The 57671-nt window shown below is 41.0% G+C and carries 42 protein-coding genes and 1 pseudogene (1 of these 43 running past the window's edge); 18 read left to right on the top strand and 25 right to left on the bottom strand.

Features of this window, described 5'->3' with window-relative positions; all coding sequences use genetic code 11:
- Window positions 1-126 carry the start of a thioredoxin-disulfide reductase gene (trxB, locus tag V7K40_RS20595; protein ID WP_334963470.1) on the bottom strand. It extends 1245 nt beyond the left edge of the window, so only the first 126 of its 1371 coding nucleotides appear in the window; its start codon is at window positions 124-126; its stop codon lies off the left edge, out of view.
- A gap of 199 nt (window positions 127-325) precedes the next feature.
- Between trxB and V7K40_RS20590 the strand changes: the two genes are divergently transcribed.
- The 5 genes from V7K40_RS20590 to V7K40_RS20570 all read left to right on the top strand — a co-directional run bounded on the left by V7K40_RS20590 (window position 326) and on the right by V7K40_RS20570 (window position 5210).
- Window positions 326-892, top strand: coding sequence for a Uma2 family endonuclease (locus V7K40_RS20590; protein WP_334962934.1), 567 nt, complete (start codon window positions 326-328; stop codon window positions 890-892).
- A 204-nt stretch (window positions 893-1096) separates the two neighbouring features.
- The gene (locus V7K40_RS20585; RefSeq protein ID WP_334962932.1) at window positions 1097-1627 is read left to right on the top strand and encodes a type IV pilin-like G/H family protein; all 531 of its coding nucleotides are present in this window, start codon (window positions 1097-1099) and stop codon (window positions 1625-1627) included.
- Window positions 1628-1825: 198 nt separating this feature from the next.
- Window positions 1826-3997 (top strand): O-linked N-acetylglucosamine transferase, SPINDLY family protein, encoded by a 2172-nt coding sequence (locus V7K40_RS20580; RefSeq protein ID WP_334962930.1) that lies wholly within the window; start codon window positions 1826-1828, stop codon window positions 3995-3997.
- Window positions 3998-4467: 470 nt separating this feature from the next.
- Entirely contained in the window at window positions 4468-4887 is a 420-nt protein-coding gene (locus tag V7K40_RS20575; RefSeq protein ID WP_334962928.1) for a XisH family protein, read from the top strand.
- Entirely contained in the window at window positions 4875-5210 is a 336-nt protein-coding gene (locus tag V7K40_RS20570) for a XisI protein (protein WP_334962925.1), read from the top strand. The genes V7K40_RS20575 and V7K40_RS20570 overlap by 13 nt, the downstream gene beginning before the upstream one ends.
- Before the next feature lie 242 nt (window positions 5211-5452).
- Here the strand turns inward: V7K40_RS20570 and V7K40_RS20565 are convergent, their stop codons facing one another.
- The 3 genes from V7K40_RS20565 to V7K40_RS20555 all read right to left on the bottom strand — a co-directional run bounded on the left by V7K40_RS20565 (window position 5453) and on the right by V7K40_RS20555 (window position 13735).
- Window positions 5453-9139: a glycosyltransferase gene (locus V7K40_RS20565; RefSeq protein WP_334962923.1), complete on the bottom strand. Its 3687-nt coding sequence runs from the start codon at window positions 9137-9139 to the stop codon at window positions 5453-5455.
- Between the two features lie 18 nt (window positions 9140-9157).
- Complete coding sequence (locus tag V7K40_RS20560; RefSeq protein WP_334962920.1) at window positions 9158-13018, bottom strand: CmcI family methyltransferase; 3861 nt, start codon at window positions 13016-13018, stop codon at window positions 9158-9160.
- A 291-nt stretch (window positions 13019-13309) separates the two neighbouring features.
- Window positions 13310-13735: a tetratricopeptide repeat protein gene (locus tag V7K40_RS20555; protein WP_334962918.1), complete on the bottom strand. Its 426-nt coding sequence runs from the start codon at window positions 13733-13735 to the stop codon at window positions 13310-13312.
- A gap of 906 nt (window positions 13736-14641) precedes the next feature.
- Between V7K40_RS20555 and V7K40_RS20550 the strand changes: the two genes are divergently transcribed.
- A complete protein-coding gene (locus V7K40_RS20550; protein ID WP_012407469.1) occupies window positions 14642-14860 on the top strand; it encodes a DUF4327 family protein in 219 nt (72 codons plus the stop codon).
- A 66-nt stretch (window positions 14861-14926) separates the two neighbouring features.
- Here V7K40_RS20550 and V7K40_RS20545 read toward each other — a convergent pair whose 3' ends face one another.
- From V7K40_RS20545 to V7K40_RS20530, 4 genes are all read right to left on the bottom strand, one after another.
- Complete coding sequence (locus tag V7K40_RS20545) at window positions 14927-16207, bottom strand: protein kinase (protein WP_334962916.1); 1281 nt, start codon at window positions 16205-16207, stop codon at window positions 14927-14929.
- A 188-nt stretch (window positions 16208-16395) separates the two neighbouring features.
- Window positions 16396-18396, bottom strand: a complete 2001-nt coding sequence (locus V7K40_RS20540; RefSeq protein WP_334962914.1) for a serine/threonine phosphatase — start codon at window positions 18394-18396, stop codon at window positions 16396-16398.
- A 428-nt stretch (window positions 18397-18824) separates the two neighbouring features.
- Window positions 18825-19643, bottom strand: a complete 819-nt coding sequence (locus V7K40_RS20535) for a basic amino acid ABC transporter substrate-binding protein (protein ID WP_334962912.1) — start codon at window positions 19641-19643, stop codon at window positions 18825-18827.
- 18 nt (window positions 19644-19661) lie between these two features.
- Window positions 19662-20897 carry a multidrug effflux MFS transporter gene (locus V7K40_RS20530; RefSeq protein WP_334962910.1) on the bottom strand — a complete coding sequence of 412 codons (1236 nt, stop codon included), beginning with the start codon at window positions 20895-20897 and terminating at the stop codon, window positions 19662-19664.
- Window positions 20898-21858: 961 nt separating this feature from the next.
- Here V7K40_RS20530 and V7K40_RS20525 point away from each other — a divergent pair.
- On the top strand, window positions 21859-23061 hold the full coding sequence (locus V7K40_RS20525; protein ID WP_334962908.1) for a PLP-dependent aminotransferase family protein: 1203 nt from the start codon (window positions 21859-21861) through the stop codon (window positions 23059-23061).
- A gap of 221 nt (window positions 23062-23282) precedes the next feature.
- Here the strand turns inward: V7K40_RS20525 and V7K40_RS20520 are convergent, their stop codons facing one another.
- The 4 genes from V7K40_RS20520 to V7K40_RS20505 all read right to left on the bottom strand — a co-directional run bounded on the left by V7K40_RS20520 (window position 23283) and on the right by V7K40_RS20505 (window position 26818).
- Complete coding sequence (locus tag V7K40_RS20520; RefSeq protein ID WP_334962906.1) at window positions 23283-23903, bottom strand: J domain-containing protein; 621 nt, start codon at window positions 23901-23903, stop codon at window positions 23283-23285.
- 203 nt (window positions 23904-24106) lie between these two features.
- Window positions 24107-24715 carry an ATP-dependent Clp protease proteolytic subunit gene (locus V7K40_RS20515; protein ID WP_334962904.1) on the bottom strand — a complete coding sequence of 203 codons (609 nt, stop codon included), beginning with the start codon at window positions 24713-24715 and terminating at the stop codon, window positions 24107-24109.
- A 109-nt stretch (window positions 24716-24824) separates the two neighbouring features.
- The gene (locus V7K40_RS20510; RefSeq protein ID WP_334962902.1) at window positions 24825-25487 is read right to left on the bottom strand and encodes an ATP-dependent Clp protease proteolytic subunit; all 663 of its coding nucleotides are present in this window, start codon (window positions 25485-25487) and stop codon (window positions 24825-24827) included.
- Window positions 25488-25945: 458 nt separating this feature from the next.
- Window positions 25946-26818, bottom strand: a complete 873-nt coding sequence (locus V7K40_RS20505) for a D-alanyl-D-alanine carboxypeptidase family protein (protein WP_334962900.1) — start codon at window positions 26816-26818, stop codon at window positions 25946-25948.
- A gap of 685 nt (window positions 26819-27503) precedes the next feature.
- Between V7K40_RS20505 and mnmG the strand changes: the two genes are divergently transcribed.
- The 3 genes from mnmG (at window position 27504) to V7K40_RS20490 (ending at window position 32909) form a co-directional block, all read left to right on the top strand.
- Complete coding sequence (gene mnmG / locus V7K40_RS20500) at window positions 27504-29426, top strand: tRNA uridine-5-carboxymethylaminomethyl(34) synthesis enzyme MnmG (protein WP_334963468.1); 1923 nt, start codon at window positions 27504-27506, stop codon at window positions 29424-29426.
- 231 nt (window positions 29427-29657) lie between these two features.
- Window positions 29658-31013, top strand: a complete 1356-nt coding sequence (locus V7K40_RS20495; protein WP_334962898.1) for a hypothetical protein — start codon at window positions 29658-29660, stop codon at window positions 31011-31013.
- A 918-nt stretch (window positions 31014-31931) separates the two neighbouring features.
- On the top strand, window positions 31932-32909 hold the full coding sequence (locus tag V7K40_RS20490) for a bestrophin family ion channel (RefSeq protein WP_334962896.1): 978 nt from the start codon (window positions 31932-31934) through the stop codon (window positions 32907-32909).
- Between the two features lie 121 nt (window positions 32910-33030).
- Here V7K40_RS20490 and V7K40_RS20485 read toward each other — a convergent pair whose 3' ends face one another.
- Window positions 33031-33651 (bottom strand): hypothetical protein, encoded by a 621-nt coding sequence (locus V7K40_RS20485; RefSeq protein WP_334962893.1) that lies wholly within the window; start codon window positions 33649-33651, stop codon window positions 33031-33033.
- Window positions 33652-33916: 265 nt separating this feature from the next.
- The gene (locus V7K40_RS20480) at window positions 33917-34858 is read right to left on the bottom strand and encodes a DNA polymerase III subunit delta' (RefSeq protein WP_334963466.1); all 942 of its coding nucleotides are present in this window, start codon (window positions 34856-34858) and stop codon (window positions 33917-33919) included.
- 513 nt (window positions 34859-35371) lie between these two features.
- Between V7K40_RS20480 and V7K40_RS20475 the strand changes: the two genes are divergently transcribed.
- Window positions 35372-35926, top strand: coding sequence for a DUF411 domain-containing protein (locus tag V7K40_RS20475; protein ID WP_334962891.1), 555 nt, complete (start codon window positions 35372-35374; stop codon window positions 35924-35926).
- Window positions 35927-36050: 124 nt separating this feature from the next.
- Here V7K40_RS20475 and V7K40_RS20470 read toward each other — a convergent pair whose 3' ends face one another.
- Window positions 36051-36995: a tetratricopeptide repeat protein gene (locus V7K40_RS20470; protein ID WP_334962889.1), complete on the bottom strand. Its 945-nt coding sequence runs from the start codon at window positions 36993-36995 to the stop codon at window positions 36051-36053.
- 356 nt (window positions 36996-37351) lie between these two features.
- Window positions 37352-37741, bottom strand: a complete 390-nt coding sequence (locus tag V7K40_RS20465) for a hypothetical protein (RefSeq protein WP_334962887.1) — start codon at window positions 37739-37741, stop codon at window positions 37352-37354.
- Between the two features lie 247 nt (window positions 37742-37988).
- Between V7K40_RS20465 and V7K40_RS20460 the strand changes: the two genes are divergently transcribed.
- A complete protein-coding gene (locus V7K40_RS20460; RefSeq protein WP_334962884.1) occupies window positions 37989-38111 on the top strand; it encodes a hypothetical protein in 123 nt (40 codons plus the stop codon).
- Window positions 38112-38116: 5 nt separating this feature from the next.
- Here the strand turns inward: V7K40_RS20460 and V7K40_RS20455 are convergent, their stop codons facing one another.
- A complete protein-coding gene (locus V7K40_RS20455; protein ID WP_334962882.1) occupies window positions 38117-39877 on the bottom strand; it encodes a Rieske (2Fe-2S) protein in 1761 nt (586 codons plus the stop codon).
- Between the two features lie 1038 nt (window positions 39878-40915).
- On the opposite strand from V7K40_RS20455, the gene V7K40_RS20450 reads away from it, so the two are divergent.
- From V7K40_RS20450 to metX, 3 genes are all read left to right on the top strand, one after another.
- Window positions 40916-41806 (top strand): SGNH/GDSL hydrolase family protein, encoded by an 891-nt coding sequence (locus tag V7K40_RS20450; protein WP_334962880.1) that lies wholly within the window; start codon window positions 40916-40918, stop codon window positions 41804-41806.
- A gap of 252 nt (window positions 41807-42058) precedes the next feature.
- Window positions 42059-43372: an O-acetylhomoserine aminocarboxypropyltransferase/cysteine synthase gene (locus V7K40_RS20445; RefSeq protein ID WP_334962878.1), complete on the top strand. Its 1314-nt coding sequence runs from the start codon at window positions 42059-42061 to the stop codon at window positions 43370-43372.
- A gap of 218 nt (window positions 43373-43590) precedes the next feature.
- A complete protein-coding gene (gene metX / locus V7K40_RS20440) occupies window positions 43591-44670 on the top strand; it encodes a homoserine O-acetyltransferase (RefSeq protein WP_334962876.1) in 1080 nt (359 codons plus the stop codon).
- A gap of 331 nt (window positions 44671-45001) precedes the next feature.
- Here metX and V7K40_RS20435 read toward each other — a convergent pair whose 3' ends face one another.
- Window positions 45002-45178 (bottom strand): hypothetical protein, encoded by a 177-nt coding sequence (locus V7K40_RS20435; protein ID WP_292833594.1) that lies wholly within the window; start codon window positions 45176-45178, stop codon window positions 45002-45004.
- A gap of 273 nt (window positions 45179-45451) precedes the next feature.
- On the opposite strand from V7K40_RS20435, the gene V7K40_RS20430 reads away from it, so the two are divergent.
- Complete coding sequence (locus V7K40_RS20430; protein ID WP_334962874.1) at window positions 45452-47941, top strand: tetratricopeptide repeat protein; 2490 nt, start codon at window positions 45452-45454, stop codon at window positions 47939-47941.
- Between the two features lie 303 nt (window positions 47942-48244).
- Here the strand turns inward: V7K40_RS20430 and V7K40_RS20425 are convergent, their stop codons facing one another.
- The 6 genes and pseudogenes from V7K40_RS20425 to V7K40_RS20400 all read right to left on the bottom strand — a co-directional run bounded on the left by V7K40_RS20425 (window position 48245) and on the right by V7K40_RS20400 (window position 55853).
- A complete protein-coding gene (locus V7K40_RS20425) occupies window positions 48245-48478 on the bottom strand; it encodes a hypothetical protein (protein WP_334962872.1) in 234 nt (77 codons plus the stop codon).
- 133 nt (window positions 48479-48611) lie between these two features.
- Window positions 48612-49568 carry an NAD-dependent epimerase/dehydratase family protein gene (locus V7K40_RS20420; RefSeq protein ID WP_334962870.1) on the bottom strand — a complete coding sequence of 319 codons (957 nt, stop codon included), beginning with the start codon at window positions 49566-49568 and terminating at the stop codon, window positions 48612-48614.
- A 488-nt stretch (window positions 49569-50056) separates the two neighbouring features.
- A complete protein-coding gene (locus tag V7K40_RS20415) occupies window positions 50057-51622 on the bottom strand; it encodes a hydantoinase B/oxoprolinase family protein (protein ID WP_334962868.1) in 1566 nt (521 codons plus the stop codon).
- A 287-nt stretch (window positions 51623-51909) separates the two neighbouring features.
- The gene (locus tag V7K40_RS20410; protein WP_334962866.1) at window positions 51910-52797 is read right to left on the bottom strand and encodes a class I SAM-dependent methyltransferase; all 888 of its coding nucleotides are present in this window, start codon (window positions 52795-52797) and stop codon (window positions 51910-51912) included.
- A gap of 350 nt (window positions 52798-53147) precedes the next feature.
- Window positions 53148-55238 (bottom strand): annotated as a pseudogene (locus V7K40_RS20405) (hydantoinase/oxoprolinase family protein).
- Between the two features lie 441 nt (window positions 55239-55679).
- Window positions 55680-55853, bottom strand: a complete 174-nt coding sequence (locus V7K40_RS20400; RefSeq protein WP_334962865.1) for a hypothetical protein — start codon at window positions 55851-55853, stop codon at window positions 55680-55682.
- Window positions 55854-55961: 108 nt separating this feature from the next.
- Between V7K40_RS20400 and V7K40_RS20395 the strand changes: the two genes are divergently transcribed.
- On the top strand, window positions 55962-56600 hold the full coding sequence (locus V7K40_RS20395; RefSeq protein WP_334962863.1) for a hypothetical protein: 639 nt from the start codon (window positions 55962-55964) through the stop codon (window positions 56598-56600).
- Between the two features lie 282 nt (window positions 56601-56882).
- The gene (tmk, locus tag V7K40_RS20390) at window positions 56883-57518 is read left to right on the top strand and encodes a dTMP kinase (protein WP_334962861.1); all 636 of its coding nucleotides are present in this window, start codon (window positions 56883-56885) and stop codon (window positions 57516-57518) included.
- Here the strand turns inward: tmk and V7K40_RS20385 are convergent.
- Window positions 57479-57671 (bottom strand): hypothetical protein (locus V7K40_RS20385; RefSeq protein WP_334962859.1); only part of this gene is annotated, 193 nt, incomplete at its 5' end. The genes tmk and V7K40_RS20385 overlap by 40 nt on opposite strands.

Here is a 57671-nt window from a genome sequence, read left to right as displayed (position 1 = left end):
ACCCCCGGCTTGGAAACCTTCAAAGACAACGGGTTTCAGGTTAGCGCGTCCGGCATAGATGGCGGCTGTGTACCCTGCTGGGCCAGAACCGATAATTACTAAGTTTTCTACAGTTGTATTAGCCATGAAAATATACGAACTCATAACGACTACGTTTAATATAGCATAACAAATTGCGATTGGCTACGCCACGCTGGAAGGGATGAGCTATGCCCTGTCGTAGGCGATCGCAATGAAAAATCAAGAATACAGAGACAGCGATCATAGGTTGCCGCTTGATGTGCGAGGAGTATTTATGATAGCTATAAGAGTATTTTGTCGTGTTATGTCTTTTACTATTACAGACTTAGAGCAGCTACAAACCGAGCATCCAGAATGGCAGATGGAGCTGGTAGAAGGGAAAATCATAGTTATGGGCCCATCAGATTACGAGTCAGAAGAAATTGGCACTCGATTGAGTACCTTCTTGAATATTTGGGTCATGTCGCGTAAGCTAGGGCGAGTAACTGGCTCTAGTGCAGGCTTCATATTACCTAGAATAGAAGAAGACGACTCGGAAAAAAGAAACCTGCGTGCGCCTGACGTGTCTTATGTTCGAGCTGACCGATTGAAAAAGACCAAGCGCGACTTTGTAGAGTTGGTTCCAGACCTGATGGTTGAGATTAAATCTAAAAGCGACAAAATTAAACCCCTGGAGGAGAAGATTCAGTTATTTTTGCAGCTTGGGTCTGTAGTCGGCATACTGATTGACCCTGATAAATTGACAGTAACGGTTTACCGACTAAACCAAACTCCGGTGGTATTGCAGAATGGCGACACGCTCACACTACTAGACTTGCTACCAGGTTGGGAACTGGTAATATCAGATTTGTGGCCACCTGAGTTTGAATAAGGCATTTCCACAATTGAAATTAAGAATCAGCCCTTGGTCAATATCAGGGGCTTAGTGATGTTTGTACCATTTGGGATGCAAGGATTGTGGATTGTGTAACTGTATCTCTTCAAACTTTTTTTCTCAAGGTGATAGGAAAGCGATCGCAGGTGGGTAAGTTACATCTAGAACACCCAAACACTTCCTACCCCCTGGAAAACACTTATGAAAACCGAATTAAAAGCCAAATTTCTCCAACACATCCTCGACAAAAAGAAGGGAGATGAGGGTTTTACACTCATTGAATTACTAGTAGTAATTATTATCATCGGTATTTTGTCAGCTATTGCGCTACCCTCTTTTTTGAACCAAGCCAACAAAGCCAAACAATCTGAAGCTAAAACCTATGTAGGTTCTTTGAATAAAGGTCAACAAGCTTACTTTACAGAAAAAGGTTCCTTTGGCGCTCTTACTGATTTAGGAGTTGGTATTAAATCACAAACTGTTAACTATATATATGCGAGTGCTGCTCAAGGTACCGGCACAGGCGTGAATGCATACTCCAACTCTTCTTTAACAGGAACTAGTAACGTAGTTAGAAACTATAGCGGTAAAGTTTCCCTAATTTCAGAAGGATCAAGCAGTGATGCAACTAGTATTGCCATTCTTTGTGAAACTACTGCTGTTGGAGCAGGACCGATAGAACCCACTACTGGTCAAACCTGTGCTGGTAACTCTACCGCGGTAGGTAAGTAATTAAGCAATCAAATAATCAGGAATGAGGATTGCATAAAAACCTAAAAGTTGAATTGAGAAAGTTAAAGCTGCTAGTTCAAATCAACTTTAAAAGAGGTAAACATATAATATCTTCATTCTCAACCAAAAAAAGTAGAGAAGTTCTATAGAACTTCTCTACAATCATTTTTATTCATTATTAACTTTTATTACTATCAAATGCTACAAGATTCACAACCAAAAGATTATGCTCAGGCTATTCAATATTATGAAAATGCTATTGAAACAAAACCTGATATTAAATCTCATTATTGGCATTTAGGATTATATTTGTTACTACAAGGTAAAGAGCAAGAAGCACAATTAACTTGGTTAATGGGTGTTGGAGAAGTAAATGAGGAAGAAAATCAAGATTCCATAGCAGAATTAAGTCAAGTTTTATTCCAAGAAATTCAGAAACAACTAAAATCAGAAAAATATCAACAAGCATGGATTATTAGTCAGCATTTGCGAGAAGTTAATCCTTACCATATTAATAATCTACTATTAAATTTATATTTATCACTCCAAATAGAGTTATTAGATCAAGAATATTTTGATCAGCTAAATCTGACTCATGTGCTACAAGAAATAGATATATCACCGGATATAGAAATCTTTTCACAAGTGCTTTATAAACTTATAGAGTATCCTTCATTTCATAGTTTAACTCTAGAGTTTTCTAGAAGTATTCTGGCATCGTTAAAAAATCTCAATGAGTTTAACTATGTGATGGCATCTGTATCAGTAAAGTTAGAATCTGCTTTCAGAAATTCCCATTTTGCTGCTCAGTTATTGGAAACTTATATAGATTTAGATCCTGATGAGCGAGAGCTTTTAATTCGTTTAGCTTTCTGTTATCAAGTTACAGGTCAGCATTTAAAGGGTATTAATACAGCGAATAAACTACTATCTATATCTGAGAATTTAGTTGATAAAGTTTTTTATAATCATTTGTTAATTAGAGGGTTATTAATATCAGCAGGAGCTTGGGAAGAAGCTTGTTTAGCAATAGAAGAGCAAAAACTTTTAATACTATCTCTGATAAAAGAATCTTTAAGAATACCGGAAAATGGTAGAATTCTGAGGATTTACACTTCTATGTATTTCTTTCCATATATAGTAGATACTCCTCAAATCATCAGACCAATACAAAATAAACTAATGGATTTATGTTTGAAAAATTTTGAACTTAACCTTGGAGAAAAAATTAATCAGTATCGTTACCAAGAAATTTCTCCTAAAAGAAGTAAAAAGATTCTAAAGATAGGTTATCTTTCCCATTGCTTAGGACAACATTCTGTAGGTTGGATTTCTCGTTGGTTATTTAAATATCATAATAGAGATAAGTTTCAAGTTTATTTATACATTATTAATCCTCGTGTAAGAGATAGCTTACAGCAATTTTTTATTGAATCTTCTCATGAAGCTCATAGTATTGAATCAACAGATAGTATATTGCAATTAGCTGAACAAATCCGTAAAGATGAAATTGATATATTAGTTGATTTAGATAGTATTACTATCGATTTTGTTTGTGAAGTTCTTGCTGTAAAACCTGCTCCTATTCAAGTTACTTGGTTGGGCTGGGATGCTTCTGGACTACCCTCTATTGATTACTTTATTGCAGATCCCTACGTATTACCAGAAGAAAGTCAAACCTATTACAGCGAAAAAATTTGGCGATTACCAGAAACCTATGTTGCTGTAGATGGTTTTGAAGTCCAAACTCCGACATTAAGACGAGAACAAATTGATATTCCTGCGGATGGAATTATATATTTTGTTGGACAAAAGGACTATAAGCGTCATTTAGAAAATACTAGATTACAATTGAGAATAATAAAGCAAGTTCCTAATAGTTATTTATTAATAAAAGGTTTTAGTGATTTAGCAGCTTGCCAAAAATTTTATGAAACCTTAGCGATAGAAGAAAGAGTAGATACTAAACAGTTGCGCTTTATCGGTCAAGATCCTAATGAGCTAATTCATAGAGCCAATTTAGCGATCGCTGATATAGTTTTAGATACCTATCCTTATAATGGTGCAACTACTACTTTAGAGACGTTATGGCTTGGTATTCCCTTAGTGACAAGGGTAGGGCAACAATTTGCTGCTCGCAATAGTTATACCATGATGATTAATGCGGGAATTACAGAGGGCATTGCTTGGACAGATGAAGAGTATGTAGACTGGGGAGTGCGCTTGGGTAAAGATGAGAAACTCAGACAGGAAGTTTCTTGGAAATTAAGACAAGGAAGAAAAAATGCACCTTTATGGAATGCGGAAAAATTTACCCGCGATATGGAGGAAGCTTATCAACAGATGTGGCAAAGGTATATTGATAGTTAATTGGCTCGTAGTGAGGGCTTAAGCGCTCAAAATAACTTCTTATAGCAATTTCCAGGTAAATGAACTACAGATTATCGTAACTTTAACGAAGCCTATATCTCAATACGCTTAGTGTTAGTAATATTCAGTTTTCGGAGATCCCCCCAACCCACGCCACTTGCTCCACTTGGGGAGACCCCAGACGTTCGCGGACTCGCTAACGCTTCTCTACGAGACGCTGCGCGAACGCTATCGCCCTTGGCGTCTCCCCTTCTCCCAAAGGGAGAGGCTAACGCCAAGGGAGAAGACCGCAGTGGCTCCCCTTAAAAAAGCTTGCTCATATCCCTCTTTTACCCCCTTTTTAAGGGGGTTGCCGGAGGCGGGGCGATCTTAACCCAAGCGTATTGGCGTATATCTATGAGGTGCTTGCCTATGTTGCATGGTGGGCTTAAGAGGTAATATAAAAATAAGAAATACAATTGTGGATAAGTATGTCTGCTAAAGATGTCTTTCATGAAGTTGTCAAAAAAGCTTTACAGAAGGATGGTTGGCAGATTACTCATGACCCCCTCTCAATTAGTGTAGGTGGTGTGAATGTCTCTATTGATTTAGCTGCTGAAAAACTCATTGCGGCAGAACGAGAAGGAGAAAAAATTGCTGTTGAAGTTAAAAGTTTTTTGGAGAAATCATCTGCAATCTCAGAATTTCATACAGCATTGGGACAGTTTATCAACTATAGAGGTGCATTAAAGCGACGACAGCCAGAACGTGTTTTGTTTTTAGCAGTACCTTTGACAACTTATAAAACATTCTTTCAACTTGATTTCCCTCAAGCCATGATTGAAGAAAATCAAGTCAAAATGATTATTTATGATGTAGAGCAAGAGGTGATTGTCAAATGGAGAAACTAGCCCAGTATCGCCAGATTGTACAGCAGATATTACAGGAGTATAGTGAGCAAAAACCTGCTGACGGTAATATAGATGTTGAGAATATTTTTGATATAGAACGTGACCATTATCAAGTAGTCCATGTAGGCTGGGAGGGGCAAGATTGGGTACATAGTTGCATCATCCATATTGATATTAAGAGTGAAAAAATTTGGCTTCAGTGGAATGGTACAGAAGATGATATTGCAGTAAATTTGGTTACTATGGGAGTTCCGAAAGAGGACATTGTGTTAGGGTTTCAGTCTCCTTTCATGAGGAAGTTTACAGAATATGCAGTGGGTTAGGGCATTTATTTCTTGAAAAGTACCTTTAGAATTTATTTCTAAGAGGTTGTTTGAAAAGTATTGTTGGTAACAGCAACACCTCGCAAACCTAAGCCCCCTAGTCTCCCTTCCCTCGTAGCAAAGGGGGGTTTCAAAGCCTCTCTCCCTTTGGGGGAGAGGTTTGGAGAGGGGTTTATAGTATACTTTGCAACTTTTAAAACATCTTCCGAGGACTTTAGTCCTCGTCCTGTATAATTACAAATTTAAGCACTCAAATGCTTACTACAAACTTGTTTATAGAAGGCTTCTAAACCTGCGACACAGGTTTTATCATCAAAGAGATGATCGTGATTTTGGTTCATTCTTTCTGCAATAGTGCCTCGCCAAGCCGGGTCTAGTCCTAATTTGACGGCAATTTCGATATATTCTGCTTCGTTTTCAGCTATGGTATCTGTCACTCCTAGCATTTTCAGGAAGCTGTCAGAATGACGACCCCGCATAAATTCTCCGGGACAAGTAACAATGGGGAGATTACAAGCGATCGCTTCTAAGGTAGTATTACCACCAGACCAGGTGAATGTATCTAAATAAACATCTGAAAGTAAGTTAATCATTAGATAGTCCAATCGCTCTGGAATACTAATAAATACACAGTAATCCTCGCTGTTCAAATCGATAGCAGCAAAAGCACGTTTGAGACGCGGCTGAAGTAAACCACCACGCAGAAACACAAATTTAACTTGCGGAAGGCGGCGAGCAATTTCTGCAAAAATAAAATCATATTGTGGTAGATACTTGAAAGGAGCTTGACAGCATAAATAGATGACTGCATCATCTGGTAGCCCAAAATATGAGCGGGTTTTGATGACTGGCGGAATATATGGTTTAGGGTAAGAAACGCCAATGTTGGGTAAGCGAATTAATTTTTCTGAATAATGGTCTTGGGCATTTTCTGGTTCCATTAACTCGCTAGATAAAAAGTAATCAATTGTGGGTAAGCCAGTTGTTACCGGATGTCCCCAAGCGACACATTGCACAGGCGCAAGCCGCAGACCTCCCATTTGCATAGTTTGGGGATTCATCCCAATTTCAGGAAAAACTAAAATGTGCAGCTTATCAGCAATTATCTGTTCACAAGCTGCTGATAAATTATCAGGAATATGGTAGAAAACATCACTGTACTCTTGAAACTGTTGGGTAATTGGATCTGGCTCATTTCCTATGTAGTAACAATAGATTTCAAAGCTTGAGCGATCGCAGTAACGTAACCACCCAGTTAACCAAAGTGTTCCACTATAAGAATGCAGGTAATGGGAAACGTAACCAATCCGAATTTTGTTATTAGGCTGAAGCTTAGGCATAGATAAAGGAACAACCCATTGTGGATAGTTAGCTGCCATAATTTCATGTACTAGCTTTCCATACTGGCGTTGCAAATCTATATCATTTTGTGCTTGATATGATAGGTAAAAATTTGTGAGGCGACCTATACCTGCTAAAGCACTATGTTGCTCTTCTGTAGTTTTAATAGATGTTTGCTCAATTAAATCTCGCAATCCTTGAGTGTAGCGTTGGCGATAAAAGTTAATTTCCTCCTGATTCTCATATATTAATGGAACTGTTAAATATTTGAGAATTTGAAAAGTATAATCATTAGGTAATAATTTAGCAGCATTATCTGAACTTAAAATTGCTTCTTGAATACGTCCATTATGGCGCAAATCGATGATTAATGAAAAATGTAGTCTTCCATCTGTAGGGTAAAGTTTAATTCCTTGCTGGAGAATACTAAAATATTCATCTAGCCGATTTAACTGTCTATAACAATAGCTTAAATTCCAATAAATTTCTGCATCACCTGATTGGTATTCTAGGAGTTTTTGATATTGCGCGATCGCTTCTTTCCATCTTCCCTCAATAAATAATTTATTGCTCAAATTAAAAAAAAACTGTTCAGATGGTACTTGACTCAAGCTTTCTATTTCGTAAAATGTCAGAGTTTCTGCTTTTGCTTGACTCAGCGCGTTTTTATCTTCGTATTCCAAAACAATTCTTGCATATATATGAGGTAGCAAAGCTGACCACTGAATATCAGCCAAGTTTTCCACTAGAGAAATTTCTAATCTTTCAGTAACATCTAAATCTTCCTGTACTAAAAGATTCATAACCACACTAGATAAAAACAGTTCTGCATCTTCACTAGTAATGTTTCCAGTATCGATAAGTAGAGTAGTTTTTTCACTATTAGGATGAGTGGCTAATGATTGAATCACCTGTTGTAACTCTAAACCTAGTTCATCTTCTGGTTGCGTCCAATCAGGGAAAATAATATAGTTAATTTCTCTCAGATTTAAGCTAGATAAATCAAATTCGGAATTTAATAGTGTTTGTAATCTTTCTCTCATCTCTTGAGCCGGCACAAAGTTAGGCACAGAATGACTTAGCTTATCTAACGCTTGTTGCAGTATAGAAGTTTCCTGAAGATGCTCTGCTGCTTGGGCTAAATACCAAAATGCACGCCAATGATTACAACCAAATTGAATGGAATTGATAAACTGTCCCATTGCTTCTAAAGTTTTTCCGTGACGTTCCAAGATTAACCCTACCCATAACCTTAAATAACCATCTTGTGGGTAGTGATTAAGATATTGAAGTACTCCACCCTCTCCTAATCCCAAAAGAGTAGAAGAATTAGCTATTTTTTCGTCAGCAGCAAATAATTGATTAATATCTTCAGAAGTTAAACTTGTAATAAATTGGGGTGCAGTATCTCCTATAGACTCAATAAATGTTTTTGAACCTTCAAATTGTGCAGGGATTTCAACTACATCAAGAAGAGATACAGGTTCATCTAACAAACTACCATCAACAGGAATACTCCATTGTCTCATTCTCTTGGGTGTTTCCATCAAGCGGTGATAGATGGGATTTAGCTGTTTAGCAGCATTTTCTGCGCCAAAGATTTGCTCGGCGTATTGCTTGGCATTTTTACCTAGTCTTAATCTTTCTTGGGGATTGTGATAAAGGTACTCTAAGGCTTGACTATATTCTAATTCACTATTGACAACTAAACCTGTGTAGTTATCAATCACTAATTTTTTAATGCCACCGTGGGGAAAAACTATCGGAGGTATTCCGGCATACATTACTTCTTGTAAATTTAATTCAGCCGCAGCATAAGTATCTTCACATAACGGATAACCATAAACATCAAATTCAGAAATTACTGAGCTAATATCTTCGACAAAACCACGAAAATCAAATTTATTTAATGAGTCTAATGCTAAGGCTTGTTGCTGTAATAAATTAATATCTCCACCACCACAGAGAATAAATTTCACATGGGGGATATTAGCTTTAGCACTCATAGAGATATACTCAGGGTGCATTTTAGTAAAATTTAAAGCTCCCATATAGCCAACATTAAAAGTATCGTGGGGTTTGGGTTGAATATTTTGAACTCTTTCAAAATCAGCCGCATCGTAAACCATGCCAACTTTTTTTTGTCTTATTCCTGGTGCTAATTGTCGCACTACGGGTAAGTCATAAGAATGGGGATTACAAGGAATAGCAAAGTCAGCATAATTAATTAAATCACGAGTAATCACCTGTGGGGCGCTATCTCCTGAAACATGAAACCAGATAATTAACCTTGTGGGCGGTAATTCTGAATGCAGAAAGGAGAACATCTGGGGATTATTCCAGTAGTGAATATGCACTAAATCAGCTTCAGAGATTAATTTATTACGAGCAATTACGTCAACTGGATTAATAAATTTCATCCCTCCTAATTCTGCTAATTCCACTGCACTAGGAGCAGCTTCTTTAAGGGAGATAACTTGATGTTGCAGCTGCTCATGTAAACGGGATGAATATTTAGAAATGGCAATCATGGAGCGAGCAGCACCACCGAGACAAAGGAAGTCAATAATATGTAAAATTTTAATCATTGAATTGAAATTTTTAATTTAATTACTGGGTTTACGATAGATTTTGAGAGAAGAAAATACTCCTGGAATAATCGGTAAATAGGCTTGAGTTTGAGTTGGATCATCAGGATATAACAAAGGTACTTCGATAATTTCGCAATGATAAGTATTTTCCATTAATTCTTGGCAAGCCTGTCTGATACCAGGTTCATTTCCTCCATGATGAAAAAGGATTGATGGACTATTTTCCTCATCCAGGGGAGGTAAATAATCATGGAAAATCATTAAGCCACCAGGAGCAAGTAAGGGATAATAGTTAGCAATATCTTTTTTCACACCTTCATAAGAATGATCGCCATCGACAAAAATATAAGGTGGATAGTTACGATCTCGCTCAAAGATAGTCTGTAATTGAGTTAAAGCATGATGGGAAAACATTCTCAGATGAGTAATTTCTGAGGGTAAGTTATCCAATACTAATTTTAATTGGGGGTGTAATCCTGGATCAATCGCCCATCCTTGTAAGTCATTATGCTCTCTGACTAGGGCTTTTTGATTCAAAAATAATGAACTTCCTGCAAAAGAGCCTATCTCCACAAAACGGCAAGGAGAGGAATTAGTTAGTAAAAGTTTACGCAGAGCATAATATAGCTGAAAACGCTCATTCTTCGACATTTGACTTTGAATACCGTATTTCACAGGATCATCTTGGTCAAATTCTTCAATTAATGAGTTTTCAAACACTGGATTAATGGCAAATTTGTGCGGGCAATTAAACCAAACTCCTGTACTGTCTATTTGATGAAGCTCAAATGTTAGTTGACGCTCGGCTTCAAATTCATGTAGGGCTTGACGACATCCTTCCCAAAAACCATAATCATCTACTTGTACAAATCCATCATTGGAAATGCGATCATAGAAATTATTAATTATGGTTTTAGTAGATTCGTACCAATCACCATCCATGTGCAGAAAGGCAATCATCCCTACTGCATCTCTCATTTTTGGTAAAGTATCTTCAAAATAACCTTTAACTATCTGGACAATATCACCAACGCCCAGTTTATTGCAGACTTCCTTCACACTAGCTTCTGGTGCGGCACAAGTACCTGTACCCCATCCCGTTACCTCAGCAAGAATACCATTAGACTTATCTTTTTCTGTTGGTGCTGGCATTCCATCAAAAGAGTCAAAGGCATAAACCCAACGGGGTTGTCTGGTATGGCGTTTAATCACTGCGGCTACAAGGGCTGTTGAACCTCCGGCTGCAACTCCACACTCGACAAAGTTACCGGGGATATTTTCTACACAAATTCTTTTGATAAGCGTAAATAGTGAATATAGTCTTGCCTCACTCAGCATTGTATAAGGTTGAATTAACCTATATATTTCTTGAAATTCAGAGTTTTGGATATTACTATATACAAATTCAGGATATTGATTTAATAATTGCTTGAGAAAATTATCAGCTTGATTATTTTCGGGGAAATAGCGTAACTCTTCATACAACGCTTGAATGGAAGCGGCGGGTTGTCTGATTTGCAAAAAACATTTTGCCCTTAAATAATCTAAACCCATAATGGGCTGTTTTAAAGCTTTGGCATCATTTAAGATTTTAAAAGCTTCTTCAAGTTGATTATTATTTAAAGCATGATTTGCTTTTTGAATAAAATTATTATTCTTATCAAAAATTTTTGAAGCAGATAATTTTAAAGATTCAATATTTGCTGGTGTCAGCTTTTTTAGATAACCATTGCTTGCCCAAGTCAAGTTATAAGCAAAAAAGTCACAATATTCACCGTCAATCTCATACTCATTGTTATATTCAGCCAGAAAACCTTTTAAGGCTTGATGTGGTCCACTGTTATAAGACTTATCCTGAACAATATCGGAAATAATACCATCTTCGATCACAATATATTCTTCTTGCTCAAGATATGGATGGAAAAAATCTAAAACTGCCTTACTTGTTTGATAGGAATGATCCGCATCTTCTATTACTAATAAAGGGCGAGGTAATTGCCTTAAGAAATCGGGAGAGAAAATTTCTTGTAAATTTTGTCCATCTCCTTCCATAAATGTAACATTATGATGAGAATATTTTGTCACCTTTACAATATCTACAGAGTAAACATGACCCTCAATACCAAAATTATTCAATAAATCCCCAAACCATAATGCACTACCACCACTTTTTGAGCCAATTTCAATAATAGTGCGAGGCTTTAAATTCCAAATTAAGACAGGATAGATAGCATAATCAAAGGGGTTTTTTTGTGTTGCTACACCACGATAAGAATAATTATGAAGACTATTTTGAATAGACATCATTAAATCATAGGGTAAGGTTGTATTCCATGTTCTTTGCTCATTAGGAATCTTAAGCTTTTGCGGTTTAATTAATGCTTTTTTTAGGGATGCAACCTGTTGTTGTGCTTGAATATGGTCAGGATTATATTCTAATTCTTGTTGGGCTGCTTCCAGTGCTTCTTCATATCTAGCAACAGCACTATTAAAAATCGCTCTGAAATAATGTAATCCAGGGACAAAAATACCCAAAGCAGCAGCATGTTCCCCTAAACGGAGAGCTTTGATTTTATCTCCCTGATTAAAACTTTCTAAAGCTTTTTGAATTATTGTTTCAACTTCTTTTGATGAATCTTGACTAATTTCTTGTAAAAGCTGTTTCCCCTTAGTATGATTGGGTAATTTCTCTAAAAGAGAGCGAAGAGAATTTTTTGCTTCAGAAATATAATCTAATCTTATCTCGGCTAATGCTTTTAGGTAGTAATACCTAGAAATTGGCTGTTTTGTAGAACTAATAAGATTAAGGACTTCATGATTATTTTTACTGTTGATATATTCAACTATTTTTTCATTCAATATATTAGAAGTTTCAATAATAATTGATTTCGTTTTCCCACCACTAAAGATTGTTTCTTCAGTAAAATTATCTGCCTGAGTATTTCGAGTAATCATAGGAGAATGTTTAAGAGGAAATTTCATTGCTTCTATTGCCATATTAGCTAAAGGACTATTAATACTGTTTGTGTGAGTACCAGAGCAAAAACCAATATTAGAAACTAGATTTACATTAGGTAATATAGTTGAACCATTATTAGCCCAAAGGGTAAACAGCCAAATATAATCCCAAGTATTAAAGCCATCATAAACACCTTGGAATATTTTTGACCAGTAAGCAACTGCCTGCTCATTTTGCAAGACTTCATTAAGCCAATTATTATCTCTTAATTCTGTCCATAGTTGCATGGAACCATCATACTTTGTCCACGCACGTCTCCAACTAGCCCATCCCCAACAATGACCGTAACGAGAAAAATAATAACTATATTCAGTTCTATTGCTTCCAAATTGGAAGTTATCACCCGAAATCATCATAATGCGTTGATTATCATGATATTTCTCTAATAATTCTTGACAGTAACGGAAAAAAGTTGGATGAGGTAGACAGTCATCTTCTAAAATAATTGCTTTTTCTACTTGCTCAAATATCCAATCCAAACCACTACTAACTCTTTTTCGACAACCTAAATTAACATCAGAGTAATTAGTTAATACTTCACATTCCCAATCAACTTGATTAATAATTGCTCTGGTAGCAGCACATTCTTCTGCTTCTCCGAGTTTATCGGCTCTTGCTCCATCTGCTACAACTAATAATTTAGGTGGTTTAGCTTGGCGAATGGCTTCAAAGACTCTGGCAGTAGTTTCAGGGCGATTGAAAATGAGAAATGCTACAGGGGTTGTTAAATCAGATTTTGTATCAGATTTCTGTCTTTGATAATATTCAATTTTTGAATCATTTTTATCACCAATAAAATCTTCAATAAGTCGAATTTCACCTGATGAGTCAAATTGTTGATTTATATCGATATTCATAATTGCTTCTTCTTATAAATTTAACTAAAAATGTAAAATCTTGCCAAAATATAATCGGTTTATAGTAAATTTTTAAAAGATGCTTGATAGAATAAAATGCTTAACTTAAAAGTAAAGAGGATTTTGTTTGGCTAGATAGTTTAATTAGACAAAAAATATCAATTAAGTTTGTTGGGCTATTTGTTTAGCGATCGCTCTCCCGCTTCTTCACATCTGCCAACAAAGTCTTATAATCCTACCTATCTGGATGCTGTTTCACCAATTTATCCATCAGGGCGATCGCACCCTTTATTAATTAGGCTTGGTATGGTTATTTGTCTGAGAATTACTCTTTCCTTCTTGTTTCTTAATCTGTTCTAATACAACTTTGTAATCTTGCCGTTCGGGGTGCAACTTCACCAGCTTCTCTAAAAGTTCCATTGCACCCTTAGCATCCTTCAATTGCAACCGCACCAAAGACAGTTTCTCTAAAGCAAGTTGGTTTTCTGGTTCCCGTTGTAAAACCAACTCGTAACCCCGCGCCTGTTGCTGTAATACTGACTCAGCAGAGGGAGACGCAATTGCTGGCTTAGGTTGACTAGCCTGTTGGATTGCTGGAATGACTGCAAATACCGTAGATCCAAAAAACGAGAACATCGACACTATGGTTACAATCTTTTGTCGCCGCTCAATCTGCTTTTTGCGGGTGATTAGGTATTCTTCACATGAACCAGGCATGTATCAATTATTGCTGCGGTAAATAGTTAGGTGTCAGCAACCCTCCCGTTATCAGGTTACCCATCTGCCCAATAGAAATTAACATCTTGACTGGAAATTTTTTACACAAAATTCAAATTCTGACTCTGAAGATGAGGCAACTTTATGGTAAGCCCATGCTGTAACGATAATTTTGCCATGCGATCGCCCCTATGCATCAAAGCAAAACCCTCTCCTGCGCCTAGACACAGCCAACCCTCCAGGTCTTATTCACTGGATGGAACATTAAAATTATATAAAGATTTGCGATGATTCTATCTAATGCTACATGTTTGCGATATTCTAAATAACGTTTAAATAGATAAAAAGAGTAGACATTTCTACTCAATTGCAAATTTCCCTGTCACTCAAAAACTTTCAAACTAGCCCGTTTCCTATGGGTTCTTCAACAAGCAAACATATTTTTCGTGATTCAAACAAATAGAATTTTCCCACTTGTCCTCAGTCACACTAATTAGTACAACTTTCTAAAGGACTAATTATTCTGCTCGGCGTCCACAATATATCTCTTACAAAAGGTACTGTTGCACTCTAGTGGAGAAAGGGTACAGGTTAAGAGGAAAAAGAAGACGGGGAAAGTTTAAAGGGAAAAGGGGAAACAGAAACATCCCTTACCCCTTTAGTCCTTAAACTTTGCCTGGTTTCTGCAAAAGTTTAAGGACTGCTTGGTGGATTTAGAGTTTTGTGGTGGTAATTACCGTACAAAACCGAATTTACCAGTAACTTAGTAGAGTTTGTTATGGTATAGTTAAAAAGTTAAGACTAGCTTTACCAAATTACACCACTCTACGGGCCGGCAACAATTGCAGAATGGGAAGCAGTTTTGATTAAGCATTTACCAACAAATATCAGAATTCAATCGAGGTTATGACTCAGCAAGTGATTCACCCAATGGTGAAATTGCAGCGCAACGTGCAATCACTCATAGAATCGAACATTATCAAGCCAAGCGATAGCATCTGGAAAATCGCTTTGCTCTACGGTAATGAATGGCAGCACTGGAAACAGGAACTGCTTGACTTTGGCTTTAGTATGCAAGACCCAGTTAGTGAATTGCTAGCTGTAGAAACTTGGGATGAGGAGTAGGGAATAGGGCATAGGGAATAGGGTTTTTTAAAATTCACTACTCCTTTAATCACTACTCATTACTCCCTAAACTTTGCAAGCAGCTAAAGCCGCAGCTAACTCCTTTGCAGTTCGATAGCGATCGCGTGGCAATGGTTCTGTAACGCGATCAATCACATTTCTTAATTGGGAACTAATGGTGGGAACCTTTGCTACATCAAACCTGAAGTTTCGCCCCTTTTGGCGGTAATACTTAAACGGGTTTTCGCTTGTGAGCAGAAAAATCAGCGTTGGCCCAATTGCATACAAATCAGATTGAGTCAAAGGTTGTCCTCGTTCTTGTTCAGGAGCGCAGTAACCTTCTGCACCAATCCGAGTACCGGGCGCTGTGCCAATTTCCTTAACTGCGCCAAAATCCAGCAATACTATGCGATTTAAAGAACTTCGCACCATCAGATTGGCAGGTTTAATATCGCGGTGAATCAGTGGAGGCTCTTGGCTATGAAGATAGTCTAAGATATCGCAGGTTTGGATCATCCAAGCGATCGCTTGGCTTGGCGTAACTGGCCCAGTGGTAAAAATACGTTTCTCTAAATCTTGTCCGTGGATTAGTTCCATTGCCAAGTATTTTTTTCCGTCTTCTACAAAGAAGTCATAATACTTAGGAATTCCAGGATGGTTAAGGGATTTGAGAGTGTACGCCTCCCGCTCAAATAATTCTTGAGCTTTGGCAATTTTTACCATATCAGCATTCATTTGCTTCAACACCAGCAGTTGGGGGATACCCGCAAGACCAGCCGCATCCCAAGCGAGATAAGTAGTACCCATACCCCCTTGTCCGAGAGTTTGCAACACCTGATAATGGCGAATTTTCTGTTGCACTGAGAGAGGTTGACCGCAGTGGATACAGAACAGATTGTTCGGAGAATTGCCTTCGTGCGTGCAAGTGGAGGATAAATTTGCTCTAGCTTGGGCTGAATAGACTGTTGCAACGGCGTTTTCTTCTGTCGCTTGCATTTGTTGCGATCGCACACCAGTTTCCAGTACTGTTACCTCCTGAATTTGGAATTGCAGTATTGGGCCTCCCTGTGCCAGTTGCAAAAGGGAATTATCTGGTAAGGAACTCTGAATTACAAGAACACCGTTGAGGAAAGTCCCATTTGTACCCTGACTAACCAGCCGCCAACCACCGCCATTGTCGGCAGAATCGACTTGTCTGAGTTCTAGATGATGCCGGGAAACTAAACTATCAGTTAAAACAACGTGATTATCTGCCGCTCGACCAATCCGAATTATGGAGGAGTTCTCAAAGCTCCACTGCTGGAGGGGCGTTTTCTGTTGCGGTTCTAACAGAGTCAGACTAACCACAATACAACCTACAAGGTAAATGGATCAGGCATTGGGCATTGGGCATTGGGCATTAGCCTTATTCGTAAATTAGGTTTTAACCCCTGATTTATAAGGCTTTGAGATGAATTAGCGGATATGTCTATTGGGAATTTGTGATTGTTCTTTCTTCTTATTACCCATTCCCCATACCCCATTCCAATTTATTTTTAACTTTCCAGATTTGGGCGTACTTTTGCCCGAATAAGTATACCAGTAATGTTGTCATGACCATTCTGTTGGTTTGCCAAATCAATTAAGTCTGTAACACCCTGTTCTAAGTTAACGCCAGAACTAAGTAAGGGTTCTAAATGAGTCTGCCAATGGGTTTCTATTAAATCATTATCTGATAGACCGTCCGATGCCAACAGCAGAAGAGTATCTTCATTGATCTCGAAAAAGTCTACATCAGGATTAATTGAGTTTTCGTCACGAGGCCCCAAGGCTTGGGTGAGTTGGTAGGCATCCGGGCGGGCGTAAGCTATGCTTGCTTCCACTCCTCGGGTTATTTCCCGTTGCCCAACTTCGTGATCTACTGTGACTTGTTCTAGTCGCCGCTTGCGCGTCAAGCGATAGAGACGGCTATCTCCCACATGAGCAACTGCTGCTTCAGTATCTTGAATTAAGAGCATTACCAGAGTTGTACCCATGCGCCCCACTCCAGAACGGGCATCTTGTTGATTAAGCTTGTAAATCGCTTCATTAGCTAAAAACACTGCCTCACGAATGCTATCTTCTGTTGGCAGTTGGTTAGCAATCCAGTGTTCTTGAAAGTATTGCCGTAGGGTGTTGACTGCTAACTCACTGGCTATCTCGCCGCCAGCGTGTCCACCCATACCATCACAGAGAATATACAAACCATGCCCTTCCATAACTCGATTTTTAGGCAACTCCAGCTTCTGAATTTTGGTTTCAATGCCAAAGTAGTCTTCATTATGATGACGTTGACGCCCCACATCTGTGCGTCCTGCATCTTCTAAGCTACTTAACTGCATCGGCAGCACAACAGTTTGCATATCATCAGTTTTGCTAATGATATCTTCTGGCTCATCTGATTGCGGGATAGTGGGCACAGCAGTATTTTTCTCCTTTATTGGGGGCAAAGTTGCGGTTCCTAGTGCTTCCAGTTCAACAGAGATTTCCTCTAAACGCGATCGCAATTGTGCGATCGTGTGAATCTTACCTACATCTAAATCCCCCAACATCTGGACTACAGAGCCAAATTGAGTCCGTTGAGACTCTCTAAATAGCGCTTGCCAAACCCGCCCCAAAGCTTGGATAGTTAACGGCTCCTCTGGAATAGCAAATGTTTGGGCTTCGGCATCTTCTGGGGACTCGATAGCAGGCTGAGAACTTGATGATTCCACATATAACCTTTGTAGCGCCAGCGTTTGGTCTTCATCCAATCGCAAATTTGACAAATCTAAAAGGCTTTGACGACAATTCACTGGTTCTAATGCTGCCCAAAGTTGGGTCATTTGATAACACCAGTGTAAAATTTTTAACGAACTCGTTGTTTCTTCTTGCCATCGGTCGAGTAAAGGCTGCCAATGTGAGCGGTCTTCAATTATTACTACTTGCATATTCCCCTGCTGCCATGCATCGTGAATCGGCGGTATCTCCCGCTGACCTTGGGATTGTAAGGCAATATAAAGTTTAGCAAGGTGAGGAATTCCACTTGTTTCCACTGATGGCGTTAGCAAATCTGATTGCTGACTTGCTATTATTGTCTCAATGGGTGATATTTGATACGGCTGGCAGTCTAGAACTCTGACACCTACATCAGTAATGGTGGTAGTTTCAGTTTGTCCAGGTAGCATATATAACAATTGATAGCGCTCTTGGGAGTCTAAATAGGAGCCTAATGCAATCTGAAAACTAGGGGGTAGAGGAGATGAGGAGTATATTGCTCCCTCATCTCCCTCTACTCCCACATCTCCCTTATCTCCCTGATTTTTCTCTACTCCCAAAGCTTCCCCATTTGTTTCCTTAGCAATAATTGCCCAAAACACTGTTCCACATTCCGTGCCACAGTTATGACAACGTAGTGCATTTATAGGTACATCAGTACTGCATTCAGGACAGACCTTGTGGGTCAGGGACGTGCCACAGTTTTGACAGAATTTGTTGCTATTGGGGTTTTCAAATTTACACTGAGGGCAAATCAGCATAGTGGAAGTTCCTTAATTCCCGTTTCAAGGTGCTTCTAGCCACTAAGATCCAAGGTGCCACAATTGGCTATCCCTGACCACAGTAGACCTACAAGAGATTGTAGTTTATCAATGAATTTTGGTGGCAGTATTAATTGTGACGCATATTAGATAAATATTTAATATATTGCCAGCCAATTCCTAATAAATGGGTGAATGGGGAGTGGGGAGTAGTAGGGAAAGAAAAACTATTGATTATAGGACTTACGCAAAAAACCTCTCAAACTCTTATTCCTCCGTGTCACGCCAGTTGCTTCTCCTAAGGAAGACGCGCAAGGGACAAGTCTCTTAACCGCAAGGGCGTACTGGCTTCTCTGGGGACTCTGTGGTAGCCTGCGGCAAGCCGCTTTGCGTCTACGATTTTCCGTTACCTGTGCGTAAGTCCTGGATTATTGACTTATGCCCAATGCCCCATGCCAAGAGTCTGGCAAATGTGGAGGTTGAGTATTAAACCATTTTTGATAAATTTGCTTGTAAGTGCCATTGGATAACAAAGTCGCTATAGCTTTGTTAATTGCATCCAGATGGGGGGAGTCTTTAGATGTAGCAATTCCGTAGTATTCTTGGGTGAGCAGATCAGCAACAACTCTGATGCCTTTGAGTTTGCCATTTTTAATCGCATACAAAGTTGCGAAAGCATCGCTAACCACAGCATCAACATTGCCATTTAGCAAGTCTTGGAAAAATTCTGGGCCAGAATTAAAAGTACTAATTTTGGCATTGGGGATGGTTTTGGCAAAATCCGCCCCAGTTGAACCAATTTGTACAGCAATTTTTGTACCTTTGAGACTATTGAAGTCTTTAATATTTTGGTTGTCTTCGCGAACAGTGATCGCTAGTCCGGCTTTAAAATAAGGTCTGGAAAAAGCAATTGTTTTCAGGCGTTCGGCGGTAATTGTGATTCCACTAATTGCTGCATCGACTCTTTTAGCTTGCAAAGTCGAGATCATGCCATCAAAGGGCAGACTTTCAAACTGAACCGCAAAACCTGCTACTTTAGCCATCGCATTCATCAAATCAATATCAAAACCTTCCAAGTGACTGCTAGCCGTTTGGATTTCAAAGGGGATAAAGGTAGGGTCTGTCGCCACCTTGAGAGGTTGAACACCTGGATTTGGATAATTGTTACAGGCAATGAACAGTAGCAAACAGCCTAAGCTCAGAATTAGTTGCCGCCACTTAAAGTTAATCAAATTCCCTTTAGTCATTAGTCATTAGTCAAATACCTAATTTCTCGTTTCGTGTAGTGCTTGAGTCCGAGCAAAGCGACGCTCGGCAGGGCGTGCAAGTCCAAGATAAGCGGCGAAGGAGGCGATCGCAAACACTGCCATTAAACTAGACATGGCGATCGCTGTGCGCCCATCATAGAAGAAAGCAACTAGCCCACTCGCCAACGCCCCACATAACATTTGCAGAAATCCCACCGTGGCGGCTGCAACTCCAGCTATCTCTGGCAAAGGCTGAATGGCACCCTGGATTGCATTGGGGGAGATTATTCCCAGGCAGAAGGTGTTAAGTACTAGAAGAGGCATTAGCGTAGTAACTTGTGCAGCACCACTCACTGACAATATTGCAAGGGCAACAGATGAGCCAACGGCACTCACCAGCCCAAAAGTGAGCAACCTTGACGGAGATACGCCACGCATACTCAGATGCCCATTCAGAAATGAGCCTACCATGATGCCAAAAGCGGTCGATGCAAAAAGCCAGCCGTAGGTTGTAGTCGGGACTTTAAATACATTAAGCAGCACGAGTGGCGATCCCGCAACATAGGTAAACATGCACCCAAAGCTTAGTGCATTGACCAGGGCGTAGCCAAGACAAATCCGATTGCTGAGAATGCGCCCATAATTTTTTATCAGCCGACGTGGTTTAATCGCATCTAGATCATGGCTAGCTAGCGACTCACTTAGTCCAAGGGCAACAAACAGCAAGAGTAAGAACCCTCCTACAGCCAGTGTCCCATAGATAGTCCGCCAACCAGCGATTGCCAGCACCCAACTACCGATTGTAGGTGCAATCACCGGTGCTACGCCCATCACGAGATTGACATAGGAGAGTTGGGCACGTGCTGCCGAACCATCAAATAGATCGCGGACAATCGCCAGTGTCATCACCATACCTGCACCAGCGCCGGCACCTTGAACTAAACGCCAAGCAATCAGAGTATTGATGGATGGCGCAGCAGCACAGCTTGCACCTGCTAGGGTAAAAAGTCCGCAGCCGATAAGCAAGATTGGTCTGCGTCCATAGCGATCCGAAAGCGGACCGAAAATCAGCTGGGCAACAGCAAACCCAACCATGAATAAGCTTAGGATTAGTCCAACAGATCCAGAAGATGCCCTCAAAGCTGCGCTGATTGTGGGAAAAGCTGGTAGCCCCATGTCAATTGATAGGGGAGGTAGGGCAGAGAGTGCCCCTAAAAGAAGCGTGAAGCTCAAGGTGTTGGGTCGAATTCGCATTTTTTAACTCGTAGGATTCACGGTTATCCAAGTGGATCTCTTGATTTTTATAGCTAGGTGTGAGATGTTCTTACTCATCTGATATTACGATAAGTCGAAAATAATACCGTATTTAAATGACTTTAGGGAAATTTCCAGCTTCTAAACCCCAAGATAAAGCTCTAGTAGATTACAACAAACTATTAAAAAAATCTCAAAAGACTAAAAAACAAGAGTTTTTAAATTTTGCTTTTGCCCACACCAGTTAAATATGCATTTTTTTAGCTGCCAGATTGCTCTGTATAAATTTTGGATTTTAATTCCCGGAAGGGTTGATTAATGTCACTTGCGTCAAGTTTGCAGCGATCGCTATATACATATGTACTACTTTAACCTCGCTTAATCTGCATGGAGCAGCCAATGATGGGTCTTTCACCTTTGGATGTCGAGCGTGTTTGAGAATTAATTGAGACGATTAATCAGTAGGGTGTGACTGTTTTTATGGTTGAACAGAATGCCAATTTAGTACTGTAAATTGCTCATTATGGTTATGTACTTCAAAATGGTCGAATTGTGTTGTCTGGGTGATCTAGCGAATTATTGAATAACCTGCAAATTCGTGACGCTTATTTGAGTGGTGAGACGGTTTCGCAAATATGATGTGGTTGAACTTTTCCTAAAAGCGATCGCACCAATTGAACTTACAATGATTTTTTTATCTCACGGATAGGAGCCAGTAAGTTGCGCGGGTTAAGAGCGTTGTAGCATCTAGTGTCGCGCTCCAGGCGCAGAGATAAGGTTATAAACGCTCAATTAAAAAATTATTTTAAATCTTTAATTGTTAAACTATTGATGATAAATTAACCAAACTTTACTTATAAAATCACGATATCATTGTTCGGATTTAAAATAAAGCTGACTATCAGTATTTCTTCCCTAAAATACTGATATACTCATAAACTTAGAAGACAACTCGCCCTTTATGGCTCCTACCACTTCTGCCTACCAAATTACTGATTTGTTCGCCGAAAGAGCTAGAAACCTCGCACCACCAACTTACGGCACTGAGTTAACCAAAATTATTACTGTCAGCTTTGCCTACGGTTTAGCTGACCCAATTCTCTTTCCCCACGCCGACTTGGCTGCTGCAACTGCGGCTGTGCTGGCAGAAGAAGCTCCGATCGCCCTCAATTACGGGCCACCTTCAGCTCAACTATATGAGCAAATTATCCTTCGCTTGCAGGCTAAAGGAATTGCTGCCGATCGCAATCGCCTGGTCATTGGCTACGGTTCTGGTCAGATTCTCGGCTTACTACCAGATGTGTTTGTCGAACCTGGTGATGTGGTAATTGTGGAAGGGCCAACCTTCTTGGGAGTAGTTGTCAGATTTGTCCACGCTGGCGCACGCATAATTACCATTCCTGTGGATGAGTTGGGGATGGATGTGGACGCCCTAGAAGAAACTTTGAGCGACTTGAAGAAACAGGGCATCCGACCCCGGTTTATTTACACCATCCCTACCTTTCACAATCCCACAGGCGCTACTATGCCGTTATTTCGCCGTCAAAAACTGGTAGCGTTAGCGGCTGAGTATGGCGTCCTAGTGGTGGAAGACGATGCTTATAGCGATTTGCGGTTCCAAGGACAAACTGTGCCCCCTCTGGCAACTCTCGACCAAGAGGGGTGGGTATTATATGTAAGTACCTTCTCGAAAATTATTGCGCCTGGTATCCGCCTGGGCTGGGCTTGTGGTGATCCAGCGATTATAGAGCGGCTGGCAATGTTCAAAAGTGAGGGGCCTGTGGGGCCATTTGTCAGCCATGTGGTCGCCCGCTACTGTGCTACAGGCAAACTAGATAATCACATTCAGCAGCTAATCGCCTGTTACAAGCATAAGTGCAATTTATTGTTAGAGGCGATCGCTCAAGAGTTTCCCAGTGATATAGTTGCTTTGCGACCAGATGGGGGCTTTTTCGTTTGGTGTAAATTGCCGCCAGACATCAGCGCCAAAGCACTTCTAACAGCTGCCAATGAACACGGCATCAGTTTTTTGCCAGGGACTCGGTGTTACACCGATGGACAGGGAGATGATGCCATCAGGTTAGCTTTTAGCTTTCAGCCAACACAGAAGATTGTTGAGGGAATCGCTACATTAGGAGCAGTGTTGCGCGGATGGCAGCGATGAGCGTGCCAATTTTAGATTTTGGGTCGCACCTTTGGTGCGCTTCCAGCGCAACTTAGATTTTGGATTTTGAATTGAAGAATTTACCTCGTTCCCAGTCTCAAACTGGGAATGCTCAATGGATGGCTCCCGCCTTCCGTCTGGGCGGCAGCAACCCAATGAAGACCATTTCCTTCTTAGAAGTTGGAAAAGAGATTTTGATTTTCAAGAAATTTTGTAAATCTTTAAAAAATTTGTTCTAAGCGTTGGAAATCGCGTTGCACTTCATACCAGAGACTTTTATTATAGGGGTCTGTTTTCAAAGCTTTTTTGAGATAAATTCTGGCTTTGAGCAGCTGGTTTTCGGAAATTAGCGCCCGTCCCCAAATTTGATAGGCGATCGCTTGCCATTGACGGACTTCTGCATCTGTTGACAACCGATCTGCTAAAGCTTCTGCCAGGGCGATCGCTTGCGGAAATCGTCTTTCTTGCAAAAATCGCTGCAATTGCTCATAAGTTTTCCACTTCAGCCGTTCTTCTATTTCCAACAGATTCGGCGGCTTTGGTTTCGCTGGTTGTTGGCTTGTCACCGTTGCTACTGGTATTTTCTGCCAATGCATTGCCTTGGTGTCATCATACACAGTTGACACCTGACTTGAATGTGCGGCAGTTTCTTCTGGCAATACTACCGTCAGCAAGAGTTTATAAGCCTCTGTCAAGGCAATAAACTTATCTTTGGCTTTGTTGTCATCTGGGTTCATATCGGGATGATATTGCTGCGCCAGTCGTCGGTAAGACGCTTTGATCTCAGCAAAAGAAGCTCCCGACCTTAAACCCAATAAACGGTAGCAATCTCCAAGATCCATCTTGAGCTATGAGCTATCGAATATTTAGCTAGAGGCTATCAGCTATCTGCTTTAAGCCTGAACTATTAATGATAAAGGCTAATTTTCTATTTTAAAGTTCAATGTTGACAGTTTGTTTAGGAAAGCGAGTGGAGAGTGGGGAATTAGCAGTTAGAAGTTAGGAATTATTTCTCCCCTGTAACGCCAGCTTCCCCTACTCCCTACTAACCTACTACTATAGAGGTTCGGTCTTCAATCACACGGTCAATCAAACCGTATTCTTTAGCCTCTTCGGCAGACATGAAAAAGTCACGATCCATATCTTTTTCAATTTTTGCTATGGTCTGACCAGTTTTATCAGCATAAATCCCATTGAGTTGGTGACGAATCCGCAGAATCTCTCTAGCTTCAATTTCGATATCAGTTGCTTGTCCACGGGTGCCACCTGAAGGCTGGTGAATCATAATCCGTGAGTGAGGCAATGCTATCCGTTTCCCTTTGGTGCCAGCTGCCAGCAGGAAAGACCCCATTGAAGCAGCTAAACCCACACAAATAGTCACCACATCTGATTTGATATGTTGCATGGTGTCATAAATAGCCATGCCAGAGGTGACCATTCCACCGGGGGAATTGATGTATAAATAAATATCTTTACCTGGATCATCTGAATCCAGATACAGCATTACAGCGATAATTTGATTGGCAATTTCATCATCAATATCTCGCCCCAAGAATATAATCCGTTCCCGATAAAGGCGATCGTAGATGCTAATCCAATCTGTATATTGTCCTCCGGGCATCCGGTAAGGAACTTTAGGAACGCCTATAGGCATAATTTGCTCCGTTATTAATAAATTGGGGATGATCGGAGAGTGAAAAGTGAGGAGTTAGGAATGAGGAAGGAGTATTAAATAACTCATAACTCATAACTCATAACTGAATTTAAAGGACACTGGCAGGGAGTGGGGGATTTGCGAGTTCTTCTTTCTCAAAAACTCGGTCAATCAGACCGTATTCCTTCGCTTCGTAGGGTGTCAGATATAACAGCCGATCCATATCTTTAGTAATTTTTTCTGGAGGCTGTCCGGTGGTACGATTCAAGATATCAACTAGCGCCCCTTTATTTACCAAAACTTCCCTCGCGCGAATTTGAATATCCGTTGCTTGACCTTGGGCATAGCTTTTGGGTTGATGCAGGATAATCGAGGAGTGAGGCAAACTGGCGCGGCAACCTTTTGTACCAGCACTGAGAAGCATCGCTGCCATACCCATCGCGGAACCGACGCAGATGGTGTGGATAGGAGGCTTGATATATTTGATGGTGTCATAGATAGCGAAGGCTTCGGTTTCAAAGCCAATGGGTTCGCCACTGTAACCGGAAGTACCGGTGGAGTTGATATAGATTTTAATCGGCTTTTCGGGGTCGTCGGACTGCAAAAATAGCAACTCGGCCACGATCAATTCCGTGACAGCAGGCACAAGTGGCATCCCAAGATAGACAATTCGCTCCTTTAATAAGAGGGAAGGTAAATCTGGTGGCGGTGTCCGGTAAAAGTTATCGCCGTAATAAGGGGCTTGAACAGCCTTGATGGGGGAAATGTCCATAGCAACTGATCGCCTGAAACTATGCCGTTAACTGTAATACATCCTAGCGCGATGCTAGCTTTCCTCAAGGTGCGGATTTCTCCCTAATGCTTAAGGCGGCTTCGCATCTGCCAATGTTTGGCTTGTCAAGTACCTACACTCAACGCTTGCCTTGAGTGTAAACTTTCGGTTTGATTTGCTGTTGCCTCCTTGTACAAGTACAAATTGGTCGAGGCAACAGTGTCTCTCGTCAATAATAGACGTTTAGTAGGTCTTACAGCTTTGCTGGTTCTAATTCCGGCTGTAACTGCTCAGTTAATATATTGATATTGAGTCTGGGTTTGGACAGTCTGCTCCCGAAGTTCCCCAATGGTTCTGGAGAGAATATGTTGGCGTTACTGATAAGCTGTTACCAAAGCTTGCTAAACGATATCCCACTTTTTAGATTAGGATTCCCAAGTTTTCCTGTTATCAAACAATTAAAGTGGTGTAATCCAATAAGTAATGCCCCGGATAACTTGTTTGTTAAAACCAAACAGAGGTAAATTCTCTTCAGGTAAACCCACATAAGTCCAATGTGGAACATCATTTTCTACAGTTTGAAACCAACCATTTTGATTAAGAGCTTTTCTTTGTTTTTTACTGCTTACGCGTAAATCAATTGCTAATCCCCACAGATGTTGTGAAGTTCCAGGAGGTGCAACCAAACCGAGAATTTTTATTTCTTTGCCCTGTTGAACTTTTGTTAAAATTTGATTGTTAGCATATTTGTGCCAAAATCTTAAATTCGTGTTGAAAGTGCGAGTACAATCACCAGAACCATAACCAGATTTTAGCGGGATATGTTCTTGGATTCGCGCTTTATTTAAAGCATCAGCCGCTGATTTTTGTAAGTAACAGTCATTAGTATTATCAACATGACCCATTGTCAAAGTAGCTTGAAACTCTTGGGTTTCTTGTTCATTAGCAAAAATATCTTTTTGCGGCAGTTTAATCCCAACATCTTGATTTACAAAGACTGCACCATATGTCCGCAATAAAGTATATTCATAAGTACCAGGCTGGGGGATTGTAGGTAATTTCTGACTAATTGCAGATAAAAAACGCTGTTGCTCATTTAATTTAGGGTCAGGAATAAATGGCTTTGATGTTATCTCTTTAGAGATATTTTTACAAGCTAATGAATCTGTAGTCAAGCATACATTTAATGGTTGGGCAGTTCTACCCAATTGGTTATAGGTAATCTCATTACTAGCGACTAAGACAAATATCATCATGATAACTATACTGATGAAAGTTGTCTTTCTGATAACCTTAGTAATAAATCTTTTCTTCCTAATGAGGATTTTCATTTTTAAAGAATTGCTTAATTGATTCAATAATAAAAGTAATAAGCTGATTACAAATATCTGTTATTGATTAACACACTTTGGTTAAAGCTTGATCCTCCTTGAAATTAAGTGCCCTTTTTTAAGGCTTGTCATTACTCACATTTTTTTAACAATCAAAGTGTCGTATTGACAAACATCTTACCCAGAACTTAAGTTCAGCAGCTAATAGCTAAAGTCCACTTGAGTGGACTTTAGCTATTAGCCTCGGAATTCTATTCCAAGGCTCTATAGCAACGAAGCAGGGATTGTCATATATGGGTAATGACAAGCTTTTTAAGGAGGGTTGAGGGGATCTTGTGAGGAAAAATATTATTAACACCAAGTGGATTGTGTTATTGATGAGTTGAAAACACAGATAAGTCATCGTGTTAATAGATGGTTATATATAAATTCTGCAATATATCTAATATATATCCGTAACAAATCAACTTTTTTTATGCCTAAATATGTGATAAGGAAACCGGGAAATTACCATAGTTATTAAAGGAAATTATATTTTTTATTTAATAATCAAGCAAAGAAAAATAAATTTTTCTGTAATTGAATACTAATAAATTTGATAACTTTTTTCTCAGAAAGTTACATCCATGAAACCACTGGAACAGTTAAAATTGAAAAGAACTCTAAGCTTGCCAATCCTGTAAGTATGACCATGCACAATTCCGTTGAATTCCAAGACGCTTTTGATGTCATAGTCGTCGGTGCAGGTCACTCCGGTTGCGAAGCAGCTCTCGCCTCTGCACGCCTCGGTTGTCGTACCCTGTTATTGACGCTCAACTTGGATAAAATCGCTTGGCAACCTTGTAACCCAGCAGTGGGTGGCCCAGCTAAATCCCAGTTGACCCATGAGGTAGATGCACTCGGTGGAGAAATTGGTAAAGTAGCAGACCGCACCTACCTGCAAAAACGTATCCTCAACTCTTCACGGGGGCCTGCTGTGTGGGCATTACGCGCCCAGACGGACAAGCGCGAATATGCAGCGGTGATGAAAAATATTGTCGAGAATCAAGAAAACTTGACAATCCGCGAAAGTATGGTAATAGATTTGGTGTTGGATGCTAATGATCAAGTCATTGGTGTTGAAACTTATTTTGGTGTAGGATTCCAATGTAAAGCAGTCATCTTGACAACTGGCACCTTCCTGGGAGGCAAAATTTGGGTAGGTAACAAATCAATGCCGGCGGGACGGGCTGGAGAATTTGCGGCTGAAGGATTGACACAAACCCTAAATCGCCTCGGATTTGAAACCGGAAGACTCAAAACTGGAACTCCAGCCAGGGTAGACAAGCGATCGGTAGATTATAGTAAAATGCTAATCCAGCCAGGAGATGAAGATGTGCGCTGGTTTAGCTTTGACCCGGATGCGTGGGTAGAACGGGAACAGATGCCTTGCTATATCACCCGCACAACTGCCGAAACCCATCGCCTAATTCAGGATAATTTGCAGCTGTCACCAGTTTATGGCGGTTGGGTGGAAGCCAAAGGGCCACGTTATTGTCCCAGTATTGAAGATAAAATTGTCCGCTTTGCCGATAAGGAAAGCCACCAAATCTTTATTGAACCAGAAGGAAGGGATATACCCGAACTTTATATCCAAGGGTTTTCCACAGGGTTACCAGAAAATTTGCAACTGCATATGTTGCGGACTCTCCCTGGTTTGGAAAAATCTGTGATGCTCCGTCCAGCGTATGCTGTGGAATATGACTATTTACCAGCAACTCAGTGTTTCCCCACACTGATGACTAAGAAGATTGCCGGGCTGTTTTGTGCTGGGCAGATTAACGGCACCACAGGTTATGAAGAAGCCGCAGCCCAAGGGCTTGTAGCCGGAATTAACGCAGCTCGATTTGTTCACTCTCAAGAAATGATTGTCTTTGCCCGCGAGCAAAGTTACATTGGAACCCTAGTCGATGACTTGTGTACAAAGGATTTACGAGAACCTTACCGGATGCTTACCAGTAGGTCAGAGTATCGATTGATATTGCGTTCTGACAATGCTGACCAACGCTTGACACCTTTGGGGCGGGAAATTGGTTTAATTGATGATCGCCGCTGGGATCTATATACCCAAAAACAGGCTAATATTACCACAGAAAAACAAAGATTGCAAGCCACACGAGTCAAAGAACATGATGAAATAGGAATAGCGATCGCATCTAATACCCAACAAGCAATTAAAGGTTCAATTACCCTTAATGACTTGCTGCGGCGTCCAGGATTTCATTATGTTGACCTCGACAGATTCGGATTGGGAAACCCCAATCTCAACCGCGCCGAGAAAGAAGGCGCAGAAATTGACATCAAGTATTCTGGCTATCTCGCTAGGCAACAAAATCAGATTGACCAAATTGCCCGCCAAGCGCACCGCCAATTACCTGGGGATTTAGATTACACAAAAATTGATACTCTTTCCAAAGAGGCACGGGAAAAGCTGACTCACGTAAAACCACTCACTCTTGGTCAAGCCGCACGTATAGGTGGTGTAAACTCAGCGGATGTTAACGCTTTATTATTATATTTAGAATTGCGTAGAACCAAGAGCCAGTCACAGTTTCCAGCGTTAGCTTAACACAAAATTCATAAAGACTGAGTATAGTAGTAGGAAGGGAAATTGGTATGATAGATGACAATAAGTATTAGTGCTGCCATCATCAACAATCCCCAGATTAAAGTTGATTTTAATACCAACGCTCAACCAACTCGTCTCAATCAGACGACGGATTGGATATTTCATCTGTAATCCTAACTCCCAGGCAGTAGGCGCGGCGTTTCCTCGTCCTAGCAACAACCCAGAACGTCTATGTTACAAGAAGCCAGCACCCGTCTCATAGTACCGGAACCATCAGAAGACTTAATCGCCAACGAACCTTGGTCGATAGAAAACTATGCTGATGGTCTAATGGATGAACTCTTTGCCGATATCGACTACATTCTGGATGTTACTGGTAATTTGCCTTCTCAAACCGTTAGTCAGAGTAGGCAAAACAAATCGAGCCAGTCTGTTGCTGAGTCCCCCCAACCTCAACGCCAGTCGCCTCCAGAATCCATTCCTCTGCAAACAGTTACGATACCGCAGATTATCTTACCGAACACATTGAACCAACCAGTAGAGTCAGTAGCTCAAGATAACCACAAGCAATTGAGTACTGTTGTGTTTGACACCGCCACCGTAAAAAGAGTTAGTAGAAAGCGTCAGAAAAGTAGTCCTAATTTAGGCAAACTGCTGATTGTGGGAACAACTTTAGGTGTGGCGATCGCTGGTATTATCTACCTGGTACAGTCTGGAGTAGTATATCTTTTAAATACCAAATTGCCTGAGTCAGCTCTTCTACTGCCGCAACCGCAGTCACAGTTGCCAACAAAAACAGAAATTGAGGCAGAGTTGGTTGACTACATGCTGGGAGCGCTGGCAGTTATAGATAAACAAGAAGCAAAAAGCAATCAAAAATCTGGCATCCTTGGATTCTCCAATCAGGCAAATACTAATCAAATAGCCCTTGGGAACGGGCAAACAACTGGTAATCTACCAGCACTTCCACTTCTAGCTAACAATACGTCACTAGCCCCTAACCGCTCTAAAAGCGTTGTTGAGCGCATCTACGTTCCCGTTTATCAAGCGCCGTCGCCAATGCACTACGGGCTGCCGGCGATTCCTAGTACTTCCACACTTTTACCACAAGTTGCCAGTGCGTTACAGGGATATCAACCTAATGTTGTGAGAACTGCCCTGAATACGGTGCGACAAGCTGCCAAGCCTGTAACCGTCAACATGTTAGCTGCGGCTGTGCAAGCAGAACTCAAACCTGTAGCTGGACGAACTGCACCCATTACCGTGCGACAAACACCCAACCCTCTGCCTGCATTACCAGTAGTTCCATTACGTGCAGCACTCGCACCATCAGAACCAACTATTACCCATGAACAAGTATATGCGCCAACTGCGATCGCAGATACTCCTGCTAGTACATTAGAAGGGTTGCTAGAGTTAGGTAACAAATCTGCTGCTTTGTTTAAAATTGATGGCGTGACTCGCCGCATCAACATGGGTGAAAGTATCGGCTCAAGCGGTTGGACACTAGTAGATGTTAGTAATGGTGAAGCTGTCATCCGGCGTAACGGCGAAGTGCGATCAATTTACGCAGGGCAGAAATTGTAAAAGTTTTTTTCTTTGCAACTCTTCTACGCATCAAAATATTGCAATGATAAACGGCTTTGTTGCACATTGCTATCTTGCCTAATTATACTGTTTAACGCAATAGCTAATATCGATAGATAGGTAGAGGTATACACCTGTACGCCCCTACAGTCAGTTTATGTGTTCAAAAATTTCGGAAAATTTATCTCGGTAACTTTTGCGGTTTCAATACCAACTTGGGTAAAGATTATTACTAATCTTTATGAAGAGAATTGTTTAGTAATAACATATTTTTTCCCAATAAGTCTTTGAATATTAATTTAAACGAACTAGTAATACGAAAATCGAGAGGTTCAGATTCCTAACTCCAATACTTTTGGGTTTTGGGGGAAAGGGGAATGGGATTGCGGTTTGAATTCACCTTTATCGCTTGCCCTTTAACATGCACCCAGACCAAAATGGAGTAGTTTACGCTTATCTGAAAAGTATTGTTCCCGACTCCTTTAAAAAATCATAAATCTTTTTGTTTACAAATGATTTAAATAGAAGTGGAGAATCAATGAGCGATCGCAGTTCATGAGGCAAGGCCTACTTACAGCAGGTTTCAAGTTGCCAAAAAGTACTCAATATAATGATAAATCTTGAAAATTATAGTTAAATAAGAAAAATTATTCTTTTAGCTCACCCCAATAGGTAATTGCTTCGTTACAAAGAAAAACCAAATTGATGGTGAAAAATTGGAAGACAGTTATGAATTTACCTACCTTAAGAGGGTTCACAAAAATAAATTTAAATGTTAAAAGTATAATTTATGTTGATTATAGTTGTACGACGGTCGCTATCTGGAAACCTACATCTTGCACCTCTCTTACTTAAGCAAGATAACTTTAGCTAAAAAAGCTAGTTTGCTAATTTATGTAATCGCCAAACCTTACCAATATGAAACAACCTAACTATTTTCAAAATAATTCTAAAAACTCTTTAATAGACAAATATCACCTTTACAAAGGCGAAAAATTGAACTGGCTTCAAGTAACTCTTCGGCTTGAAAGGTCAATTATTTCTATCATTCTTCCTTGGGTAATTTTTTGTACTGCATATGGTATTTTAATATCATTTCTCTATCATTTAAAATTACCAATAGCATTTTCAAATTCAAACAGTATTCTTACTAATGCTGTTTTAAGTTTTAATATTGGTTTTACATTACTATTAGTTTTTCGGACGAATACAGCCCATGATAGATTTTGGGAAGGTCGTCAATTATGGGGAGCTTTAGTTAATACATCTCGTAACTTAACTCGGGGAATTTGGATAATAGTTAAAGATAAGACACCGCAAGATAGAGTAGAAAAAGAGGCAATACTTCGGTTAGTAACTGCTTTTGCAGTTGCAATGAAGTTACATCTAAGATCAGTACCTTTAGACACTCAGTTAGCATCCTTAATGTCTGAAAAACAATATTTACAACTTCAAGATACTAATCATCCCCCACTACAAATTGCTTACTGGATAGGAGATTACTTGCAGTCTCAACATGACCGAAATTGTCTAAATGTCTATCAACTGACTACTCTACATAACTGCGTAGATGATTTAGTAGATATTTTAGGTGGTTGCGAACGCATTTTAAAAACGCCACTGCCTTTAATATATACTATTAAACTCAGACAACTGTTATTAATTTTTTGTCTAATATTACCTTCAGAAATTGTTAGCTTTTTATATTGGTGGACTGGTATAGTAATGGCTTTTGTAAGTTTTACATTATTAAGTATTGAACAAATTGGCTCAGAAATTGAAGAACCTTTCGGGTTTGATCCCAATGACTTACCTTTAAATACGATTTGCAATACAATCTCAAACAATGTTGAAGAATTAATCAGGCTTGCTTCTAATAATGTTCGTTCTTTCTAAATCTCTAAACAACCTTTACCAGATAAATTCCTGATAAGAGGTGAGAAATTTTTACTTTCTTAATATATAGATAATACTTGGGTTGAAAATGCACAATAAGTAGCTTGTCCTTAGACATTGCTTAATAAATCTTTCGCCAAGATTTTACCGTCTCTTTGCCAATTTCGCTATCAATAGTTTGACCTCCTTCCAATAGTAGTCTGATGTCTAAGTTCTCATCTGGAGCATTTTTCAAAGCAGTGGCTAATTCTTGACTGACAGCAAACGTACCGGTTGAACTGTCTAATCGAAAAACTTTTCCTCTGACCTTAAGCAAAAGTTTATCGACTTTCTTTGTAGTAACAAACCTCTGATAGTCATATCTGGGATACACACGACCTGCGGTGTAGAAAGAAGAACTTGCTTGATCCGAATTTAGTGTTACCAGGACTCGAATGCTCGAAGGAGTCCACAAACTAATAACTTGTTTTGAATTCTCACGGTACAAATAGCCACCTAAAGAGTTGCGATCAAAAACCCCAACTAATTCCCCTTCAAAAGGATCAACGATTCTCACGGGTTTCGACCAAGGCACATCCATGTCGGGGGACAGTCCTGCTGATTTGACCACTGGCAAATCGCTTGATGCTTTAGCAAGGCTAGCTACCTCTTGAACAGTGAAAGCAGTACAAACTTGAGGGGAAAGCACAGCCAAGCTTGTCCCTAAAAGAAGAACTGGAATTGTCTGCGGTAAGTTAATCATAAGTTAGAGATACAATCTTCAAAAACAATAATCAAATAACCTTTATAGTCATCCCCTGCAAGACTTTTGTTTAAGAGAAGCTTTGGCAATTGAGCAAATCCCAGTGTCTTGAGGCGATGTCTGTTAACTCGCCGCATTCTCTACGAGACGCTTTGGGTAGCTTTTCAATAATACGTTAGTACTATTATATCCGGTTACTTAAGTAATATTATTTAATATAGCTAAAGAGTTTGAGGTTTTTGTGCAAAAATTCTTGAATGCGATTTTATTTTTGGTATACAGATAAAAGCAGACATTCCCAAACCAGCCGTGGTTGAGCGTAAGCAAGTAAGTATTTACGAGCTTGTTCTAGCTGGTGAATGATCGTAGGTTGATGCCACTGCTGCCAGTATAATTGCTGAAGATAATCAACTAACCACAGTTGTGCTTCTGTATCTAAATCTTTATCAATTTTTTTGGCTAACTCCAAGGCTTTGCGGTAGGAAGCAGGGGCTTTTTTCAGGTCTTCGAGTAACTCTGGGGGAATAGCTTGTAATTGCTCGTAAGATGCGATCGCACTTCCGGCACTGCCAGCTGCTATACTCAATACTGCCTGATTTGGCAAAATTTCCTGATGACCTGTTTGTGTGAGTACAACAGCCAAAGACTGGGCATCTAAGCGATAAAAAGGAATGCGTTGACAGCGTGACACCAAAGTTGGCAACACAGACTCAGGTGTAGGTGCAATTAAAATTAACGTCGCCTGTCCCGGTTCTTCCAAGGTTTTAAGTAAAGCATTGGCTGCGGCTTCTGCCATTGTTTGGGCTTCTTCCAGTATCACCACATTCCTCGGCGCTTCCAAAGGCGGACGACTCAGAAACTCGGTAATTTCTCGAATTTGCTCTAATCGAATTACAGGTGGTGCCTTACGCTTAAGTCCTTTCTCAGCCGCTTCTGCTGGTGTTAATCGTTGTCCCTGGTATTGGTACGTTGGTTGCACCCACAATAAAGCTGGATGGTTGCCTTGATGCAAACGGTTTTGTAAAGCCGCAGTGACTCCCATCTCACTAGAAAATAGCAATTCCACAAAGCACTTTGCTGCTAAACTTCTTCCTACACCATCTGGGCCTACAAATAGATACGCTGGAGCAACCCGGTTTTGTCTGACAGCCTGAGTGAGTAATTCTATAGCTTGCTGTTGTCCTACAAGTGGTGCAAATGGGTTAATAGTTCAGTACCTTCGCCAAAACAAGAATATGAAAATAGAGGGCTGATGCAGTAGAGTTATTGTCTTCCAGAACGACAACTTAGAAGCTACAAAATGCCCATGTTCGACATACTAGCACTGTTGCAATGACTTCTACCGCAAATAAGCGTCTGGGGTTTCCCCAAGTAGAGGAGCCAGCCGTGTGGGCAGGTGTCCCCACTTGAGCGGACTGGCGTCAAGTCGTGTGACAATACACTTGGGTTAAGGATAATTGTAGGTTAGGTTGAACGAAGTGAAACCCAACATTTTCCGGCATTTGTTAGATTTCGTTCCTCAAAGCCACTTGCTTCTCCCAATGTGAGAAGGGGAGACGCGCAAGGGACAAGTCGGGAAACCGCAAGGGCGCACTGCCCCCTTTATACTAGGAAACCTGTTTACCGCAGTGGCTCCCTATGAGCGACTACCGTCGCAGAGTGTTTTTGCAGAGAATTTGTTACAACAAATTTATAGAATCTTGTACTTAGGAAGTCTCAGATGTCGCACAAACAATTTATTTATTGCTGGCAAAAATGGTTCCCTCCCATCTTGGTACGTGTTGCTGTGCAAGTAGTGGTAATGATTTGTCTAACAGTAGGGGTGTTGGGCATCTTGGCAAGCGCTGCTCCGATGAGTCATGCTCAAGCTGTTTTTCCTAGTTCTGTTGCAGGCTCACTAAATGCTACTGTATATCACAGTCCCGATTGTAACTGTTGTGGCGGATGGATTGATCACTTAAAGGCACAGGGTTTTAAAATTACAAACTTTCCCACGCCTGACATCGAAACAGTTAAACAAAAGTACAACGTACCGGATAACTTGTCGTCTTGCCACACAGCTATTGTTAATGGATATGTCATCGAAGGACACGTCCCAGCAGATGACATCAAACGTCTACTTCAAGAAAAGCCAAATATTGTTGGTTTATCTGTTCCCCAAATGCCTGTAGGTACTCCTGGGATGGAGATGGGAAATCGAAAAGACCCATTTTCTGTATTATCTTTTGATCATAAGGACTCAGTTGCGGTATTCCATAAGTATCCATCCTCTTGATGTAATTTTAGCTGTATTCAGAAGATGTTTTAAAAGTGGATTTTCATGTATTTTGGCGATGATAAATCACCAAAAGCTTTTAAAACATCTTTACATTACCTGAATCAGTGGTGGGAGATGATTACTAGTTAGAATCAGCTTTAAGCAACTGCGACAAATGACTTAACCATCTCCCAAAATCGAAGTGAGATACTACGATTGCAACATTTTGAGAAAGAAGCTCAATCGCATGGTTACAATCTTGCAGACTTGCATCGAGTCCCATTGCGTGATAAATTTCGCGGGCATTACAAAAGGCATCCATCGCTTCTGATTCTCGATTAATTTTTTCTAACACCAAACCCAAATTAAACCAGGCGTTTGCTTCCCCATTTCGGTCATCGAGATCCCTTGTGATCTCTAATGAATAGTGATGAAACTCAACGGCTCTTTGGTACTTTCCCAGAGCCTTATAAGCATTACCCAATCCACACAAGGCCATTGCTTCCCCATTGCGATCGCAGATGAATTTTGCCAGTTCTAACCATTGGTGGTAAAATTCAATTGCCAGTTGGTAATCCCCCAATGATTCATAAGTATTGCCCAAACTTCCCAGGCAAATGCATTCCCCAGTCCAATCGCCTATTTTCTTCGTTATACTCAACCACTGCCGATAAAACTCAATAGCTTGCTCATACTTGCCCAGGTATTCATAAGTATTGCCCAAACTTCCTAAACAAATGCCTTCCCCAGTGCGATCGCCTATTTTCCTGGTGATACTCAACCACTGCTGATAAAATTCAATCGCTCGCTGATATTTGCCCAGTGATTGGTAAGCGTTACCCAACCCAGACAAAGACTTGGCTTCCTCAAAGCGATCGCCTATTTCTCTAGCTATATCCAACCACTGCTGATAAAACTCAATTGCCAGGTGGTACTCCCCAATTGACTGGTAAGCATTCCCCAAACTTCCTAAACAAATGACTTCCGCATTGCGATCGCCTGTTTCTCTGGCTTTGTGCAAGCACTGCTCTTCAAACTCAATGGACTCAATGTTATTTAGGCTTTCGGATCTAATTACTTCTGTCATTCTCTATAGAAAACGAAATTTTGGTTGATGGCTGTTGATTATACAATTTTCTGTGGCCTCAACACACTAGTACCGCAAGGCGGAAGTCAAAAGTCAAAAGTCAAAAGTCAAAAGTATATATGGAATGGGGTTTTTATAGATTTTAAATGGTTGCTCTATTTACGCTGTGGCGTACTAGAAGTGCAACTTATATGCACAACTTCTCTCAAAATCTAAAATTGTTCTTCAATATCAACCTTTATTTTATACACAGGTATTGCTGTGTATAAAAGGTTTTTATTTATATTTAGTAACAAGTGCCGGAATATAGTATATTGAGAAATTTAGCTTTCTAAAAAGAGACAAGAAAAACCAAATCAATCAGCAGCGGCATAATCAGGCAATGCTTTGAGTTGCAAATTAACAGCACTTAGATAATTTTGGTCGTTTAAAACTTGTGATGGTAATTTATTTGCATTAACAGCAGCTTTCACCAAATCTTTTGCAATAATATTTCTGTTCTGAGTTTGAAATACTAGGGTTTCTCCACTAGGAATCCCGTGTTGTTTCAGACCTCCCTGATAAGCAAAATTAACTAGATTGAAAGGCTGGAGGTAACTAACAGAAGTAGAGTTACTGGATAAATTGTTAGAGTTAATAGCTATTTCACTGCTGCCGATAGTAGCTGTTTGAGCGCCAGCGATTCCAGGTACAAGAGTAATAGAAGCAAAAATCAGTGCAGAATTTATTAAGGTAATAAGTTTCATAAGTTATTCTTAAGTAAAATGCAATTGGTGTTCTTTAGTAATAGAGTCCTCTTTATTATTAATCTCAGCTTCCCTCATTCAGGTCACCTGATCGGTTGATATATGACTCACCCAAAAGGGTGAGCTAATTGAGGGGGATAAAGAGCAATGGATACTCCTTTAAGTCCAGACACAGAAGATATGGGTTGAAATTTTCAAGTACTTAACTGAGGCGAGTTGAACATTTATGCAATTTTGAATTCGCCTCTTGAGTTTCCCTAATGAGCAAGAAAAACAAGATTGGAAATCTAATTACAAAGCAGAAATTGCCGCGATCGCACAAATTCTTGCATTAGGCGATCGCAGCAATTATCGAGTCTTCCAAGATTAGCTAAATTACGATTCCTCAAACAAGCGATCGCCTTTATGCAACCGATCAGCAATTTGATAGGTTTGCCCTTGCGATCGCATCGTGGGCGCGTGTGCTGCTAAATAACGAGCAGCAGCAACTAGTACATGAATACCAGCAGTTTCACCCAGCAGGGAGTATTGTTTAAAAGCTGCTTCCATTTCCTGAATCACATGAAACTCGCGATTTTCGCGCAGCATCAACTTACCCAACATTGCCATCAGTCGCTCAACAGAGCCGCCATTGTACAAATAATCAGCAACCAATTTACCTGTTTGATTTACTTGTTGTTGGCGATTTAATAAATCTGGTAGTTGATTGAGCAATTCTTCAGGATTTTGAGCAGAGTCTTTTGGTTCTGGAAGTCGTGCTGGTGGCACATTCAAAAAACGATTCAGATATACACTCATGGCAGCATCAAACACACCTCGCAGTAATTCAAGCGTTGGCACTCGTCGTAATCCTTGATGCACTGCGTTGGCAAAAGTAAACGGATGGTGCGCTGAATTCCAATCGCCAAAGTCGTTGTTAGTGTGAAAGCGGGCTACCCTAAGTGCTGCTGTGTAAGTAACTACACTTGCCAATTGTTCTTCAGTACAACCAGCTTCCAAAGCAGTCAGAAGAGAGTTGCTAATTTTCTGTGGATCTTCTCCTAACAAAATTGGCACCAATTCCTCTTCACCTGACCAAGTTCCTTGTCGAGGTCGTCCTGTTGCCAAAGCCGTAGCTAACTGCTCAAAGGCAGACTCCAGAATTGCTACCAAATCCACAGGGTAGCGCCAAGAATTGGACTCTTCCATGCGGGAAGCAGTTGCTAAACCAGAAACTAGACTCGCCAAAACTGACTCTGCCCCTTGCCAACCAACAGCATCCAGGGCTTCCAGTGCCTTGTTAATGAAGTCGAGTGCATGACCGCTATCGATATAACGGTGGTCTGTGGCAGATGTGAACAGCATGTCTGCAAGTTGCTCAGAATTAGCTCCCGCCCGAATTGCAGATACCAAACATCTCTCTGCTGCTTCACTATCCCGCACCTCAACAAACTGGCAAAACCAGCTTTTGAGGGTATCTAGGTCAACAGTAGAATTGGGCAATGGATGAACTACAAAGTGAGGTGGCGCACCTGCACTATCATTAGCTACTGCTGAAAGTCCTTGGAAAAGGGCGCGGGGTTTGTCTTCTGCATCTAGATAAGGCAGCAAATTCATCATGCAAGTATGGATAGTTAAGCCTGAACTCCAACCTGCTTTGTTGTAACGGGTGCCAAATTCTAGTCCCACCTGAAATGGTTCGGTAAAATCTGCCCCCATGTCCAGTAAAGCGATCGCTGATTTGGCAATAACTAAGGAAATACTTTGTTCTAAACCATCCTGAAGACGTTGGCTGTGGTGGGCGTGGAGGTCAACTGGGGGATCTAAATTTACCCAAACTTCCCCATCGCGGATTTCTACACCAAAGGAGGGAACATCATCTGCCCAAGAGTCAAATGTTCCGCCACTGGCGAGGTCGAAGCGGGCATAGTGCCAAGGGCAAGTTACGATGCCATCTTTACAAGTGCTTCCGTGAAGGGGAAAGCCCATATGCGGGCAACGGTTATCAATTGCATAGACTTTATTGTCTGAGTAAAACAGAGCAATAGTGTGTTTTTCGCTACGAACCAACAAACTACCTGCTGCTTGAACATCTGCAAATTTAGCAACACGGATGTATTTGTCTGTGTGAGTTGGGGCTGCAAATTTTTGAATCATTTCAGTTTCCCACAAAAGTGATGTAAAAACTCCTACTACCACTCTGGCGAACTTTCAACGGTTTGAGCAACGATTTAAGTCTAATTTTTGTTAACTATAGTCATTTGTTAAGAAAAGTTAGCCACCAGCTTATCGGTTATTGATGACAAGGTTATAAGGCACAACGCCACTGCATTACACCAATTTCAAGTTAAGTAGTTTTCATATATTTGAACCACATCTGTCGTAGGGGCACAGCATTGCTGTGCCCGTAGAGCGTGGTCTATTTACCTGAAAATAGCTGTAAGTAGACAAAAAGACCTAACCCCCTACTCCCTTCCCTACGAGGGAAGGGGGAAATTTAAAGCTTCTCTCCTTGAAAGCTACCGTGTACACACAAGTTTTTTAGAGTTGCTGCGTAGGTTAATTTTTACAGGTCGATGCATTGCCATTGTAAGTCGATACATTGGCATTGTAAGTCAATGCATTGGCATTGTAAGTCGATACATTGCCATTGTAGGTCAATACATTGCCATTGTAAGTCGATGCATTGCCATTGTAGGTCGATGCATTGGCATTGCAGAGCAAGATTTAGCGCAGCTTTAAGAACAATACAGTTCAGTTAAGTATTTTTATCCTTCTCTTTGCGTCCTTTGCGTCCTTCTCTAACGAGACGCTGCGCGTTGGCGTCAGCCTCTCGCAGAGATGGCGGTAGCCTGCGGCAAACCGCTTTGCGTCTACGTTAAAAAAATTGACTTTGACTAAGAGTTTTAGCCTTAACCCAAGCGTATTGAGCTTTAAAAGACTTATATACACCACTGTAGCCCTAAAAGGAGAGAGGAATGGAAGCGAGGTCTGCGTGTGGTCTATTCATTTGAAAACTGCATTAAGACAATTGGCAAAATCCACACCTGAAAGTATCCGGTTTTGCTCACCACCTCTGAAGTTAGCTTGTTAGCTTAGAGAAGTACTCAATTGCAAGCTCAATCTTTACTCACAACAATAATCATCAACAACAGTTGTAAAAACTGTAATCTTTAGGCTTTGCAGAAAAGTTTAATGCCAAAAAAAAAGTGGTTTTTAACAACGGGACTTGCTCTCCTAATTTTTATCATGGTTGTAGCGGCAAAATTTATGGATAAAACTCATCCCATTACAGAACTCTACGTATTTGGGGACAGTCTTTCAGATACAGGGATGGTATTCCGGGCGACAGGAGGAATGTATCCACCTAATCCAACTTACTATCAGGGGCGTTACTCGAATGGTCGCGTTTGGATTGAGTATCTTGCCGAATCCCTCCATCTTTCCTCCAAGCAAACTAACAATTTTGCTTACGGAGGAGCAACTACTGGCAGCGTTGGTAACAGCTATGTACCTAGCTTGCTAAATCAAGTGCAGTCGTTTACTCAGACACATCAAAAGACGAATTCAGATGCTTTGTATGTGCTGTGGGCTGGAGCAAATGATTATTTGCAAGGGGTAAGCAGTGCAACTGTTCCTGTTAAAAATCTGACAACGGCAATCAACTCTCTAACTGATGTGGGTGCTAAAAAGATTCTAGTAGGAAATTTACCAGATTTAGGACAGTTACCTGCGACTAGAACCAGTACGAATTCTGTGAATCTTAGTGCATTAACACAAGCACATAATCAAAGCTTGAGGCGATCGCTCAAAATCCTAAGTCAACAGCATTCCGATCTGGAGATTGTAGTATTAGATGCCAACGCTTTGTATCGAGATGCGATCGCAAATCCGGCAGCCTTTAACTTTACCAATGTCACCACTCCATGTCTGTCTGGCTCTAGCATCTGTAGTAACCCAGACCAGTTTTTGTTCTGGGATGGCATTCACCCGACATCTGCGGCTCATCGCATCATTGGGAGAACTGCTTTTTCAACAATTCAAGAGGCAGGGATAATTAATCCTCGTTCAATGTTGGTTCCCTAACTTACTCGATCAGTGTTTGCCGGGATAAAATTATTTCTGTCAAAAATGCTTTAGATTACAGCGTTTTTCATCTATTTGAACCACAATCCTTGGTAGGGGCGCATAGCTAGCTGTGCGCCCTTACAGTATGTTTAATCAAGTAAAAATAGCTGTAAAATACGGTAAGCCTGACGAATTACCGTTGATTAATCTAACAGAACGCTCAAACAGTATATTACTTGCTTATATAATTGAAAACTCAAATAACTGCTTATGTCTGAACAATATCGTTTTGAAACCCTGCAAGTTCACGCTGGACAAGAGCCGGCTCCGGGAACTAATGCTCGTGCTGTACCAATTTACCAAACGACTTCCTACGTCTTTGATGATGCTGACCACGGAGCGCGGTTGTTTGCTCTCCAGGAATTTGGTAACATTTACACTCGGATCATGAACCCGACGACGGATGTATTTGAAAAGCGGATTGCTGCCTTAGAAGGGGGTATAGCAGCATTAGCAACCGCTAGCGGTCAGGCGGCGCAATTCTTGGCAATCAGTACCATTGCTCAGGCTGGAGATAATATTGTTTCCACTAGTTTTCTGTATGGGGGAACATATAATCAGTTTAAAGTAGCCATACCACGCTTAGGTATTAATGTCAAGTTTGTCGATGGAGATGATCTAGAAAGTTTCCGTCAGGCGATCGACGATCGCACCAAAGCCCTATACGTTGAAACCATTGGTAATCCCCAATTCAACATTCCTGACTTTGCAGCTTTAGCTCACATTGCCCACGAAAACGGCATACCTTTAATTGTGGATAATACCTTCGGTGCTGGTGGGTATCTAGCTCGACCCATCGAACATGGTGCAGACATTGTAGTAGAATCAGCAACTAAATGGATTGGTGGGCATGGTACTTCCATTGGTGGCGTAATTGTCGATTCGGGTAAATTTGACTGGGGTAACGGCAAATTTCCCCTGTTTACTGAACCATCACCCGGTTATCATGGGCTGAATTTCCAAGAAGTGTTTGGCCCTAGCGGTTCCTTTGGCAACATTGCCTTTATTATCCGCGCCAGAGTTGAAGGGTTACGGGATTTTGGCCCGTGCTTGAGTCCATTTAACGCCTTTCTTTTACTGCAAGGATTAGAGACTCTCTCCCTACGTGTAGATCGGCATGTGAGCAATGCCCTAGAATTGGCTCGGTGGTTAGAGCAGCAAGAGCAAGTATCATGGGTTAATTATCCGGGACTTCCCAATCACCCCTATCATGAACGAGCGAAGAAATATCTCCGGTATGGGTTTGGGGGAGTTTTAAACTTTGGCATCAAAGGTGGATTGGAGGCAGGTAAAGCTTTTATTAATCATGTGAAATTGGCGAGTCATTTAGCAAACGTTGGTGATGCTAAAACCCTCGTCATTCATCCTGCTTCTACAACCCATCAACAGCTAAGTGATGACGAACAGCTTTCAGCGGGTGTGAAACCCGATTTGGTGCGGGTATCAGTGGGAATTGAACATATCGACGATATCAAAGAAGATTTTGAGCAGGCATTTCGGCAAGTGAAAATAGAGGAGAGTTAGGAGTTTGGAGTAGTCCTGTCAAGGTGACTTGTAAAATCTTTCTCTCTCTGGTTCCTCTGCGTCTGGAGTGGTTTATATGAACCGCAGAGGCACAGAGAACACAGAGATAAGAGAGGAATTGATTTTCGATAATTTTTACCCACCTTGATAGGCTTAGAGGTTGGAGTTAGTTCTCCCCATTCCCCTATCTTGACTGCCTCTTGAATAGAATCCCAGATATGATTTACTCAGACTTCATCTCACCCCAAACCCAGTTTTACCAGCTGACGGTGCCATTTCAACTAGAAGGGGGCGAAACATTAACTGGGGTTCAGGTTGCTTATCGCACCTGGGGACAGTTAAATGCTCAAGGCGATAATGGGGTACTGATTTGTCATGCCTTAACTGGTTCGGCTGACGCTGATGATTGGTGGGAACCTTTGTTTGGTTCAGGGAAAGCCTTCAATCCAGAACGCGATTTTATTGTATGCAGCAACATCTTGGGAAGTTGTTACGGCACAACTGGGCCAACTACTATCAACCCCATAACGGGAAAGCCTTATGGTATATGCTTCCCTAAGATTACAATCCGAGATATGGTTCACCTGCAAGCTGCACTACTAAAATATCTAGATGTTCAATCTCTGCGGTTAGTAATTGGCGGTTCACTCGGTGGGATGCAAGTATTGGAGTGGGCGTTATTATATCCAGAAAAAGTGAAAGCTATTGCACCCATCGCTGTTTCTGGAAGACATTCTGCTTGGTGTATTGGATTAAGTGAAGCCCAAAGACAGGCAATTTATGCCGATCCAAACTGGAAAGGAGGGAACTACATCCTGGATGCGCCCCCAAATCAAGGATTAGCAGTGGCGCGGATGATGGCGATGTCTACTTACCGTTCCTGGGATAGTTTTACAATTCGCTTTGGGCGGCAGTATGATGCATCTGAGCAGTTTGCTATAGCCAGTTACCTACAACATCAAGGTCAAAAGCTAACAGAACGATTTGATGCGAACACTTACATTACCCTCACCCATGTAATGGATCGCCATGATGTTGCACGTGATCGCACAGTTCCTAATTTATCAGATTATGAATCTGTTCTACAAAGCATCCAGCAACCGACTTTAGTTGTCGCAATTGATTCTGACATCCTTTATCCTCCAGTAGAGCAACAAGAATTGGCAAATTTAATTCCTAATGCTCAACTGGTGTGGCTAAAGTCAACCCACGGACATGATGCATTTTTAATTGACATGGATGCATTGAATGAAATACTAATCTCTTTTGTGCAAAGTTTAAATTTATCAGCCTCTTAGCTCGGCGTTTCGAGTTCTGAGCTTGAAGTTCCGAGATAAAAGCTCGGTGTTTCGAGTTCTGAGCACCAAGTTCCGAGATAAAAGCTCGGCGTTTCGAGTTCTGAGCACCAAGTTCCGAGCAAAAAGGTCGGGCTTGGGAGTTCTGAGCTTGAAGTTCCGAGATAAAAGGTCGGGCTTGGGAGTTCTGAGCTTGAACGATGACGTTTAGAGGTGGAATGATCAAGTTGAAAAGGCAATCGCACTACTCATTTCAAGTGCGTAGGCGTAGCCCGTCGTAGACATCGCTCAAAATCTGCCTACCAAAGCAGACTTTTTTTGTATAACTATACCTTTAGGCATTGGGTTTATTTTTACTGTTCTTTGCGTCACTAATATAAATGATTACCAAGCAGTAAATAGCTAAAGGAGTTAGTGCGATCGCTACAGGTGGGTAAATCGTGTAGAAAGTAGCCACAACTTCAGCAACACCCAATACTGTCAGAATAAATTCAGCTTGTTTGCGTTTCATAAGAATTACTCTTAAAACGTTGATATATTCCATGAAACAATGCACAATCACAAGTTCAGTCCCAAGCTGTCTGAAGTTATTACCGAGTTATTTCCTAGTTATTCCCAATTCCCAAGTTATTCCCAACTTACAGCTATTTTCAGGCAATTGAACCACAGATTTTTGTAGGGGCACGGCAATGCCGTGCCCCTACCCCGTGGTTTATTTACTTGAAAAACGTTGTAATAACCTACCCAGATTGCTAGACTCTAAATAAATGCACTGTCATGAGCCATGCCGAGAGGAATTAAGGTTCGCCAAGCGGAAATTCAAAAAGTTAAGCAAGCACTCAAGCGCAATGGTTTCTCACGACAGCAAGATTTAGCTAACGAATTAAGCATTTCTAAAAATACTGTATGGAACTTTCTCAATGGCAATCCTATTGACTATTCCAACTTTGAAGAAATCTGTAGAGAATTATCACTCAATGTCCAAGAAATAGCTGATTTCAGCGAGACTGATGTGCAGGTAGCACAGGAAGAGCAGAAAACTGATTCGACAGTGCAAACTCAATCTGTTACTGAAGTTGATCTGGGCGCTCATGTTGCCCACCCCACAAGAGAAACAAGGGTTGTTTTAAATCAAGCTATCCCAGAAGTACCCGTGTGGCAGGGGCGAGATGAACTCCTTGAAGAGTTGCAAACCAAATTACTGCAACCAGAGAATCCGGTTAAGCTATTGGCACTCATTGGGCAAGGGGGTATTGGCAAAACCAGTTTAGCTGTAAAACTGTTAGAGGCACTAGGCGTTAATTATCGAAGATCCGCCCTAACTTCTGTTGAAAAAGGGGCGAATGTAGAAGAGTGTGCTTATGAATGCGTAATATATTTCAAGGCACGAGAGGGGACAACTTTTGATGATGTAGCAGAATTTCTCCTAATTCATAGCTTGGGTATTCAAACAGCAGACACATTGAAAACTGCTCATGAAAAGATAGCGAAAATTATTGAGGCGTTGGCACAAACACGCACTCTTGTGGTGCTGGATAACCTGGAAAGTATTTTACAGCCTGCCAACCATCCCCAAGCGGGACGGGCAATTTCACCGGATTGGGGTAAACTGCTCAATGCCCTAGTCTATCAGCAGCATCAATCACAAACCCTATTAACCAGTCGGGAAGTGCCAGCAAATTTGGCAGATATCCGCTATGAAGGTGCGGAACCAGATTCACAATTGGTGTATATCGAGAGAATTTCTGGAGTGGCGACAGTCGCGGGAGTTGAGATTTTGCGACAGCGCCAACTGAAAGATAGTGTAGCAGATTTGCAGTGGATATCTGAGCGAGTTGAGGGACACGTATTTTTGCTAACTCAACTGGCGGCTATTGGTAAGGGTAAGCCTGGGTATCTATGGAAGCATCCAGAATTTGTTACGAAAAAGGCTGAACCCATTCTCAGAGAACAACTGGCAAGGCAAAGTGAAGCAGCGCGAGATTTACTCAGCCGGATGTGTGTGTTGCGGGTGGGGATAGATATCCGAGGTTTAACTTTCTTGCGGTTATTTACAGATGATCAAGAGCAAGATGACCGCTTTGAAATGGCAGCAGAATTAGAAGAACCTGCTGAATTGACAGAGGAAGAAATTAGTGAAACGCAAACAATTTTAGAGCGATTAGTCGATAGCAGTTTGGTGCAGAGTCGCTATGATCAACAGCAATGTGAGTACTTTTATGACTTGCATCGAGTGATTGTGGAGTTTCTACAAGCGGAATATCAAGACGAATTGCCCAATCTGCTCAAGAGTATTTATAAGTTTTACTGCTCTGGTAAGAATGTTGAAAATCCTAAAACTTTAGAAGATTTGCGCCCAGTGCTGGAGGCTCAATATTTTGCTTTTCAGTTGGGCAATTACAGCGAAGCATATTATTTGGTAACGCGAACTCTGAGAGAATATCTTAGATGGTGGGGATATTGGAGTTTATTAAAAGAATTATGTGAACAAGTCTTGCCGCACATTGACGAGGAAAAACGCTGCATCTGCTTGCAATGGATTGGAATAATTAATCGTGATTTAGGCAATTGGGATGAAGGAGTAAGATGTTTTCAGAATGCTTCAGCCATTGCACAAAAGCTAGAAAGTAAAAGTAATATTGCATCTTGCAATGGATTGTTGGGAAATATTGAGCGCAATCGCGGCAACTGGGATGCAGCCGAAACCCTCTATCAGCAAGCTTTAGAAGTGATGACAGAATTAGGCGAGCGCTCTGGTATGGCTTCTTGTTGGAGAGCGTTGGGACATATAGAGAAAAATCGTGGCAACTGGGATGCAGCCGAAACCCTCTATCGGCAAGCTTTGGAAGTGATGACAGAATTAGGCAATCGCTCTGGTATGGCTTCTTGTTGGAGAGCGTTAGGACATATAGAGAAAAATCGTGGCAACTGGGATGCAGCCGAAACCCTCTATCGGCAATGTTTAGAAGTTGACACAGAATTAGGCGATCGCTCTGGTATGGCTTATTCTTATGGTGGTTTAGGAGAAAATGAACTTCATCGCGGTAATCTCGAAGCAGCAGAACAGTTTTCTAAACAAGCTTTGGAATTAGCAGAAGAATTAGGGATGACTCACGTAATAGCAGGGGTTAACTACGATTTAGCACGGCTTGAGCGTAAGCGCAGCAATACAGAACTTGCCCAACAGCATTACAACACAGCGCATCAAATATTTCAGCAATTGGGTGCGGCGAAGGATTTGGAGAAAATCGAGCGAGAGTGGGAGCAAGATTAATCGCAATGATCGTGGAGATCCACTCAACCCCCTCTTAAAAAGCAGGGGGGCTATTTTCCTCCTTTACCCCCTTTTTAAGCTACGGTGCATATCACAAGTTTGAAATAGTTTACTCACCTGGTTTTTCGCGTCAGTTTTACCCCACCCTAACCCTCCCCGATGGATTGGGGAGGGAACTAGATTCCTGTTTCCCCCCTTTCTAAGGGGGGATTAAGGGGGGTAATTTGACTTGTGTATACACGGTAGCTTTTTAAGGGGGTCGCCATAGGCGGGGGGATCTTATTCAAACTATTTGCGATCGCATTAATATTCTAGTTTCATGTTCCCATCTCGAAGCTTCGAGATAAGAGCTAGACCTTGCGAGTTCTCAACACGAACTTCCGAGATAGAAGCTAGACCTTCCGAGTTCAAAGCACGAACTTCCGAGATAGAAGCTAGACCTTCCAAGTTCAAAGCACGAACTTCCGAGATAAGAGCTAGACCTTCCAAGTTCAAAGCACGAACTTCCGAGATAAGAGCTAGACCTTCCAAGTTCAAAGCACGAACTTCCGAGATAAAAGCTAGACCTTCCGAGTTCTGAGGTTTAACGATGAGGCTCAGAGGTGGAATGACGAAGTTGAAAAGCCGATTTTTGGCTCCTAATTCCTGTACAGAGGTGATTAATCGCGTCTTATTTAATTTCGTTCTTGCTGCGCCAAGTTTGTACCGTTTGCTGCAAACCCTCTTTGTAACTTAAATAACGCGGTTTCCAACCAAGCTGTTGACGAATTGAGTCGCTTTTAACTGTGGTTGCCAATTTCAGTAACTCTACCTGCTGAGGTGTAATTACCACCAGAAGTGCTACAGGAGTCAGCCACATAGGAATGTGTGCAGGTTGTTTTCTGCCTAATGCGAAGGCAAAGTAATCAATAAAATCCGTAAAGGATACCGGAATTCCATCGACGACGTTAAACACTGCGCCTACAGTTTGCTGCTCTCCGGCTTTAACTATGGCTTGAGCAGCATCTTCAAAGTGCAGCCAGTTGCCTAAGTTATTTGCAGGCCCGGCAAAATAAGGGCGTTTGAGGTTGAATGATTTTATATATAGCTTCAGGTCTTCAGATTGGGGGCCATACAGGTATCCCATGCGTAAAAGGCTAGAGGGAATCTTGCTGTTGCTCACCTGATTTTCTGTGGCGATCGCGGCGGCAAAAATTGGGTCGTCGCCAAGTGCAACTAGAGGCGCAGTTTCTGTGCTATCTTTTGCATTGCCATAGAGAAAGGTATAACTAGTATTGACAAGAAACGCAGTCCCTGCATCTTCAATCGCTGTCAATAGTGCATCAGTTGTGGCTTTTAAGGTTTTGTCAAATCCTTTCCAATCCTGACCATCGCTTAATAATGTATTGGCAAACTGTGGCGTGAGGTTGATAACCACGTTAGCATTAGCTGCGGATAAAACATCTTTAAGTTCAGTGGCACTTGTCAAACTGACATCAGCAGCTAGGCCACCCTTTGAACGTATGACCTCAGCTCCATCCTTACTTAGTGGTATTCCAGTCACCTGATGTCCAAGAGCAACTAGTTGCTGGGTGGTTTCTTGTCCCAGTTCCGTATCAGCGGCTGTAACGACAAAGTTTATAGTCATATTTTTTTTAAAGTAGTTTTTCCTGCAAACAGCTAATGTTAATCATCTGGACAGGAGATTAGCTATCTTTAAAGTTTTTTACAACGATCGCAATGCTCAGGAATACCCCCTTAAGGTTGACATTTAGAACGCCTTTTTCAAAGAAGCGATCGCATACCATTTTTCAGTTGATATAGACTACAGGCTGATTTCTCTCTAAACCTCTGTGTCTTGAAAAGTGAAGCTCGTTGCGACGCTAACGCTGTGCTAACTGAGCGCTGGCTTCGGGTACTCAGACTTCTTCGTGCTACTACGCATCCTCTGGAAATATACTTTTTCAGCAACTTACCCACAATCGAGATACCTTGCTCAATCTCCTCTGACGAGAGACAGAAAGTCAGACGCATCGCTGGATAACCCTGCTTATCAGGGAAAAATGCCGAACCGCACGCCAGGTAAATATTTTGTGCAAAAGCTTCCTTTTTTCGATTCAGGGTAAATTACTGGTACTAGGAGAGTTTCCCAAATCCGCCTCCTCCAGGAGTTTCTATCACAAAAACATCGCCAGGTTTCATCTCTACTGTTGCTGTGCTGTCTAATTTCTCTTCAATTCCATTGTGACGCTGTATCCAGTTGCGTCCGACAATTCCGGCTTCCCCACCATTTAATCCAAAGGGAGGGACAACCCGATGACCAGAGAGAATATTAGCTGTCATGGGTTCTAAAAAACGGATGCGGCGGACAACTCCATTACCACCGGAATATTTTCCTTTACCACCGCTATCGGGACGAAGACTAAAGTTTTCTAAAAGTACAGGATAACGGGTTTCTAAAACTTCTGGATCAGTCAAGCGGGAGTTAGTCATGTGAGAATGAACACCATCAGTTCCATCAAAATCAATTCCTGCTCCAGAGCCACCGCAGATAGTTTCATAATATTGATATTGCTCATTACCAAAAGTAAAATTATTCATCGTTCCTTGAGAAGCAGCCATGACACCCAAAGCACCATATAAAGCATCAACAATGGTTTGAGAAGTTTCTACATTACCCGCCACTACTGCTGCTGGATAAATTGGATTCAGCATACAGCCGATCGGTATAATAATTTCTAGAGGGTTAAGACACCCGGCATTCAGAGGAATATTATCATCAACCAAAGTCCGAAAGACATATAAGACTGCTGCTTGACTTACAGCTTTAGGAGCATTAAAATTACTATTTAGTTGCCAAGATGTGCCAGTAAAATCAATGGTAGCACTGCGACTTTCTTGATGAATCGTAACTTTTACTTGAATTCTTGCTCCATTATCCATTTTATAAATAAATGAGCCATCCTTGAGAAGATTGATAGCCTTTCTCACCGATTCTTCAGCATTAGCTTGCACAAAAATCATATAAGCTTGGACAGTCTCAAGTCCGTATTGTAAAACCATTTTACGGAGTTCTTGTACTCCCCGTTCATTTGCAGCAATTTGTGCTTTTAAATCAGCTATATTTTGGTCAGAGTTACGGGCAGGATAAGTATGATTTGAAAGGTGCTGTCTTACTGTGGTTTCTCGAAAGCTCCCCTCTTCAATCAAGAGAAAATTATCAAAAAGAATTCCTTCCTCTTCTACAGTGGTACTGTGGGGAGGCATTGAACCAGGAGTAATTCCACCGATATCCGCTTGGTGTCCACGAGAAGCAACAAAGAAGAGGGGCATGGGGAATGAAATATTTTCACTCGTTTCCAAAAATACAGGGGTAATTGCAGTTACGTCAGGAAGATGTGTACCGCCGTTATAGGGATTATTTGATAAATATACATTTCCTGGTTTTAGGGTGTCGCGTTTATCGTTAATTAAACTGCGGACACTTTCACTCATTGAGCCTAAATGTACAGGAATATGAGGGGCATTAGCAACTAATAATCCCGAAGAGTCAAAAATAGCACAGGAGAAATCTAGCCTTTCTTTGATATTCACAGATGTTGCCGTATTTTGGAGAACAATTCCCATTTGTTCGGCGATAAATTGATAGAGATTTTTGAATATTTCCAAGCGGACAGGATCAGGTTGAGATGTTGTGTACATTTTTAACTCCTTAAAAAAATTTTGTAGTAATCCCTTAACTCACATCTTGCACCTGGAAATTTTAATGTCAATCCCTTGACTAAGTGTCTGTTCTCTTAGGTGTTCAATGTCTTGTAAAAGAAACAACACCACCAAATGGGGAAATATAGTTTGAAACGTAATTTCTGCGGATTGTCCCCAATCAAAGACGCAAAGCGCTAGAAAAACGGCGTCCTTTTTTTCAATCCCACACTTTTAAGTGTGGGTTTCCTGTTCCCTCTGAAAAACATCTCGGCTCAATGCCCTCACTATTCCACTGTTAATGTCCAAATATTAAAGTTCAGGGACTTATAGTTTTTGAACTCGGCTTCAGATATGTCTAATTTTTGCATTGCAGTTAGCTGATAACTTCCGTCTATTTGTGGAGAGATGCAGCTCCTAAAACCTAAGTGTGAAAAAAAGTCCACAATTTGTTGTTGATTATCAAAGCCTGTTTTGTGCACATCACGCTGCGTTGTGTCTTGGACTCCTTGCGCGATATTCTGCAATTCTGAGTGAGTCTGTAAACGTCCTTCATGCTCAGCGTTTGTTAGAAAATCAGGAGTGATCCACGCGCCACCGAAGCGGGAAAGAACCGAATGAATGTTGCGTGCTGCCCTCTCCTTTTCTTCCATTGAAAGGTAATGATAAAGTCCTTCGTGGATGACGGCTACTGGATGATTTGGCTTAAAGCGACGGATGGCTGATTCAATTTCAGGAAACGAAAGAATGTTTACGGCATCAAAGAATAAATTCTTGCGCTCTCTTAGTCCGTGATTAGATATAATTTTTGACAGTATTTGTTGCTTTTCTTGCATTAGCTCAGGAAGATCTGTCTCCACATAAATATACTCTGGATCTTCAGTCATAGCTAGCCCACGAAATGATAGCCCACTGGCTAACTCCAAAACCTGCGTAATGCCCTCTTTCTTTATCGCGCTGACAATACTTTTATAACGTATCTCAGCAGCAAGAGCTGCCCATTTCAAAAATTCTGGTGTGAGGTTCGTTCCTTGTGAGAAATTTTTTAAAACATCTTCTGCACGTATCAGTGTAGCAACATCCCTGCTAAAGGGAATATCTGAAAATTGCCGGAAATAAGCCACCAACTTGGCAGTCGGGCTAATCTTACTATGATCAGGACTAGTCGTTTTCACTGATTTACTCCTATTGTTGTTAGCTCAGAGGATATTGTCTATGGTAAAGAGATTGTACTCTAAATACTAACCTTATTGTCTTTCATAACTAGCGAATTGGCTTATTTGTAAATAGTGTGTTTGTACTGCATTAATTTCTGTCTCTTTTTTGCTATTACTGATGTTTTTTCACTGGTGCGATATCTGAGTTAAGCACTTTTTTAAACACTTCAGTGTTTACTACTAGCTATCACTATCTACTTGGGCAGGAGCGAAATATGCAAGATTTCGCTTATTGTAGAGAATCCGGCGCGGGTGTAAATTCGCATTTCCTGTAGCGAGGGTGAGTATTTTCGAGAACAACAGCCGATTTATAAACGTTCTAAAATTAGATGGTTCTGTTGAGTTAATCTTGCTTGCCAGTTAGGTTCAACTACAATGGTGCTAATTTTTTCAACAACGATCGCAGCCCCATTAATCCTATCTTCTGGTTGTAAATCTTCCCGCCGATAAACAGGAGTATCATACCATCTATCAGTACTAAACATTCTTACTATCTCAACAGATACAGGAGCTTCATTTAGAGAACGAGTCCGAATAATTAAAGGTTCTTCCGGAGTCTCCATTTTCTGAATTACTTCCACTGAGGCAGATTCAACAATTAAGGTTTTCTCTAATTGAATGAAACCATAACGAGATTTATGTTCAGCCTCAAATTCTTGTCGCATCAGTGCTACTTCATCAGTAAAACTAACGGTCAATGTAGAGTTAGTCCCCTCATATTTTAAGTTTACTTTGCGGACTACTTGTGCTTGGATATTATCTTCATTTATTTCACTTCTAGCTTGAGTTTCTAAATCTTCTATTAACTGGTATAATTTAGAAATTAATGTTTGAGTTAAAGGCTGTTCTACTCCTCCTTCTCTAATCGCCCTGACATCAGCTAATCCCATTCCATAAGCAGAGAGAACACCAGCATAAGGGTGGAGAAATATCTTTTTCATTCCCAAAGTATCGGCAATTAAACAAGCAACTTGTCCGCCTGCGCCGCCAAAACAACAAAGCACATATTGGCTGACATCATAACCCCGTTGCAAACTGATTTTTTTAATTGCGTTCGCCATATTTTCCACTGCGATCGCAATAAATCCAGCAGCTACTTGTTCGGGAGTACAATGATTTAATGTAGCGGCTTGAATTTCTTGGGCTAATTGTGCAAATTGCTGAATGACAGTATCTTTATCTAAAGGTAAATTGCCATCAATTCCAAAAACTGAGGGAAAATATTGCGGGTGGATTTTGCCTAACATCACGTTGGCATCAGTAACCGCTAATGGCCCCCCGCGTCGGTAACAAGCAGGGCCAGGATTTGACCCAGCAGATTTAGGGCCGACACGATAACTAGAACCATCAAAAAAGAGAATTGAACCGCCTCCAGCCGCAATGGTATTAATTGCTAATACGGGAACTCGCATCCGCGCCCCAGCAATTTCCGAATCTAGTTGTCGTTCATACTCTCCTTTAAAGTGGGCGACATCTGTACTTGTCCCTCCCATATCAAAGGTAATAACTAACTCAAAACCTGCCCTTTTACTAGTTTGAACTGCACCGACAATACCACCAGCCGGACCACTCAAAATACTATCTTTTCCCTGGAATTGTTGGGCTGCAACTAAACCTCCATCAGATTTCATGAACATTAATTTAACTCCAGGTAACTGACTCGCTATTTGGTTGACATAGCGACGGAGAATAGGAGTTAAATAAGTATCTACTACTGTTGTATCTCCTCGACTGACTAATTTCATTAACGGACTAACTTGGTGAGATACGGATATTTGGGTAAATCCAATTTCTTCAGCAAGTCGGGCTATTTGTTGTTCGTGCTCAGGATAGCGATCGCTGTGCATAAAAACAATAGCACAACTACAAATTCCTCTGTTATAAACTGCTTGTAAGTCATTTTTGACTTGTTGAATATTTATAGGGGTTAATTCATTTCCATGAGCATCATAGCGTTCATCAATTTAAATCACCTGCTCATAAAGCATAGTTGGTAAAACAATATGACGGGCAAAGATGTTAGGGCGGTTTTGGTAGCCAATTCGTAGCGCATCTTTAAAACCTTTGGTGATCAGAAGAACAACCTTGTCTCCTTTCCTTTCTAATAGTGCATTTGTTGCTACTGTCGTTCCCATTTTTATCACTTCTATTGCTTCACTGGGAATAGGTTTGTTGCCAGAAATATCCATAATATCCCGTATACCTTGGATGGCTGCATCTTGATATTGTTCAGGATTTTCTGAAAGCAGTTTGTAGACTATAATCCATTGTTGATTAGGAAGAGTCACAATTAAAAAACGTTCAGGATATTTTGATAGTTTGTTTATGATGTCCTGATTATCAGTAACAGCGACAATATCTGTGAATGTACCACCTCTGTCAGCAAAAACCTTTAACATTACTTTGTTTCCTCAACGCTATACAGGTAGCATAACAATAGGATTTGGAGTGTTTATACTTCAGGTGTGGAATATTCGATTGGGGTTGAGACTATTACTTAAGGAAGACAGTAGGCAAAAAGCAATAAGCTTTGTTGTACCAAGCTTTAATTGTTAGATTAAGTATTTTTTCAATTAATTACAATCGCATTGAAGCGTAGTATATTCTTAACACAGCAGAAAATTCGATGCTTTCCGATTCCGGCTTTTGCCTTGTTCCAAGGCTTTTGATACTGGCGGTGGAGGTTCAGCTGGCTTTTGAGGGATTTCAATGATTACTGTAATAACATTCAAGAGTTAAGCAGATTGCTTGTCATTACTATTTTTGATGTGTTGGCGTAAGACTGAATTAATGAGTGTTTTGTATTCGACACCTTGGGTTTGAAACCAAGCCATCACATCTCAATCAAGCTGAACTAGATTCTGTGCTTGAGTTGCTGGCACTCTCAAGGTTGCTCTCTCAAAAAACTTATCAGTCAACGGTAGGATATCAGAATAGTCAATATCGTCATCTGACATCGATTTCAAAGCTTCCCAATTAGTACGTAAGATATTGTTCAAATCGTTTTTGCTCATATCGATTTGCCCTTCGTGCTGAGATAATTCGGATAACATCGTTGGACTGAGACTGATTGTGCCAGTTGCGTAAGTCGTGGTAGTGTAAACATTAAAGACTTTAAGAATATGAATATTATTTTCAAAAACACCGCTTCGATTGGACTGATAACTCTCTTTGCAATATCAGTTCCAAGGGTTATTCAGGCTCAAACGTCAGTTGGTAATGCAAGCAGTAATGCTACACAAGCAGCGTTGGGACTTTATGGTGCTTGGCATGATGGTAATTATAGCCGGGCTTTGCAGTACGCTGGGGCAGATATAGTCAAGCAGTTATTTGCTTATCAAAGCAGCCGCAACTCGGAATTTCATGGATGTCGAAAGAATAATTGCTCTTTTGGCTCCTCAAATGGCACTGTCAATATGCAAGTACAATCGCTGCTAGGGACATCTAGCCCAAGCTTCCGCGTCACGTCAATTAAATTCTCCAACCCATCTCCTAACACCACCCCTGAAGATGCTGTACTGGGGTTAGTTCGAGCTTGGCAATCAGGCGATCGCTCAGCTGCTTCACATTATGCGTCTCCCGATGTAGTAAATCAGATGTTTCAGGTTCGCAAGGGAACCAGTCTAGAATTTGAGGGCTGCCAAGAATTAGATTGCCTCTTCCGCTATGACAATGGTGGTGTCAGGATGCGTGTAGAGGGCTTGTTGGGAACGTCCACACCAAATTATCGTGTCACATCGGTTAATATCCAGAATCTCTAGACCTAGAACAGTTTTCTACCTTCTTATGGGGTAGCAATCGAGTGCAGTGCGATTTTGTAAGGTGTTAAAAATTAGAGGTATAAATCACCAGGGCGCGTGTGATATTGTCGCATCCACCAATTGGGATGGAATGGAGGAAAGTCCACTGATAGTAAATAGACCATACTGTAGGGGCACAGCATTGCTGTGCCCTTACAAAAAATGTGGTTTTTAAACTTATCCATATTTGGTATTTCTTGTCAATGCGTAAGTCGTAGTTTATTGCAGCGAACACAAAATAGCATGGGTGGCAAATTAATTGTATTTGAAGGGGTGGAAGGCTGTGGTAAAACCAGCCAAATGCAGCTTTGTTCTGAGTGGTTGGAAAGTCTGGGTGTTTCTGTGATGCTAACTCGTGAACCAGGAGGAACGGAGTTAGGCTTACATCTTCGCCGCTTGCTACTAGATTCGGCAGAAGATAAACCAGTTGCACAAGTGACAGAACTTTTGTTGTATGCTGCTGACCGATCGCAACACGTTGAACAACAACTCAAACCGCAACTGCAAGCAGGGAAATATATTTTATGCGATCGCTACACTGACTCTACCATTGCCTACCAAGGATATGGTCGGGGTCAAAACATGAGTTTAATCAATCAGCTTAACTATATTGCTACTGGTGGCTTAGAAAGCGACTTAACTATTTGGCTAGATGTCGATGTTGAAATGGGACTAGCCCGCAAACTCTTAGATGGAGTAGGACTAGACCGCATTGAACAGGAGACAATCGCTTTTCATCGGCGCGTTCAGCAAGGATACGCACATTTAGCAGCATCCTATCCCTCACGAATTGTACGGGTAGATGGCAGCTTGAGTAAAGAAGCTGTACAACAGGTAATTCAAGGAATTTTGCGCGTACACCTGCACTTGGTGACGTAGGGCAAAAACTTGCTAGCCAACTCATTTGTTATTTCGGCGAACTCATTTGTTATTTCGACGAACTCATTTGTTATTTCGGCGAACTCATTTGTTATTTCGGCGAACTCATTTGTTATTTCGGCGAACTCATTTGTTATTTCGGCGAACTCATTT

The organism is Nostoc sp. (genome assembly GCF_036917195.1).
Classification (GTDB): Bacteria; Cyanobacteriota; Cyanobacteriia; order Cyanobacteriales; family Nostocaceae; genus Nostoc.
Note: the sequence above shows the minus strand (reverse complement) of the source record. Positions and strands in the feature narration are given on the sequence as shown.

Excerpts from the sequence above, each read along its gene's own strand:
- V7K40_RS20590 (WP_334962934.1), top strand. The coding sequence starts at position 326 with ATGTCTTTTACTATTACAGACTTAGAGCAGCTACAAACCGAGCATCCA.
- V7K40_RS20585 (WP_334962932.1), top strand. The coding sequence starts at position 1,097 with ATGAAAACCGAATTAAAAGCCAAATTTCTCCAACACATCCTCGACAAA.
- V7K40_RS20580 (WP_334962930.1), top strand. The coding sequence starts at position 1,826 with ATGCTACAAGATTCACAACCAAAAGATTATGCTCAGGCTATTCAATAT.
- V7K40_RS20575 (WP_334962928.1), top strand. The coding sequence starts at position 4,468 with ATGTCTGCTAAAGATGTCTTTCATGAAGTTGTCAAAAAAGCTTTACAG.
- V7K40_RS20570 (WP_334962925.1), top strand. The coding sequence starts at position 4,875 with ATGGAGAAACTAGCCCAGTATCGCCAGATTGTACAGCAGATATTACAG.
- V7K40_RS20565 (WP_334962923.1), bottom strand. The coding sequence starts at position 9,139 with ATGATTAAAATTTTACATATTATTGACTTCCTTTGTCTCGGTGGTGCT.
- V7K40_RS20560 (WP_334962920.1), bottom strand. The coding sequence starts at position 13,018 with ATGAATATCGATATAAATCAACAATTTGACTCATCAGGTGAAATTCGA.
- V7K40_RS20555 (WP_334962918.1), bottom strand. The coding sequence starts at position 13,735 with ATGCCTGGTTCATGTGAAGAATACCTAATCACCCGCAAAAAGCAGATT.
- V7K40_RS20550 (WP_012407469.1), top strand. The coding sequence starts at position 14,642 with ATGACTCAGCAAGTGATTCACCCAATGGTGAAATTGCAGCGCAACGTG.
- V7K40_RS20540 (WP_334962914.1), bottom strand. The coding sequence starts at position 18,396 with ATGCTGATTTGCCCTCAGTGTAAATTTGAAAACCCCAATAGCAACAAA.
- V7K40_RS20535 (WP_334962912.1), bottom strand. The coding sequence starts at position 19,643 with ATGACTAAAGGGAATTTGATTAACTTTAAGTGGCGGCAACTAATTCTG.
- V7K40_RS20530 (WP_334962910.1), bottom strand. The coding sequence starts at position 20,897 with ATGCGAATTCGACCCAACACCTTGAGCTTCACGCTTCTTTTAGGGGCA.
- V7K40_RS20525 (WP_334962908.1), top strand. The coding sequence starts at position 21,859 with ATGGCTCCTACCACTTCTGCCTACCAAATTACTGATTTGTTCGCCGAA.
- V7K40_RS20520 (WP_334962906.1), bottom strand. The coding sequence starts at position 23,903 with ATGGATCTTGGAGATTGCTACCGTTTATTGGGTTTAAGGTCGGGAGCT.
- V7K40_RS20515 (WP_334962904.1), bottom strand. The coding sequence starts at position 24,715 with ATGCCTATAGGCGTTCCTAAAGTTCCTTACCGGATGCCCGGAGGACAA.
- V7K40_RS20510 (WP_334962902.1), bottom strand. The coding sequence starts at position 25,487 with ATGGACATTTCCCCCATCAAGGCTGTTCAAGCCCCTTATTACGGCGAT.
- V7K40_RS20505 (WP_334962900.1), bottom strand. The coding sequence starts at position 26,818 with ATGAAAATCCTCATTAGGAAGAAAAGATTTATTACTAAGGTTATCAGA.
- mnmG (WP_334963468.1), top strand. The coding sequence starts at position 27,504 with ATGACCATGCACAATTCCGTTGAATTCCAAGACGCTTTTGATGTCATA.
- V7K40_RS20495 (WP_334962898.1), top strand. The coding sequence starts at position 29,658 with ATGTTACAAGAAGCCAGCACCCGTCTCATAGTACCGGAACCATCAGAA.
- V7K40_RS20490 (WP_334962896.1), top strand. The coding sequence starts at position 31,932 with ATGAAACAACCTAACTATTTTCAAAATAATTCTAAAAACTCTTTAATA.
- V7K40_RS20485 (WP_334962893.1), bottom strand. The coding sequence starts at position 33,651 with ATGATTAACTTACCGCAGACAATTCCAGTTCTTCTTTTAGGGACAAGC.
- V7K40_RS20475 (WP_334962891.1), top strand. The coding sequence starts at position 35,372 with ATGTCGCACAAACAATTTATTTATTGCTGGCAAAAATGGTTCCCTCCC.
- V7K40_RS20470 (WP_334962889.1), bottom strand. The coding sequence starts at position 36,995 with ATGACAGAAGTAATTAGATCCGAAAGCCTAAATAACATTGAGTCCATT.
- V7K40_RS20465 (WP_334962887.1), bottom strand. The coding sequence starts at position 37,741 with ATGAAACTTATTACCTTAATAAATTCTGCACTGATTTTTGCTTCTATT.
- V7K40_RS20455 (WP_334962882.1), bottom strand. The coding sequence starts at position 39,877 with ATGATTCAAAAATTTGCAGCCCCAACTCACACAGACAAATACATCCGT.
- V7K40_RS20450 (WP_334962880.1), top strand. The coding sequence starts at position 40,916 with ATGCCAAAAAAAAAGTGGTTTTTAACAACGGGACTTGCTCTCCTAATT.
- V7K40_RS20445 (WP_334962878.1), top strand. The coding sequence starts at position 42,059 with ATGTCTGAACAATATCGTTTTGAAACCCTGCAAGTTCACGCTGGACAA.
- metX (WP_334962876.1), top strand. The coding sequence starts at position 43,591 with ATGATTTACTCAGACTTCATCTCACCCCAAACCCAGTTTTACCAGCTG.
- V7K40_RS20435 (WP_292833594.1), bottom strand. The coding sequence starts at position 45,178 with ATGAAACGCAAACAAGCTGAATTTATTCTGACAGTATTGGGTGTTGCT.
- V7K40_RS20430 (WP_334962874.1), top strand. The coding sequence starts at position 45,452 with ATGCCGAGAGGAATTAAGGTTCGCCAAGCGGAAATTCAAAAAGTTAAG.
- V7K40_RS20420 (WP_334962870.1), bottom strand. The coding sequence starts at position 49,568 with ATGACTATAAACTTTGTCGTTACAGCCGCTGATACGGAACTGGGACAA.
- V7K40_RS20415 (WP_334962868.1), bottom strand. The coding sequence starts at position 51,622 with ATGTACACAACATCTCAACCTGATCCTGTCCGCTTGGAAATATTCAAA.
- V7K40_RS20400 (WP_334962865.1), bottom strand. The coding sequence starts at position 55,853 with ATGAGCAAAAACGATTTGAACAATATCTTACGTACTAATTGGGAAGCT.
- V7K40_RS20395 (WP_334962863.1), top strand. The coding sequence starts at position 55,962 with ATGAATATTATTTTCAAAAACACCGCTTCGATTGGACTGATAACTCTC.
- tmk (WP_334962861.1), top strand. The coding sequence starts at position 56,883 with ATGGGTGGCAAATTAATTGTATTTGAAGGGGTGGAAGGCTGTGGTAAA.